Below are 56,177 nucleotides of genomic sequence, written 5' to 3'. Positions count from 1 at the left end.
GCACGGAAGTTCCGCACCGAGCGGACACCGCTGCGGGGATCGATCAACCAGCGCAGCCCGCGAACGACCAACGCGCGCATCGACACCGACCGCTGGGTCGGTCGGCGCAGCTGGAACGGCGTCTCGCCGAATGACGGACCGGACTTGTTGAGAGTGGAGAACACGATGACGCCGTCGTGCGCCACGACACGGCGGAACTCACCGAGGACCCGCACCCGGTCCTCATGGGGCAGCGCGTCGATACCGTTGTTGCTGAACAGGATCAGACCATGCCGTCCGGTGTCGACACCGACGAGATCGCGGGCGTCGGCCACCCGACAGTCCAGACCCGGGTGATGGCGATGGAAGGCCGCGACCATTCGCGATGAGTAGTCGATCGCCCGGTAGTCGTCGCTGATCAGGCGTAGCAACGGCGTGGTGCGACCCGCCCCCACGCCGACGTCGAGGACCGCCCGGCCGCGGCATCGCGACGCGACGGCCACCAACGCCTGCTGCTCCCCGGCGTCGAGGAACCGTGTGGCGCCGGCGTTGAGCCGCTCGTAGCCCGCACTGATGCGTTCGTCGTCGAACACGGCGTGATTGTGTCGATACGTGTCCACCCCGGTACCCCACCCCTGCTGCGCGTGCAGCTCGTCGATCTCCCGGCCCACTGTACAAACCCCGACCACGCTCGTGCACCGCCTCGACGACGATCACCAGCAGGTTCACAGGTCGGTCGCAGACGGTGCCTACCATCGACGGCAGTCATGACCGACACACTCTTCGCCGACGTCTCCTACTTCCAGGTGCCCGTCGACGACAGCTACCCGTATCCGATCCTCTCGATCCGGTCGAACGACGGCACCTTCCGCGATCCGAATTTCGCGCAGAACTACGCGTGGGTGCGCCGGTCCCTCGACAGCGGTCGCCTCCGGGTCGGCATCGTCTACTGCTACACGCGTACGAACTGGCTCGAGACCGCGAACACCATGCGGGACATGATCACCGCGTCCGGCGGGCTGCATCCCCGCGTGGTGCTGATGCTCGACGTGGAATCCGGCGGCAACCCGCCCGGCGACGGATCCGACTGGATCAACCGGACCTATTGGAATCTGGTCGAGTTCGCCGGCGGAAACGCCCGCCGCGTCATCGGTTACGCCAACGCCGCCGACTTCTACGGCCTGTGGCGGACACGGCCCCCGGGGCTTCGGGTCATCGGCGCCGGGTACGGCCGCGATCCGCGGCTCCCGGGCCAGATCGCCCACCAGTACACCGACGGCAGCGGCTACGGCGGCGGACTCCCCGAGGGCGCTCCCCCGTTCGGCAACTGCGACATGAACTCCGCCGACGGTCTGTCGGCCGACCAGTTCGCGGCGGCGTGTGGGATCGCGCCGGCAATTGTCAACGAGATCGACGCGGCGGCGCGGGTCGCGGCGAACTGGATCGGACGCCGCATCACCATCGGCGAGAGAACCACCCCTGACGGCCGGGGTCGGTTCGCCGAGTTCGAGCACGCACACATCTACTGGTCCCCGACGATGCCGAGATCGGCCGACGGACGGATCCGGGCCATCCCGATCCCGCACGGCGGGCTGTTCGAGTCGTGGGCCGGCGATTACGACTACGAACGCGGGCCCCTCGGCTATCCCGTGTGGCCGCACCTCGTACTCGCCGGCGGGGGTGTGCAGGCCTTCGCCGGTGGCGTCCTGTTCCGTCGGAACGGGTCACCGCACGGCTACTACGTCCACGGGCTCATCGGCGATCACTATGCGGCGATCGGCTGGCAGGACAGTGGGCTCGGCTACCCGACGTCGAATGAGTACCCGTGGGGCGGCGGCCGCCGCCAGGACTTCGACCACGGGTCGCTGCTGTGGACCGCCGCGACCGGCGTGACGAGTATCGACACCCCGACAACAAGATGACCCCCTCACCCGGATGAGGGTGAGGGGGTCATCTCTGTGTAGCCCCGATGGGATTCGAACCCACGCTACCGCCGTGAGAGGGCGGCGTCCTAGGCCGCTAAACGACGGGGCCAGGATCTTCTTTTGTCGCGCCGACATCTGCCGTTCCCGGCAGCGTCGCCGCTATTTTACCGAAGCGACCGTCGAGAACCAAAATCGATTCTCGCCGAACCGCTCGACGCTGGGGTACCAGGACTCGAACCTAGAATGGCGGTACCAGAAACCGCTGTGTTGCCAATTACACCATACCCCAAGGTAGGGCATCTCGAGACTGCCGCAGAGGCCTGCGGTGGCCGCGAAAAGCGCCGAGAAGGAGGGTATCAAAGGCGGGCACCCGAACCACAAACCGGCTGCTCAGGCGCCCTGACAGTGCGTTTCGCGAGCCGAGCGCAGGCGCGCGAGCGTGCTCGCTCGGCCCAACAACTCGATGGACTCGAACAGCGGCGGGCTGATGTGGGAACCGGAGATCGCGACCCGCACCGGACCGAACGCCTTGCGGGGCTTCAGTTCCAGACCCTCCACCAGTGCCGCCTTCAGGGCCTCCTCTATGGCCGAGGTCGACCATTCCGACACCCCCTCGATGGCGGCGACCGAGGCGTCGAGCACCGGCGCGGCGTCGGGGCCGAGGTTCTTCGCCGCCGAACCCTCGTCGATGGTGAGGTCGGCGTCGGCGGTGTAGAGGAACGACATGAGGGGCCACGCGTCGCCGAGCACCTGGATACGTGTCTGCACCAGTTCGGCGATGACCCCGAACGACGACGTGTCGGCGGTGGCCGCCAGCAACCCGCGGTCGACGAGGTAGCCGAGCAGTCGGGCGGCGAAGTCCTCGGGCGTCAGTCGACGGATGTGCTCGGCGTTGATCGCCTCGGCCTTCTTGAGGTCGAAGCGGGCCGGGTTCGAGTTCACCTGTCGCACATCGAAGGCGGCGATCATCTCGTCGAGGGAGAACAGGTCGTGGTCGTCGGCGATGCCCCAGCCCAGCAGCGCCAGGTAGTTCAGCAACCCCTCGGGGATGAAACCGCGGTCGCGATGGTGGAACAGACTCGACTGCGGGTCGCGCTTGGAGAGCTTCTTGTTGCCGTCGCCCATCACGAACGGCAGGTGCCCGAACTGCGGGACCGCCTGCGCGACGCCGATGCGGATGAGCGCCTCGTACAGCGCGATCTGCCGAGGCGTCGACGACAGCAGGTCCTCGCCGCGCAGGACGTGGGTGATCTTCATCGCGGCGTCGTCGACGGGATTGACCAACGTGTAGAGCGGATCACCCGAGGCGCGGGTGAGCGCGAAGTCCGGCACCGAGCCCGCTCGCGCGGTGATGGTGCCGCGGACGAGATCGTCGAACACGATGTCGTGGTCGGGCATCCGCAGCCGCACCACCGACGGTCGCCCGTCGGCCCGGTAGGCCTCCCGCTGTTCGTCGGTCAGATCGCGATCGACGTTGTCGTACCCGAGTTTCGGGTCGCGACCGGCCGCACGGTGACGCGCCTCGACCTCCTCGGCGGTGGAGAACGCCTCGTACGCCTCACCGGCCTCGAGCAGGCGCGCCACGACATCGCGGTGGAGGTCGGCGCGCAGCGACTGGCGGTACGGCTCGTACGGGCCTCCGACCTCGGGGCCCTCATCCCACTCCAGGCCGAGCCACCGCAGCGCGTCGAGCAGGGCCGCGTACGACTCCTCGGAATCGCGTGCGGCGTCGGTGTCCTCGATACGGAACACGAACGTGCCGTCGGTGTGTCGGGCGTGGGCGTAGTTGAACAGGGCGGTGCGGATCAGTCCGACGTGCGGGGTCCCGGTGGGCGACGGACAGAAGCGGACGCGGACGGCACTCGGAGTCGACATGCTCGCTAGGCTAGCGTCCGCCCCAGGAAGGCGATCAGGAGCCGGTTCACGTCGTCGGGCTGCTCGAGGTATCCGTAGTGCCCGGCCTTGGCCACCTCGTGGTACTCCGCCCCGTCGATCGCCTCGGCGACCTCGCGGGCGAGATGCGGCGGCAGGGTGCGATCGTCGGCGAACCCGATCACCATCACCGGACACCGCACGCCGCGGTAGGCCGCGAGACGATCGGCCTCGCCGTCGTGCAGCTGCAACTGCGCACGGACGCCGGGACTGCGCGCCTGCCCGGAGAACTCGATGATGTCGAGCCAGTCACGGGCCTGCGCGTCGTCGACGAGGGTGTGCGGCGACAGGTTCAGGTGCGCGGTGATCGCGGCGTGGTAGGCGTCGGGCAGCGTGATGTCCCGGTCGATCAACTCGCGCTCACCCGCCGAGATCGCGGTCTGCATCGTCCCGTTGCGGCCGTACGTCGCGATCATGGCCGCACAGCGGACGAGGTCGGGACGCGCGAGGGCGAGTTCCTGCACGATGCGCGCGCCCAGGGAGGTGCCGACGACGGCAACCGGTCCGACACCGAGATACTCGATGAGTGCCGCGGTGTCGGCGACCATGTCGTCGAGAGTGAACCCCTCGGGACACTCACTCGACGGAGCGATCCCACGGTTGTCGAAGGTGACGACCCGATGACCGGCCGCGATCAGTGCGGGCTGCTGATGGGCCTTCCACACACGTCCCGGGCTGCCGGTCCCCATCACCATGACGACCACGGGGCCGGTGCCGGCGTCCTCGTAGGAGATCGAGATGCCGTTCACCCGAGCAGTTCTCGGTGGTGTCGGTGGCATCCTCAGCCCCGATCGGCCACGGGGTTGGTGAGCGTCCCGATCCCCTCGACGGTGACCGAGACCTCCTGGCCCGCGACCATCGGCCCGATGCCCTCCGGGGTGCCGGTGAGGATCACGTCACCCGGCAGCAGGGTCATGATGGCCGAGATCCATTCCACGATCGCGCCGATGTCGTGCACCATCAGGCTCGTTCGGCTGCGCTGCACGACCTCTCCGTCGAGCTCCGTGCGGATCTCGAGGTCGGCGGGATCGAGTTCGGTCTCGATCCAGGGTCCGAGCGGACAGAAGGTGTCGTATCCCTTGCCGCGAGTCCACTGCCCGTCGGCCTGCTGCTGATCTCGTGCGGTGACGTCGTTGGCCACGGTGTAGCCGAGGATGGCGCTCGCGGCGTCGCGTGCCGCCACATCCCGACACGGGCGTCCGATGACGATCGCCAGCTCGCCCTCGTAGTCGACGCGCTGCGAACTCGCCGGACGCGCGATCGCCACCCGCGGACCGATGATGGACGTGTTCGGCTTGATGAAGATCACCGGGTCCTCGGGTGCCGTCCCGCCCATCTCGGCGGCATGCGCGGCGTAGTTCTTGCCGATACAGACCACCTTGCTCGCCAGGATCGGCGCGAGGAGACGCACATCCGACAGCGGCCACGATCGTCCCGTGAAGGTGGGCACACCGAACGGGTGTTCGGCGATCTCCCGGCACCGGGCGTCACCGCCCTCGACGTCACCCTCCACGGAGACGAATGCCACACCATCGGGACTCGCGATTCGACCTAGACGCATGACGCCCAGGCTATCCCACCGCCCACGATCGACGGGCTGTCGGTCGGTTCGACGTGTGTACTAGAATATGGGCATTGTGTCTCACATCATGAGACTCAACGCGATTGTCGCAGCACAGGAGGCCGATGACGATGGACGCCGAACCGTCGACCACCCGCCGGTGGGCCATGCTCGTCGCGTCGATCCTCGGAGCGATGGCCACGACCTGCACGGTCAGCGGCGTCGGCTTCCTCATCCCGGAGCTGCACACCGGCGAGGGGATGTCGATCGCCGCGGCGTCCACGTTGGCCACCGTGCCCACGATCGGACTCATGCTGACCATCATCCCGTGGGGTGCGGCACTCGATCGTTTCGGTGAACGCCAGATCCTGCTGATCTCGTTGGGGCTCACCGTCGTCGCGACCACCGGCGCCGCGGTGTCGTCGGCCACCGATCTCGGTCGCGGGGTGCTGGCCGCGTGGCTCCTGATCGGCGGTATGGCATCCGCCGCGACCAACGGCGCGAGCGGTCGGATCGTCGTCGGCTGGTTCCCCCCGCGCGGTCGGGGTACGGCCATGGGGGTGCGGCAGACCGCCCAACCGCTGGGGATCGGCCTGTGCGCGTTGACCATCCCGGTCCTCTCGGCCGGTCACGGCGTCACCGCCGGCCTGTGGGTCCCGGTGGGCATGTCGGTGGTGGGACTCGTCGCGGTGGCGGCGACGATCGCCGACCCTCCGCGGACGAACACCGCAACCGACGTCGGTGCGGGCGTGAACCCCTATCGCGCATCGTCGTTCCTGCCTCGCGTGCACGCGGTGAGCGTGCTGCTCGTGATCCCGCAGTCGACGCTGTGGACCTTTGTCCCCGCGTGGCTGATCGTGGCGCACCACTGGGCTCCGGGGACCGCAGGCGTGCTGGTGACCGTGAGCCAGGTGCTGGGCGCGGCCGGCCGGATCGCCGCCGGCCGGTGGTCGGACCTCTGGGGGTCCCGGATGAAACCCATCCGGGTCATCGCCCTCGGCGCGGCCACGTCCAGTGCCGTTCTGGCACTGACCGACTGGGTGTCGAGCCCGGTCGCTGCCGTGGTCATGGTCGTGGCGACGGTGATCACCGTCGCCGACAACGGTCTCGCCTTCACCGGCATCGCCGAGTACGCCGGACCGTCGTGGAGCGGTCGGGCCCTGGCGGTGCAGAACACCGGTCAGTTCCTCGCGACGTCGGCCACCACGCCGGTGTTCGGTGCACTCATCGGCGCCGCGGGGTTCCCCCTCGCCTTCGCGGTGATGTCGCTCGCCCCGCTCGTCGCCCTGCCGCTGGTGCCGCGTGATCCCGCACCGCGACCGGAAGAGGCGGACGTCACCGTCGTTTCGCGCTGACCTCACCGGTGCGGGCCGAGATGATGTGCCCACGACCGGATCCGCCGAGCGGTTCGAGCCCGAGGATGCGGCGACGGATCGCCGGCCGGTCGAGATCGTCGATCACCGTGAACCCTGCCGTGCGCAACACCCCGTGGAGCTCGGCCGGCGATACCGGCTCCGACAGCGGCTCACCCACGCGCGCGGTGCGAGCGTGCAGATCCGCCGCAGCGGCCCGCGTCGCGTCGTCGGGATCGGTGAGGGGCGCTCTGTAGTCGAAGACGATCTCGCAGTCGACCATGGTGCCGAAAACGCCGAGCGTCGTCGCGACCGCGGAGGCCGTCAGGTACGGCATCACACCCAGCCACATGACCACGGCGGCGTCGGCGAAGTCGAAGCCCTGCGCGGCCAGCGCCGCGGTCAGATCGTCGCACTCGAAGTCCACGCCGACCGCACGTACCGACGCCGGAATCGCGATCCCGGCCTCTCGCAGTCGTTCGTGCTTCCACTCCCCCGTTGCCGGGTGGTCGACCTCGAACACCGTGATCGCCGGGTCGGGTCTCCGGTAGGCGAACGTGTCGAGTCCGGCGCCCAGGACCACGACCTGTCGGACGCCACGGGTCGTCGCGGCGCACACCCGATCCTCGGCGAATCGATGTCGCGCGGCGATGAACCATCGCAGGCCATGTCGCGACCCACTCCGTGCGGACTGGACGATCCGCGCACGGTCGTCGACACCCAGGATCGGCCACGCGAGGGGGTCGCTGAACACGATGCCGCCGTCGAGATCCTGGTGCACCGCGCGGTGTCGCGCTGCGCCGAAGGCCGTCGCGCTCGGTTGCCCGTCCAGCATCGCGTGCCCCGGCGCCTGGAGATGTCGAGAGTGCTTGCGCTAGAGGCGGGCACGGATGCGGGCAGCGGTTTCCGACGTCGACGACACGGTGTCCCCGCGCGAGGCGAGGTCCGCGGCGACGGCCTGCTCGACGCGGTCGGCGGCCGCGGTGTCACCGAGGTGACGCAGGAGCAACGCGACCGAGAGGATCGCCGCCGTGGGATCGGCCTTGCCCTGCCCGGCGATGTCGGGTGCGCTGCCGTGTACCGGCTCGAACATCGACGGGTTGGTGCGGGTGGCGTCGATGTTGCCCGACGCCGCGAGCCCGATACCACCGCTGACTGCGGCGGCGATGTCGGTGATGATATCGCCGAAGAGGTTGTCGGTGACGATCACGTCGAAGCGCGCCGGGTTGGTGACCATGTAGATCGTCGCGGCGTCGACGTGACAGTAATCCGTTGTCACATCCGGGTATTCGGTCCCGACCTCGTCGACCGTGCGCTGCCACATCGATCCGGCGAACGACAGCACGTTGGTCTTGTGCACCAGTGTCAGACGGCTCCGACGCGTGCGTGCCAGCTCGAACGCGTGGCGCACCACCCGTTCGATACCGAAGCGGGTGTTCACGCTGACCTCGGTGGCCACCTCGTGCGGCGTGCCGACGCGGATGGCGCCGCCGTTGCCGGTGTACGGCCCCTCGGTGCCCTCGCGCACCACCACGAAGTCGATGTCGGGATCGCCCGCGAGCGGGGAGGTGACACCGTCGTAGCGGTGACTCGGACGGAGGTTCACGTGGTGATCGAGCGCGAAACGCATCGTCAGCAACAGACCCCGCTCGAGGATGCCCGGCGGCACCGACGGATCGCCGATGGCGCCCAACAGGATCGCGTCGTGGGCACGGATGGACGCGAGATCGGCGTCGGTGAGCAGCTCGCCGGTGCGGTGATAGCGGCGGGCACCCAGGTCGTACTCGGTCGTGGACACCCCGTCGACGACGGCGTCGAGGACGGTCAACGCCTCGCCGACGACCTCCGGGCCGATCCCGTCGCCGGCGATGACGGCGAGCTTCACGACAGGTCCACCTGCTCGATGAGCGTCGCCGACACCGATTCCCCGATGGCGGTGACGACGTCAGACGGGATCTCGTTGTCGACGCGGAGCATGACCGTCGCACCCTTGCCGTCGGCGTCCTGCGACAGCCCGGCGGCGGCGATGTCGATGCCGGCGTTGCCCAGCAGCGTGCCGATCTTGCCCAGTGAGCCGGGCTGATCGCCGTAGCTGACGACCAGGTTGCGCCCTTCGGCGCGCAGATCGAAGTTGCGGCCGTTGATGTTCACGATCTTCTCGACCTCGCTGGGCCCGCTGAGGGTGCCGGCGACGTTGACCATGGACCCGTCGCCGAACACGGCCTTGAGGTCGACGAGACTGCGATGGTTGGGGCTCTCGGTCGCGGTGGTGACCTCGCTCGTCACGCCACGGTCGGCGGCCACGCCGGGGGCGTTGACGAAGGTGATCGGATCCTCCAGCACCGCCGAGAACAGTCCGCGCAGCGCCGACAGGCCGAGGATGTCGACCGAGCTGGCGGCGAGCTCGCCCCGCACGTCGACGGTGATGGCCGTGGGCACCTGACCCGAGATGGCGCCGACGAGCACGCCGAGTTTGCGGGACAGCTCCAGCCACGGGGCGACGACCTCGTCGACGGCACCGCCGGTGATGTTCACCGCGTCCGGGACGAAGTGGCCGGCGAGCGCCAGACGCACACTCTTGGCGACGTCGGTGCCGGCACGGTCCTGGGCCTCGGAGGTGGAGGCACCGAGGTGCGGGGTGACGACGACCTCGGGCAGCTCGAACAGCGGGCTGTCGGTGCACGGCTCGGTGGCGAACACGTCGAGTCCGGCGCCACGGACGTGGCCGGATCTGATGGCCTCGGCGAGCGCGGCCTCGTCGATGAGGCCGCCGCGGGCGGCGTTGACGACGATGACACCCGGCTTGGTGCGGGCGAGTTCGGCGGTGCCGATCATGCCCAGCGTCTCGGGCGTCTTGGGCAGGTGGACGGTGAACAGGTCGGCTCGGGAGAGCAGTTCGTCCAACGACACCAATTCGATACCCAATTGTGCTGCGCGCGCGGGGGACACGTAGGGGTCGTAGGCGATGATCTCGGTCTCGAATGCCGCGAGTCGGGCGGCGACGAGCTGTCCGATGCGGCCGAGTCCGACCACGCCGATGGTCTTGCCGAAGATCTCGACGCCGTTGAAGCTCGACCGCTTCCACTCGTGGTTGCGCAGTGTCGCGTCGGCCGCGGGGATCTGGCGGGCGACGGCGAACATGAGGCTGATCGCGTGCTCGGCGGCGGTGTGGATGTTCGAGGTGGGCGCATTGACCACCATCACCCCGCGCTCCGTTGCCGCAGGTACATCGACGTTGTCGAGGCCGACACCGGCTCGGGCGATGATCTTGACCTTGGGGGCGGCGGCGAGCACCTCGGCGTCGATGGTGGTGGCCGAGCGCACCAGGATGGCGTCGGCGTCGGTCACCGCCTCGAGCAGCTTCGGACGGTCCGGGCCGTCGACCCACCGCACCTCCACGTCATCCCCGAGTGCCTCGACGGTGGACGGTGCGAGCTTGTCGGCGATCACGACGATCGGACGACCGGTTGTACTCACGCGAGATATCTCCTGTGTGGTCGGGAACGACTTCAGCGCTCAGCTTAGAGGGCTGTGCAACCGGCAATTCACCCCGTCCACGCCCTGTACAGGTGTCACGGAGTGGCGGTGTGACAGGCGTTACGGATACATTGCGCTTGGCTCGGGATTACTCGAGTGCATCGGTGGGGTCGGGTCGGCGACGGCCACGGATCGGCGTCGGTCTCGCGGACCGGGCGAACTGAGGAACTGGAGTACCAATGGTGAAGAAACTGGCGGCCCTGCTGGCGGTCGCGGCAGCAGCGACGATGTTGATGGTCGCCGGTGCCGGCACCGCCTCGGCCAAGCCCGACATCTTCCTCGGCGGCGGCTCGGGCATCGTCATCCTCAAGGGCGGCAACGACGGCGCCGCCTGCACGCTGACCACCATCGGACGCGACTCCGCCGGACGCCTCGTCGGTCTCACCGCGGGTCACTGCGGCACCGTCGGACAGCCCGTCTACTCCGAGGCCTTCCCCAACCGCGGGCAGGCCGGCCGGATCATCGTCTCGAACAACCCGCTCGACTTCGACGTCATCCAATTCGACGCCAACCGCGTCGTGCCGCTGCGCTCGGTCGGCGGGGTCACCATCCGGTCGATCTCGACCGCGGCCCCCCAGTTCCCGTCGGTGCTGTGCAAGACCGGTCGCACCACCGGCCGCACCTGCGGCGTGACGTTCTTCTCGGACAACTCGTCGCACTTCAGCGCGGTGTGTGTCGCCGAGGGCGACTCGGGCAGCCCCGTCGTCGTCGGTGACCGCCTCATCGGCATGGTCAACGCCTACTACTTCACCGCCTGCATCGGACCCGAGACCGGCTCCAACATCGGCCCCATCCTCAACGCCATGGCGCGGTCGGGTGTGAACAACTACCGCCCGATCTGATCCACACTCCTCGAGGGCCCCACCGGTGGTCCGGTGGGGCCCTCGTCGTCTCGCCTGCGATCTGGTGACCTCGCCACCGCAGGTCGGTCTCGCCGCCAGAACTCTCCTGGGCGGCCCCGGCACCGGGTGGCGAACCGACGAAACCCCAGACCCCACCGAGCGCTTCGCACGCCCGAAGTCTGTTCGCATGCCACCGACAGCATGCGAACAGCACGAGAACCCGCGAACGGTGGCCCGGCACGCGAATGCACCCGGAGACCCGACTCCCCGGCCGTCACTGGAGGCGCAGAAGCCGGCCAGAGCACATCGCGAGGTGACTACGCGAACGTCGGCCCACTCGGCGGTACTTCTCGGCCCACTCGGCAGCGAGTTCGGCCCACTCGACGAACGTGGATCCGGACACACGAAAACCCCCACTCCCGTTCGGGTGTGGGGGCCTTCGTCGTGGGGCGGGTGGGTCAGGCGGTCTCGGTGATGGGCCGGTCGACCCAGCTCATCAGGTCGCGCAGCTTCTTGCCGGTGACCTCGATGGGGTGCTCGGCGTTGCGCTGACGCAGGTTCTCGAGCTCGGAGTTGCCGTTCTCGACGTTCGCGACGAGGCGCTTGACGAAGGTGCCGTCCTGGATGTCCTTGAGGATGCCACGCATACGGTCCTTGGTGCCGTCGTCGATGACGCGCGGGCCCGACAGGTATCCACCGAACTCCGCGGTGTCCGACACCGAGTAGTTCATGCGGGCGATGCCGCCCTCGTACATGAGGTCGACGATGAGCTTCAGCTCGTGGAGCACCTCGAAGTACGCCATCTCGGGGGCGTACCCGGCCTCGACCATGACCTCGAAGCCGGTCTTGACGAGCTCCTCGGTGCCGCCGCAGAGCACGGCCTGCTCACCGAAGAGATCGGTCTCGGTCTCCTCCTTGAAGGTGGTCTTGATGACGCCGGCGCGCGCGCCACCGATGGCCGCGGCGTAGCTCAGCGCCAGGGCCTCACCCTCGCCCTTGGGGTCCTGGTCGACCGCGATGAGACAGGGCACGCCCTTGCCGTCGACGAACTGACGACGCACGAGGTGGCCGGGACCCTTGGGGGCCACCATCGCCACCGTGATCGAGGCGTCGGGCTCGATCAGGTCGAAGTGGATGTTGAGACCGTGACCGAAGAACAGCGCGTCGCCGTCGGACAGGTTCGGCGCGATGTCGTCGGTGAAGATCTTCGCCTGCGAGGTGTCGGGCGCCAGCAGCATGATGACGTCGGCCCACTTGGCCGCCTCGGCCGCGGTCATCACCTTGAGACCCTGCTCGGAGGCCTTGTCGCGGGACTTGCTGTCCTCGCGGAGACCGATCGCTACGTCGACGCCCGAGTCACGCAGGCTCAGCGAGTGCGCGTGTCCCTGGCTGCCGTATCCGATCACCGCGACCTTGCGGCCCTGGATGATCGACAGGTCGGCGTCACTGTCGTAGAACATCTCGACTGCCACTGAAAACTTCCCTTCGGTTTCGATCGGCATCGCCTACCGATGCTCGTTCGGTTGTGCCGTGCGGTGTCACCGCACGGTCGAGACTCAGCGCGTGGCCGAGATGCTCTTGGGTCCTCGGCCGAGCGCGACCGCGCCCGACTGTGCGATCTCGCGGATACCGTACGGGTCGAGCATCCGCAGCAGCGCCTCGAGCTTGTCCGACGTGCCGGTGGCCTCGATGGTCACCGATTCGGTCGACACGTCGATCACCTTGGCGCGGAACAGGTCCACGACACCGATCACGTCGGCGCGACTCGACGAATCGGCACGCACCTTGATCATCATCAGCTCACGCGACACCGACGTGTCGGGATCCTGCTCGACGATCTTGATGACGTTGATGAGCTTGTTGAGCTGCTTGGTCACCTGCTCGAGCGGGAAGTCCTCGACCGAGACCAGGATGGTCATCCGCGATATCCCCTTGAGCTCGGTCGGTCCGACCGCGAGCGACTCGATGTTGAACCCGCGGCGCGAGAACAGCGACGAGACGCGCGCGAGGACACCGGGACGGTCCTCGACGAGCACGCTCAGTGTGTGGGTGGTCCTCACAGCTCTCCTCCGGACGTCGTGCGGGCTCCCCCGGTGGTCGGGGTGGCCGGGTCGGCGACGGCATTGACGTCGATCGACTCCGCGGCGGACTCGTCGTCGTCGAACAGCGGACGAATCCCCTTGGCCGCCATGATCTCGTCGTTGCCGGTGCCCGCGGCGACCATCGGCCACACCTGGGCGTCGGCGCCGACGATGAAGTCGATGACCACCGGACGGTCGTTGATGGCCCGCGCCTGGGCGATGATGTCGTCGACGTCGGCCTCGTTCTCACACCGGAATGCCGCGCAGCCCAACGCCTCCGCCAACTTGACGAAGTCGGGGATGCGACGCGAATGGGTGGCGAGATCGGTGCTCGAGTAGCGCTGGTCGTAGAACAGCGTCTGCCACTGACGGACCATGCCGAGGTTGCCGTTGTTGATCAGCGCGACCTTGATCGGGATGCCCTCGATCGCGCAGGTCGCCAACTCCTGGTTGGTCATCTGGAAACAGCCGTCCCCGTCGACCGCCCACACCTCTTTCTCCGGTGCGGCCATCTTGGCGCCCATGGCGGCGGGCACCGCGTAGCCCATGGTGCCCAGGCCCCCGGAGTTGAGCCACGTGCGCGGCTTCTCGTAGGAGATGAACTGCGCGGCCCACATCTGGTGCTGGCCGACACCGGCGCAGTAGACGGCGTCGGGTCCGGCGGCCTTGCCGACCGAGGAGATGACGAACTCCGGCGACATCGATCCGTCCGCGGGGCGGTCATAGCTCAGCGGATAGGTCCGGCGGATGCCGTCGAGGTAGCTCCACCACTCGGTGAGGTCGGCGGCACCGTTGCTGGTGGCCTGCTCGTCGCGGATCGCTTCGATCAGTTCGCTGATGACCGCACGGCAGTCACCCACGATCGGCACATCGGCGAACCGGTTCTTGCCGATCTCCGCGGGATCGATGTCGGCGTGGATGACCTTCGCGTCGGGCGCGAACGAGTCGAGCTGACCCGTCACGCGGTCGTCGAACCGCGCACCGAGGGTGATCAGCAGGTCGCTGCGCTGCAGGCCGGCGACCGCGGCGACGGTGCCGTGCATGCCGGGCATGCCCAGGTGCAGGTTGTGGCTGTCGGGGAACGCGCCGCGCGCCATGAGCGTGGTGACGACCGGGATGCCGGTCATCTCCGCCAGCGTCAGCAGCTCCTCGGACGCGTCGGCCTTGATGACGCCGCCGCCGACATAGAGGACCGGGTGCTTGGCCGCCGCGATCATGCGGGCGGCCTCGCGGACCTGCTTGCCGTGCGGCTTGGTGACCGGCCGGTATCCGGGCAGGTCGATCTGCGGCGGCCACGAGAAGGTGGTCTGCGCCTGTAGGACGTCCTTCGGGATGTCGACGAGGACCGCGCCCGGACGACCGCTCTCGGCGAGATAGAAGGCCTCGGCCATCGTCTTGGCGATGTCGGCGCCGGAGGTGACGAGGAAGTTGTGCTTGGTCACCGGCATGGTGATGCCGGTGATGTCGGCCTCCTGGAACGCGTCGGTCCCGATCAGCGACCGGCCCACCTGACCGGTGATCGCGACGACGGGGACCGAGTCCATCTGGGCGTCGGCGAGCGGCGTGATGAGGTTGGTCGCGCCGGGACCCGACGTCGCGATGCAGACGCCCGCACGGCCGGTGACCTGGGCGTACCCGGTCGCGGCGTGGCCGGCGCCCTGCTCGTGGCGAACGAGGACGTGACGGACCTTCTCGGAGTCGAGCAGCGGGTCGTAGACGGGGAGGACAGCGCCACCGGGCAGGCCGAACACCACGTCGACGCCGAGTTCCTCGAGGGAACGCACCACGGCCTTGGCGCCGCTGACACGTTCGGGTGCGACGGTCGCGGCACCGACGGTGCGGGGCCGGGCCGACAAGGGGGTGGGAGCCACGCGAGTCCCGGGCGAAGCGTCCCCGGAGGAGGAGACGCCGTCCTGGGAACGTGCTGCTGGTGCGCTCACTGCACTTTCCTCTGCTTGGTCGAGATGGAGTCGGACAACAAAAAACCCCCGACAGCTCTGTAGCTGGTCGAGGGTGGCGCGTCGATGCTTGGTTCGAGGTCTCGGGAGATCCCGGTCAGGCGTTGACGCGCCGGCCGAGTACGAGAATGTCGTTGTGCATCACGCCTGCAAAGGTAGGTCGCGACCTGCGCGGCAGTCAACTTGCCCCCGAGCCGGTCCCAGATAATGGGATCGACATGTGCGGATGCCACAATGACGTGGTGCCCGAGAACGACCGGCCCGACCAGGGCGAGAGCGAGACCGTCACCGACGAGCCGGTGACCGTCGCCGACGACGCCACCCCCAGCCGTCCCGGCGAGCGGGCCACCGTGGCGCTGCCGATGCAGTTCCGCATCGCACCGATGGCCTACTTCGCACCCATGATGATGCTGATCAGCGCGGTCGTTCTCGCCGGCACCTCTCTGGTCTACCTGGGGTGGACGCTCGTGATCCCCGTCCTGGTCGCGGTGTGGATGTTCCGCCTGCGCACCGTGGTCACCGAGAACGGATTGCGTGCCGTCGGAGCCGTACGCACACGCGAGATCTCGTGGGACGAGCTCGAGGGCCTCTCGTTCCCCCGCTGGGGATCAGTCCGTGCCGTACTGACCGACTCGACGCGAATGCGCCTGCCCGCGATCTCGTTCCGTGATCTGCCGCGTCTGTCGGCGGCCAGCTCGGGCCGGATCCCGGACCCGTACGCAGCACGCGACGGCGCGTAGGCTGGCCGGCGCGCAGGGCTCGACCGCCCGCGTGTGTCTGCTCGCCCACGATCGAACCGAGGTCCCACCATGCCGCCGTTGAGATCACGCACCACCACTCACGGACGCAACGCCTCCGGCGCACGCTCCCTGTGGCGCGCGACCGGGATGACCGACGACGACTTCGGGAAACCGATCATCGCGATCGCCAACTCCTACACCCAGTTCGTGCCCGGACACGTGCATCTCAAGGACGTCGGGGAGATCGTGGCCGACGCGGTGCGCGCCGCGGGCGGTGTGCCCCGGGAGTTCCACACCATCGCCGTCGACGACGGCATCGCGATGGGTCACGACGGGATGCTGTACTCGCTGCCCAGCCGCGAGATCATCTCCGACTCCGTCGAATACATGGTGAACGCGCACACCGCCGACGCTCTGGTCTGTATCTCCAACTGCGACAAGATCACCCCCGGCATGCTCAATGCCGCCATGCGCCTGAACGTTCCGACGGTGTTCGTCTCCGGCGGGCCGATGGAGGCAGGCAAGGCGGTGTCGGTGGGTGGCGTGGTGCACCCCTCGTCGGACCTGATCACCTCGATCTCCGCCTCCGCCAACGACGCCGTCGACGACGAGGCGCTCAAGGCGGTCGAAGAGGCCGCGTGCCCCACATGCGGTTCGTGTTCGGGCATGTTCACCGCCAACTCGATGAACTGCCTGACCGAGGCGCTCGGTCTCGCACTGCCGGGGAACGGTTCCACGCTGGCCACGCACGAGGCACGCCGCGCGCTGTTCAGTCGTGCGGGCACCGTCATCGTCGAGGCCGCGACGAAGTTCTACCGCGACGAGGATTCCTCGGTGCTCCCCCGCAGCATCGCCACCACGGCGGCGTTCGGCAACGCCATGGCGCTCGACGTCGCCATGGGTGGGTCGACCAACACCGTCCTGCACATCCTCGCCGCGGCGCAGGAAGGTGAGGTCGCCGACTTCGACCTCGACGTCATCGACCGGATCAGCCGTAAGGTGGCGTTCCTGTCCAAGGTCGCGCCGAACTCGGACTACCACATGGAAGACGTCCACCGGGCCGGCGGAATCCCCGCCATCCTCGGCGAACTGCGTCGCGCCGGTCTGCTCGACGACACCACCACCACGGTGCATTCGCCGACGATGGCGTCGTTCCTCGACGACTGGGACATCCGCGGGGGCACCGCCACCGACGAGGCGTTCGAGCTGTTCCACGCCGCGCCCGGCGGCGTCCGCACCACCACACCGTTCTCCACGTCGAACCGGTGGAGCACGCTCGACACCGACGCCGCGGAGGGATGCATCCGCGACCTCGAACACGCGTACACCGCCGAGGGCGGATTGTGCGTCCTCAAGGGCAACGTCGCCGTCGACGGCGCGGTCCTGAAGACCGCGGGTATCGACGAGGAGCTCTGGCATTTCGAGGGCCCGGCGCGGGTGGTCGAGAGCCAGGACGAGGCCGTCCAGGTCATCCTGAGCAAGACCATCCAGGCCGGCGAGGTCCTCGTGGTGCGCTACGAGGGGCCCGCGGGCGGACCGGGGATGCAGGAGATGCTGCATCCCACCGCGTTCATGAAGGGCACCGGAATGGGGCGCAAGTGCGCTCTGGTCACCGACGGACGGTTCTCGGGCGGTTCCTCGGGACTCTCGGTCGGGCACGTCTCCCCCGAGGCCGCGGCCGGAGGGGTGATCGGTCTGATCGAGGACGGCGACCCCATCCTCATCGACGTGCGGACCCGGGCACTGGAGGTGCTGGTCGACGACGAGGTCCTCGCCGAACGTCGCGCGAAGATGGAGGCATCGGAGCGTCCGTGGCAGCCCAGGGCCGACCGCGAGCGCAAGGTCACGACCGCGCTGCGCGCCTATGCCGCCATGGCGACCTCGGCCGACAAAGGCGCTGTGCGACAGGTCCCCTGAGCGTCCTCAGCGCACCACGGCCGGGTGCGTGCAGCTCTCGGGCACGTCGACGAAGGAGCACGACACGGGCGCGCGGGTCGGTCGGTATCCCGCCGGAACCCCGCGGTCGGCGATGATCTCCGCGTAGGCGGCGACCGCCGGGGTCGGTCTGCGGGTGAGTGACGGATCGCCGACGGCGTCGACGGTGTAGAGCCCGAAATGGCTGGAGTAGTCGCCCCATTCGTAGTTGTCGGTGAGACTCCAGTAGTTGTAGCCGACGACGTCGATGCCGTCGGCGACCGCTCGTTGTATCCAATAGACGGTGTCGCGCAGGTGGTCGGCGCGGCGATAGCCGTCGGGACGACGACCGGCGCCGTCGGTCGCGAGTCCGTTCTCCACCACGTACACCGGCACCCCGGGGAACTCGCGCGCGACGTGGCGCAGGACGTAGTAGATCGACTCGGGCGCCTGACTGCTGCGCGCGAAATCGCCGACCGCGCTCGACGCGGTGCTGTAGTCCAGCAACGAGACCGAGTAGTACTGGTCGACACCGATCACGTCGAGCGTGCCCGCCAGCCTCCTCGGGAACAGGTCCTCCAGGAACGCCTGGACACCCGGGATCGGGAAGTACGCGAGATTCGAGGTGACGGTTGCATCGGGCTGCACGGCATGGATGTGTGCGTACAGCGAGCGATGCGCTCGCACGATGCCGTCGATCATCCGGTTCGCGTTCTCCGGGCGGAGGCCGCCGAAGGTGATTTCGCGCCGGACGTACTCCGTCGGTTCGTTGAACGTGACCCACGACGGGTGGGCCCACGCGTACCGATCGACCACCCTGCTCGCGAACCCGATCAGGTCGTCGGCCATCCCCAGCCGGTTCCATCCGCCCCGATCGACCTCCCAACCGGGGTGAACCCAATGGTTCAGGGTGATCATCGGTGTCATCCCCGCGGCCACGATCGCGCCGATCACCCTGTCGTAGAACGCCCAGCCGGCGGGATCGAAGCGGCCCGGGGCGGGCTCCACCCTCGACCATTCGATCGACACGCGGTAGACGGCCACCCCCAGCGCCCGGGCGTGGGCGATGTCCTCCGGGTAGCGGTGGAGGAAGTCGACAGCGTTCCCGACCGGCTCGGCGACCTGTCCCCGCGCGCTGTACCGCGTCCAGTTCGAGTCCCGGTTGTACCCCTCGGTCTGGAACCCCGACGACGCCACACCGAAACGGAAGCCCGAATTCAGCGGCGCCACAGAGGATCCGGGGGACGGCGCGGACATCGCGACCGGCGCGACGCCGAGGAACGCCCCCACCGACACCCCGACGACCGTCACCAGGGAGACGACGCGACGCCACCTGCTCATGAGCGCTCCCGTCCGCTGAACGACAGTCGACGAGCGGCGAGCGTTCCCCGACAAGGACACACCGGTCATACCGGGACACTATCGCTCCCACCGTCCGCGGATCGGTGATCGAGACGGTAGGGTGTCAAATGCTGTACGCCGAGTTGGCGGCAGTGGAGCGGTGAGATCCAGGTCGCATCGGCTCCGAACGGTTTCGCCCGGGGGGACTGAGGCGAACAGACATTCCTGTGGGGGGAATCGGTATGGATCGCCGCTCGTTCATGAAGCTGTCCGCTGCGTCGATGGCGGCAGCGGGTGTCCCGTCGCTCGCGACGTCACTCGCGGGTCCCGCCTCGGCGGCACCCAAGCGCTACGGACGCTACGAGAAGCTGGTCCCCGAGATCTTCCGCCCGGTGCCCGCGCCGCGTCAGCACTCCGAGGCCATCGTCATCGGATCGGGTTTCGGCGGCGCGGTGAGCGCGTTGCGCCTGGCACAGGCGGGCATCCAGACGACCGTCCTCGAACGCGGCAACCGCTGGCCGCACGACCCGCGGCGCGAGATCTTCGGCGCCGACGGTCGTCAGTACTGGCATGCACCACAGTCCCTCGCCGACGATTCGTTGGGACCGAACGGTCCGTCGACCCTCACCATCCCCGCCTACGGGCAGGCGATCGGCGCCATGCAGGGGATCGACGATTTCGGCGGTCTCGCCGAGATCAGTTGGCACCACAATGCGGGCCTCATCTGCGCGGCCGCCGTCGGCGGTGGATCGAACATCTACATCGGCATCACCGTCGCCTCGCGCCGCGAGGGTTTCGACGCGGTCTTCCGTGGTCTCGTCGACCACGACGAGATGAGCCGCGTCTGGTACCCGAAGGCGATGGCCGGTCTCGGTGCGACGGTCGTCCCCGACGACGTCTACGCCGACCGCCACTTCGACAACGGGCGCGACTTCGAGCGAGTGGCGAAGGCCGCCGGCTACTCGACCTACAAGGCCGAGGGCAACTGGAACTGGAACGTGGTGCGCGACGAGATCGCCGGTCGCGCCGCCCCGCAGACGATCACCGGTGCCGCCTACAACTCCAACCGATCACTGAACTCGCTGGCGTTCAGTTACCTCCCGCGGGCCGAGGCGACCGGGAAGGCGACGATCCACCCGCGCCACGTGGTGAAGGGGATACACGTGGAGCGGTCGGGTCGCTATGTGCTCGAGGTCGACTACGTCAGCCCGTACGGCGACGTCCTGGCACGCCGAACGCTGACCACCGACCGGCTCGTTCTCGCCGCCGGTTCGCTGGGCACCAACCGTCTCCTGGTCAAGGCCCGCGACACCGGCACTCTGCCGAACCTCAACGAGTACATCGGTACCGGCTGGGGCAACAACGGCAACGGCAACATCGACGTCGGGGTCGGCCGCAGCAAGAAGGGACCCCAGTCCGCGGTGGGCACCGTGGCCTTCTACGACACCTCGGGCCCGCTGGCCCGCGTCGTCGTCAACGGCTCGAACGGCCTGGGGCCGATCGATTCCGTTCTCGCACAGGCGAACGCATCGGTGTTCAAGGCCGGGATCACCTCCATCGACCCCACCCGCGGCACCTTCGAGTACCACGCGAAAAACGATCGCGTCATCCTCGACTGGCCGGGAAACGGCAACAGCCGGGTCGACGACAACGCCCTGCGCATCGGCCACAAGCTCGCCGCGCACGCCGACTTCCCGGTCGAGGCCGTCGTCTACGAACCCGACGTGCTGTGGGGTCACATGTGTGGCGGGGCGACCCTGGGCCGCGCATCGGACTCGTTCGGCCGGGTCCGTGGGTACAAGAATCTCTACGCTCTCGACGGGTCGATGCTCCCCGGTTCGGCGGGTGCATCGAACCCGTCGCTGACCATCACCGCCCTCGCCGAGCGCAACATGGCCGAGATCATCTCAGCCGGAGGCTGATCCGTCGGGCGCAACAGCTCTCGAGCTGGTACGTCGGCGACGGCGCTACGGTGGAGCGATGAGCATCCCCACCACCACTCCTGCCATCGCCGCGCAGGCGCCCGGCCCGGTCGACGCGTCCGAGTCGTTCGTCGAGATCGAGGTACCGCTCGGCCCGATCGGTGAGCGCGACCTGCTCGTGGAGGTCGCGGCGGTGTCGGTCAACCCGGTCGACCACAAGGTGCGGGCATCCTTCGACGCCGGCGACGCGCCTCGCGTGCTGGGGTTCGACGCGGCCGGAACCGTTGTGGCGGTGGGCGAATCGGTCTCGCGGTTCGCCGCCGGCGACGAGGTGTTCTACGCCGGGGTCATCAACCGACCCGGCAGCAACGCGCAGTACCAGCTGGTCGACGAACACGTCGTCGGCCGCAAACCCGCATCGCTGTCGTTCGGCGATGCCGCGGCGCTGCCGCTGACGTCGATCACCGCCCACGAATCGCTGTTCGCCCGGCTGGGCCTCACCGCCGACAGCACCGGGACCCTCCTCGTGGTCGCCGGCGCGGGCGGTGTCGGTTCGATGATGATCCAGCTCGCCCGCGCTCTCACCGACGTCACCGTCATCGCGACCGCGAGCCGCGACGAATCTGCCGAGTGGGCGCGCGACATGGGTGCCCACCATGTGGTGCATCCGCGCGAGTTGGCGACCGCGGTGCCGGAGCTCGCACCCGACGGCGTCGACCACATCTTCTCGCCCTACTCGGCGGGCAACGTGGAGACCTACGCCGAGATCATGGCCGTGGGCGGCGCGGTCGTCGCGATAGACGAACCCGAGGGACTCGACACCCTGCCGCTGAAGTCGCGATCGCAGAGCTGGCACTGGGAGCTGATGTTCTCGGTGCCCCTCTACCGTCCGACCGACGACAGCCAGCACCGGATCCTCACCGAGATCGCCGACCTCGTCGACGCCGGCCGCATCCGGACCACGGCGACCACCACGCTCTCCCCCATCGATCCGAGCACCCTGCGCGACGCGCACACCCGCTCGGAGTCGGGTTCGGTCATCGGCAAGGTCGTGCTCACCCGGGGATGATCGGGGCGGCCGCGGTCTCGCTAGGGTGCTCACCATGACCGAATGGACAGCGTTCTCCGTCGACATCTCCGACCACGTCGCGCAGGTGACCCTGCTCGGTCCGGGCAAGGGCAACGCGATGGGCCGCGCTTTCTGGACCGAGCTCCCGCAGGTGTTCGCCGAACTCGACGCCGACCCCGAGGTGCGTGCGGTGGTCCTCGCCGCGTCGGGCAAGCATTTCTCCTTCGGCCTCGACCTGGCCGAGATGGGTGGCGAATTCGCCCCGCTGCTCGCCGACCGTGCGCTCGCCGGCCCCCGCAGCCGCTTCCACACCCTCGTGAAGTCGATGCAGGCATCGGTGACCGCGGTCGCCGACAGCCGCACCCCGGTCATCGCCGCGATCCAGGGATGGTGCATCGGTGGCGGCGTCGACCTCATCGCGGCAGCCGACATCCGCTACGCCGCCGCCGACGCGAAGTTCAGCGTGCGTGAGGCGAAGATCGGCATCGTCGCCGACATCGGTTCGTTGCAGCGACTGCCCGCGATCATCGGCGAGGGCCACCTGCGCGAGCTGGCCTACACCGGCAAGGACATCGACGCCTCCCGTGCGGCGTCGATCGGTCTGGTGAACGACGTCCTCCCCGATGCCGATGCCGCCCTGGCCGCCGCCCGGGCGACGGCCGCCGAGATCGCGGCGAACCCGCCGCTGGTGGTGCAGGGCGTCAAGGACGTCCTCGATCGCGAGCGCGCGGCGACGGTGACCGAGGGGCTCCGCTACGTCGCGGCCTGGAACGCGGCCTTCCTGCCGTCGGAGGATCTCACCGAGGGCATCGCCGCGGTGTTCGAGAGGCGCCCGGCCCAGTTCCGCGGCGAGTGAGTTCCACCGCGGACGTGACCGACGACGGTCAGGCCTCGAGTTCGCCGGAGACGCTGCGTTCGAGCTGGGCGTAGGTGACCGTCGGCAACGACACCAACCCGTCGAGTTCCTCGCGCGCCCGGCGGTAGGCCGCCTGCCGTTCGGCCGGGGTCGAGCCGATGTCCATGGCCATCCGCAGCAGACCCTGCGCACGGACGAGCCGACGCTGCTCGGGTTCGGAGAAGTCGCCACGACGACGCCGCCGGGCCTCGGATTCGGCGGTGTCGAACGCCACGGCGTAATCGTGGACGGCCACCCGGTAGGTCTCCTGCGCGTCGGCGAGTCCGACGAGATCGTCGGCGGTGTCGGGACGCAGTGAGTCGGCGGTGCGCTTGGCGCGGTGGAACGCGGCGGTGAGCGGTTCGCGCATGTCGGTGATCATGGGGAACTCGAGCAGATTGATCACATCGGTCTCGTAGGCGAACCACCGGGTGTCGATGTCGTCGTGCTCGGCCAGCAGCTTCGTGATCGCCCTCAGATCACGCTCACGGTCGACACGCACGACGCCCTGGGCCTGCGCCGTGGCGATCTTGGCCTGCTGCTTGATGCGATAGCGCTCCAGTCGACGCTGGGCGCGCCGTTCGTTGGCCGCGGCCACGGCCTTCACGCCACCGGCGACCGGCCCGCCGACCACGAACACCAGCCACCAGTAGTTGCCGATGATGTCCCCGACGGCGCCCATCGCTCCAAACTAGCCAGTCGACGGATTGCCCGGGGACTGGAACGGATTGGTCCCGTTGAACAGGATCCAGATGGCGACCGGTGCCGCGATGCCGACCACCAACCACGCGAACGATCCCACGAAGGGCCGCGTCGCCCACCCGCGTCCGAAATCGAGGGAGATGCGACCCGGTCCGGCGAGGATGATCGACGCCGCGGCGATCCCGAGGAAGATCTCGTACTCGATACCGGGGCCTGCGGAGCCGGAGGCGAAGAACCAGACCCCACCGGCCAGTGTCGCCTTGTAGGTCGCGGCGATGATCATCACGCCGAGTACCGCGGAACCCGCGATCGGGGTCAGCAGTCCGAGCACGAGCATCAGCCCGCCGAGCGACTCCGACAGCGCACCGACGATGGCGAGCGGTTTGGCGGCATCGGCCGAGAACCCGATGTTGGTGTTGGGCGCGTTGAGGAGGAAGTCCTCGAACCCGCTCAGACGCGGTCCGTTCCACCAGCCGAACAGCTTCTGCGCACCGTGGGCCATGGCGATGAGGCCGACGGCCACGCGCAGCGCGAGCAATCCGAGGTCGGTCGTCCCACGCCGCTGCGCGGCCTGCGCGGCGGCCAGTTCGTCGTCGAGGGCGTCGCGACCGATGCGGTCGGGGTCCGACCTGCGTCCCGACCGGGAGAAACGTCGGGCGCGGCGATCCGACACCGGATCGTCGAGTTCGTCGCGGCCGGTGGTGTCGAGCGCACGGGTCTGGGCGTCGTCACCCTCGACCTCGTAGGCGTCGTCGCCGTCGAGGTCGCGGTCGCGGTCGGTGACCCGGTCCGCGCGGTAGGTGGGGACCGCGTCGTCGTCGGCGTAGGCGGCGCGACGGTTGTGTTCGCGGTGGAACGCGTCGCGATCCACCGGGATCGCGGTGGTCTTGGGCGCGGTCTCGCTCGCCGAGTCGGCCGACTCGGCGGCGGCCGGAATGGCGGTCGTGGCGTCGTCGCGGCCCTCGGCGTCGCCGTCGCGGCGGTACGGCTGGTACCCGTGCACGCCGGTCGAACTCTCCTCGGACCCCGGTGGGGTCTGCGGCATGCGGAAGGTCTCGGTCGGCTCGTCGTACGGGCTCGAACCCTGCGGACGCTGCTCACGATCTCGTTCACTCACCTGACTCACCCTAGGTGGTCGAGCCGCCGTCGCCGGTGACGTGACACCGCCGCGTCGCGTCGATCACCTACCCTGGGGCGCATGTCCGACCGAGCGCGCCGCACACGCATCGCCGTCGTGGCGACGGTGCTGCTGATCGTCGCCACCCTGCTCGGCGGCTGCGCGGATTTCGGCGATCAGGACCGCGCACGGGCGGCGGGCGACTTCTCGTCGGAGACGGTGACGCCGGTCGTCCCGACGCCGACGCCACCGAGCGAGTCGCCCCAGGAGGGACCTCCGCCCACGGGTCCGTGCGTCGACCCCGATCCCGCCGTCATCGCGACCTGCCTGGCCGCGACGAGCGCGGTGATGCCCGGCGGCGACGCCCAGGGCGAATCGACGATCGTCGCCGAGCGCACGACCGGCCAGATAATCGCCACCCGCCGCAACGGCCCCAAGCGGGTCCTCGCGACGATCCCGGTGGACGCCGACGGTGACGGCGGTCTGATGGACTTCGCCCCGTCGCCCACCTACGACCAGGACCGCCTGATCTACGCCTACGTCTCGACCGCCTCGGACAACCGTGTGGTCCGGATCGCGCCCGGCGACACCCCCAAACCCATCCTCACCGGCATCCCCAAGGGAGTCACGGGCAACGTCGGCTCTCTGCACTTCCGGTCGCCGACCGAACTGCTCGTCGCGACCGGCGATGCGGGCAACCCCGCGTCCGCCGGCGACCCGGGTTCGTTGGCGGGCAAACTGCTCTCGGTCACGGCGTTGAACTCGGGCAGCACCGCGGCCCCGCGCGTCCTCGCCTCCGGACTCGGCGCCAACGCCACCATCTGCGCGAACGCGAGCAGCGGTCAGCTGTACCTCACCGACCGCGCGCCGACCGAGGACCGCCTGCAGATCATCGACACCACCGGCACCCTGCGCCCGCTGTGGACGTGGCCCGACCGGCCGCAGATATCCGGTTGCGCCGCAGCAGGATCGAGCGTCCTGGTGTCGACGGCGCGCACCCAGCGGGTGGAACTGCTCGGGGAACCGACCCGCGAGAAGCCGACCGTGTCACCGCCGGTCGTCGTGTTCGAGAAGCGCTACGGCGCGTTGGGGCGGATGACGGCCCTGCCCTCGGGGCTGTTCCAGGTCGGCACCATCAACAAGCAGGGCGGGCGCCCGGTCGCCACCGACGACCGCGTCGTGCGCTTCCTGCCGCCGACGAGCTCGCAGAGCAACGTCTGATCCGAACGCGGTCGGGACCGGCTGGGGTCAGGAGCAGGCGGCGAGAACCAGTTCCTTCACGCGGGCCGGATCGGCCTGCCCGCGAGTCGCCTTCATGACGTCGCCCACGATCTTGCCGGCCGCCTGGACCTTCCCCGACCGGATCTTCTCGGCGATGTCGGGGTTGGCGGCGAGCGCGGAGTCGACGGCGGACTGCAGGGCGGTGTCGTCACGGACGACCTCGAGGCCGCGGTCGGCGACGATCTGCTCGGGTTCCCCCTCGCCGTCGAGCACGGCGACGGCGACCTGCTGACCCAGCTTGGTGGTGAGCTTGCCTGCCTCGACGAGGCCGATGATGGTCGCCACCTGTGCCGGGGTGATCGCCAGATCGGCCAGCTCCGCACCGCGCGAGTTCGCCTGCTGGGCGAGGAAACTGACCCACCAGCTGCGCGCGGTCTCGGCCGGGGCACCCGCGTCGACGGTGGCGATGATGAGGTCGATGGCACCGACGTTGACGAGATCGCGCATCACCTCATCCGACACCCCCCACTCGGACTGGATGCGCGCACGTCGCAGCCAGGGCAGTTCGGGCAGCGTGGTCGCGAGGTGGTCGACCCAGGCACGGTCGGGTGCCACCGGCGCGAGATCGGGCTCGGGGAAGTAGCGGTAGTCGTCGGCGGTCTCCTTGCGTCGACCGCCCGAGGTGGTGCCGTCGACCTCCTGGAAATGCCGTGTCTCCTGGATGATCTCGCCGCCGTCGTTGAGGATCGCGGCCTGACGGCGCATCTCGTACCGGACGGCGACCTCGACGCTCTTGAGGGAGTTCACGTTCTTCGTCTCGGTACGCGTCCCGAATTCGGTGGCGTCCTTGGCCATCAACGACACGTTCGCGTCGCAGCGCAGGGATCCCTGGTCCATCCGCACATCCGACACCCCGAGGGCCTTGAGCAGGTCGCGCAGCGCGCCGACGTAGGCGCGCGCGACCTCGGGGGCGCGGTCACCCGCACCGGTGATGGGTCGGGTCACGATCTCGACCAGCGGTACGCCCGCCCGGTTGTAGTCGAGCAGGGAATGGCTCGCACCGTGGATGCGTCCGGCGCCGCCGATGTGCAGCGACTTGCCGGTGTCCTCCTCCATGTGGGCACGCTCGATGTCGACCCGCCAGGTGGTGCCGTCGCCGAGGACCACATCGAGGTAGCCGTCGTAGGCGATGGGCTCGTCGAACTGGGAGATCTGGTAGTTCTTCGGCTGGTCGGGATAGAAGTAGTTCTTGCGCGCGAACTGGCTCGAATCGCGGATGGAACAGTTCAGCGCGAGACCGATGCGGATCGCGGACTCGATCGCGGCGGCGTTGGCGACCGGTAGGGCCCCGGGCAGACCGATGCAGACCGGGCAGACCTGGGTGTTCGGTTCGGCCCCGAACGCGGTGGGGCATCCGCAGAACATCTTCGTCTCGGTGCCGAGTTCGACGTGGACCTCGAGGCCCAGGACGGGATCGAAGTCACGGATCACGTCGTCGTAGTCGACGAGGTCGACGGTCGCAGCAGTCATGGGCCCCAGTTTAGGCTGCCGCGATCTGGGCGGACGATCTGGACAATACGGTCTTTAGTTACCCGAGGCACCCACTTACGTGGTGGTATTCACCTCGGGGTCGCCCGTCAGGGCCGGCCGAGGTCCAGCAGGTGGGGGATTCATCATGTCGCTGTCCATTCGTGGTCTCGCTGTCGCCACGATCACGTGGTGCGTCGCTGCGCTCGCGGTGACCGGTGTGGCCGCCGGTGGCGCGAGCGCGAGCACCCGGCTCGCCGACAGTCGTCCGTCGTGGGCGACGCCCGCGGCCCTACGGGCACCGGTCGCCGACTCCGAGATCGTCCACGCCCGTGTCTACCTCCCATGGCGCGACGCCGCGGGCCTGGCTGCGGTCACCCGAGCGGTGAGCACACCGGGCAGCGCGTCCTTCGGCAGATATCTGACCCCCGAGCAGTTCCGGTCACGGTTCTCCCCCACGACGGGCGATGTCGCCGACGTCAGCGATTGGTTGCGTGGCGCGGGCCTGCGCATCGTCGATGTGCCCACCGACCGCCAATACGTGGCCGTCGAGGGCACCGTGCGCGATGCGTCGAGGGCGTTCGACACCACCCTGGCCACCTATGACGCACTGGGCCGGGTGATGCGGGCTCCCACGTCGGCGCCTGCCGTGCCCGCCTCACTGGTCGGAAAGGTCAGCGCGATCGTGGGTCTCGACGACGGCGCCGACGCGATCCCCGCCGCATCTCCCCCCGACGAGGCCCCCAACGGCACCACCCCGGGCAAGGTCGCCGACCCGGGTGTCGGATTCCGTTCGGGCACGCCGTGTTCGACCTCCTGGGGCGAGAAGACCGTCACCCTGCCGACCGCCGTCGACGGCAGCACCACGAAACCCCTTGCGCCCTGCGGCTACACCCCGGCGCAGGTGCGCGGTCTGTACGGGCTCGGCTCCGGCGACACCGGCGCCGGACAGACCGTCGCGTTCGTCGGGGCCAACGCCAGCCCGACGATCGTCTCCGACGTCACCCAGTACTCCCGGCTGCACAACCTGCCCGATCCGCAGATCAGCCAGATCGTGCCGCCGGGCATCTACCAGCACCCGACGACCCCGAAGAACGACCCGGGCGCCTTCTTCGGCGAGCAGACCCTCGACGCCGAGGCCATCCACACGACCGCTCCGGCCGCGAAGATCCTCTACGTCGCGTCCTCGAACGCCAACCAGGACTTCGATCGCAGCGTCAAGGCGATCGTCGACAAACATCTCGCGCCGATCATCTCGATCTCCTACGGCTTCGGCGGCGAATCGGTCCCGCAGGGCTTCGTCAACAGCCTCAACGGGATCTTCGCTCAGGCGGTGGCAACCGGTATCGGCATCTTCGTCTCCAGCGGCGACAACGGCGACGAGCTGACCACCCTCGGCAAGACGTCGGTCGACTTCTACGCCAACACCCCCAACGTCACCGCGGTCGGCGGCACCTCGGCGGCCATCGTCGCCGGCGCCGGCGGCTCGGTGTTCGGTACCGGCGGGAGGCCCGCGGCGGCGTCGGCATCGTCGTCGACGGCCGGCGGCGGGATCTACGGCATCGACGACCCGGCGAACCCGGTGAACCAGCCCGGCTGGACTCGGGCGTTCGAGGTTGGCTGGCAGACCGGGTTCACATCGGCGACAGGCACTCTCGCACCGTTACCCACCGGGGCCACACCGCCGACGTCGGCGCGGTACACGTTCACCGGTTCGCTGGACCCCGCGGGACCGACGTTCTCCGGTGGCGGCGGTGGTGGCATCAGCACGGTGTTCCCGCAACCGAGCTACCAGAAGGGCATCACCGACGGCGCTCGCGACGGCAGCTCCGGGGCCACCGGGACCACCGGTCGCGCCCTGCCCGACATCTCCGCACTCGCCGACCCGAACACCGGGTTCCTCGTCGGTCAGACCCAGAAGTTCACCGACGGAAGCTATTACGACGAGTACCGGATCGGCGGGACCTCGCTGGCCGCACCGTTGATGGCGGGTATGGCCGCGGTGGCAAACCAGAAGGCCGGGCGTGACCTGGGGTTCCTCAACCCCCGGATCTACGCGGCGTACCAGCAGAAGACAGCGAGCCTGTACGACGTCGACGAGGCCGATCTGACCAGCGCCGCGGAGTACGGGAGCACGCCCTCGGTGTTCCGGGTCAACTTCACCGACGGCGAGAGCGCCGTCGGCGGCCGTCAGTACAGCCTCCGGACGCTGGAACTGCCCACCCAGAGCCTGCAGTCCACCCGCGGCTATGACACCGCGACCGGCGTCGGCTCGCCGAGGGACTCCTCGTTCCTCTCGGTCCTCGGCACGGTGACGCCGCTGCCGTACACCCCGGACCGGAAGTCCCCCAAGGTGCCCTGAGGATCTCGGGTCGGCGATACCCGGGTCGAAGCCGGGGTGAACCCCGATGCCGCACAGGCCGTCGGTCCCTACCGTCGGGGAAGGAGATCGGCGAACCGCGCCGACACCGACATCGATGTCGGCAGACCCGAGGAGAGCCATGAGCTACCACGCACCCCTACCGTCCGCCCCGCGCCGCCTGCGTCGGTCGACGACCGACTCGTGGATGGGCGGGGTGTGCGGCGGCATCGCCGAACGTGTCGGCGTGAGCGCGGGACTCGTCCGACTGCTGTTCGTGCTCTCGATCGTGCTGCCCGGTCCGCAGGTCCTGGTCTACCTCGCGTTGTGGATCGTCATCCCGAGGGGCTGACGCGCGCGAGACCGTCACCGGTGAGGTCGGCGAGCGCCACGCGACGTCCCGCGCGCGCCAGCAGCACCGCCTCGGCCGGTCCCCGGATCTCGGGCGCGCCGGCACGACCCGAACGCCAGTCCAGATCGGTGGCGACCCACGTCACGTCGGCCCGGCTCGCCCCGAACGCGAAAGCCCCTCGGGTGGAGAGGAAATCGAGTGCCACCCGAAGACGCGCGGGGTCGAACCCACGGGTGAGACCCAGGGGCCGTCGGATGTCCTGACCGTGGACCAGCAGATCGGTCAGCGGTGCCTCGGGTCCGCCGAACGGTGGCGTGAAATGACTCTCGGCGTGGGCACGCAACAGCGACGGCAACTCGTCGCGATGGTCCACCGCGACCTTCCGCGACGAGACCACGTTCGCGCGGGCGAGGTTCCCACGCACACGGAACACCGTGCGCGCGATGGTCATGGGCCCGGTGATGAGAGGCATCACCAGGTGCCCGGCGACGTCGCGCACGGTCCATTCCGAACACAGCGACTGTGTCGCCCACTGTGCGTCGTCGAGACCGTCGAGCACGTCGGCCAGTTCTCCACGTTCGGCGGCGATCGCGTCGAACATGTCGTCGCGGTTCATCGATCCTCCTGATGGGGTGCGCCACCCCGACACGATCGGGTCAGCCGAAGATGACGCGGATCTCCTGGTATTGGTCCTGCGGCACGGTCTTGTGGTTGGCGAGGGCCTCGCCAAAGTCGACGCGCACGATCCGCGTCCCCCGCAGCGCCACCATGTGACCCCAGTTCTTGTCGGCGATGAGGTCGGTCACCGCCATGCCCAGGCGGGTCGCCAGCACCCGGTCGAACCCGGTCGGCGATCCGCCGCGCTGGATGTGGCCGAGCACGGTCGCACGCGTCTCGATGCCTGTGCGGTCCTCGATCAACGGCGCCAGCACCTCGGCGATGCCACCCAGGCGGGGACGGTTGAAACCGTCGAGACCCTTCGTGGAGTGGGCGACGTCCATGTCCGGGAGTCGGAAGCCCTCGGCGACGACGACCATCGGTGACCGTCCGCGGTTCTTGACGCTGGTGACCCAGGCGCAGATCTGGTCGAGGCTCTCTGGTTGCTCGGGGATGAGGATCGCGTGGGCACCGCCGGCGATACCGGAATACAGCGCGATCCATCCGGCGTGGCGGCCCATCACCTCGAGCACCATGCAGCGCTTGTGGGAGTTGCCGGTGGTGCGGAGGCGGTCGATCGATTCCGTGGCGATCTCGACGGCGGTGTCGAAGCCGAAGGTGTAGTCGGTGGCGTCGAGGTCGTTGTCGATCGTCTTGGGCACCCCGACGATGTTGACCCCGTCCTCGTAGAGGCGCTTGGAGGCCGACGCGGTGCCCTCGCCGCCGATCGCGATCACCCCGTCGATCCCGAGATCGGCCAGGACGCCCTTGACGACGTCGGCGCCGCCGTGCTCGGCGTAGGGACCCACGCGGCTCGTCCCCAGGATGGTCCCGCCCTCGCGCGACAGGCCACGGACGGAACTTCGATCGAGCGGCATGGTGTCGCCCTCGATCAGCCCTCGCCACCCGTCACGGAAACCGACGAACTCCTGTCCGTAGACGGTCTCGCCCTTGAGGACGGCCCCGCGGATGACCGCGTTGAGGCCGGGGCAGTCACCGCCGGAGGTGAGGATGCCGAACTTGCTCACGTGTGGGTTTCCCTTCAGCGCGCGCCGGGGTGGTGGGCCGTGCGGCCCGCCCCGACACCTGCGTGCACTGACAATCTAGGGAATCGACGACGACCGCGCGCGACGGCCGACGCGAGGCCGTCGGCCGGACCCTGCGGGTTTCGATACCGGTGGGTTTCGATACCAGCGGTAGAGTCGGTCCGATGACCACCGGCCGACTCGACACCCTGCGGGCGTGGTTCGGTCGTCTGCTGGTGTCGGCGGTGATCATCGCGGCCGGGGTGGTCATCGCGTCGTTGTCGACCACGTCGTCGGCGCCGATGATGACCACGGCGCTCACCGCACCGACCACGGCCTCGGCACCCGACGTCGACTCCGCGCACCTCGGCGCCGACACCCCCACCGGAGCCGCGGTGGCCGCCCTCACCGGTCCCCGCCCGGCCGATGCGCTGGCCCTCATCCCGTTCGGGTTCGCCGACGAGATGGGGTACCGACCGGTGCTGATCGACGGCGTCCCGGCCAACCCCGACGGCGGTTGCTCGTCACCCATCGCGATGCCGATGTCGTTCGACGCACCCTGTAAGACCCATGACCTCGGGTACGACCTGCTCCGCTACGGCGCCTTCACCGGCAGCCCGCTGGGGCCGTGGGCCCGGCAGTCCCTCGACGGACAGTTGTCAGCCCGGATGCACGCGAGCTGCGCCGACGACGGATGCCAGACCGCAGCCGACCTCGCCGACGCCGGTGTCGGGGCGAACTCCCGCCGACAGGGCGAGGGCGTACCGATCACCGAGACCGACTCGCAGATCGTCACCTCGACGCTGCGGATGCTCTGGGAGCCCGTGTCGTACGCCGCCGGCGTGCTGGGAACCGCGCCGGGCCGCGCCGCGGTGGCGGCACTCATAGCCCTGGTCGCGATCCACCTGCGCCGCCGGTCACGACCGCTGTCGCCGGGCGTGTGGTGGTCGCTGCGCTCGGCGGTCTCACGTCTCCCCGCGACACCCCCGACCGGTCAGCGGACGCCGTTCTCGAAGGCGAACACCACCGCCTGAGCCCGGTCGCGCAATCCCAGCTTCGCCAGCACGTTGCTCACATGGGTCTTCACGGTCTGCTCGGCCACGAACAGGACAGCCGCGATCTCGGCGTTCGACATCCCCTCGGCGAGGCGTTCGAGCACCTCGCGTTCCCTCCCGGTGAGTGATCGCAGCGCGGCCGAGGGAGCCGTACCCGTCGACGTCGCCCGCCGCCGGCCGGTCACCTCGGCGATGAGGCGGCGCGTGATCGACGGCGCGAGCAACGCGTCCCCGGCGGCCACCACACGCACCGCACGGATCAACTCCTCGGCAGGCGCGTCCTTGAGCATGAAACCCGACGCACCGATGCGCAGCGCCTCGTAGACGTAGTCATCGATGTCGAACGTGGTCAGCATCAACACCTTCGGGCCATCGCCACCAGAATCGGCGAGCACCGTGCGCGCCGCGGCGAGACCGTCCATCTCCGGCATCCGCACATCCATCAGCACCACATCGGGTCGGCTGCGACGGATGCCGGCCACCGCGGCGACGCCGTCGGCGGCGTCACCGAGCACGGAGATGTCGGGCTGCGCGGACAGCAGCGCGCCGAAACCCTGCCGGACCATGGCCTGGTCGTCGGCGATGAACACGGTGATCGGCACGGTCAGCGACCCGCCGTGATCGCGGCCAACGGGGGTCGCGACGGCAGGACCGCGGCCACCCGGAACCCACCCCGGCCGTCGGGGGCCGCCTCCACCGAGCCACCCACCGCATGGGCCCTCTCCTCCATCCCGGGGATGCCATGGCCGCCGGCGGGGTGGGGATCGGCCGTGACGACATCACCGGGACCGTTGCGCACGGTCACACTCACGGCGGTCGGCGAGACGTCGACGGCCACCGACACCGGCGCCGACGGTGCGTGTCGCGCGGCGTTGGCCAGTCCCTCCTGCACGATCCGGTACGCGACGACGCCGACCGTCTCGGGCACCGGTGTATCGCGACCCGTCACCGCGTAGTCGATCGGCACGCCCGCGCTGCGGGTGGCCTCGATCAACCGGTCGATGTCGGCGACCCCCGGCGTGGGTGCCTGCGGTGCCGCGTCGTCGTCGACACGCAGCACACCCAGCATCTGGCGCACCTCGTCGAGTGCCTCGCGAGCCATTCCGGCGATGGACTGGAACTCGGCGTCGACGGTGTCGGTGACGCCGTCGACGCGGTACCGGGCGGTCTGCGCGGCGACCACGACCACCGACATCCGGTGGGCGACGACATCGTGCAGATCCCGGGCGATGCGGGCACGTTCGGCGAGGACCGCACCACGGGATGCGGCGACGTCCTTCAGTTCGGTCTCCTCGGCGAGCTGTCGTCGCGAGCGGATCAGCACCCGCAGCAGGACGCAGATGACGAACAACACGGTGACGCCCGCGATCCACCCGGCGGCCGCGGTCCGCGGCGCGCCGATCAACGTGACGAGACACGTCACGGCCCAGGCGACCGGTGTCAGACGGATCGGTCCGCGCAGGAACGTCGCGGTGGTGAGCACCAGCAGCGCGATGACGTGGACGACCTGCACGTGCCACGCCCACCCGTCCACCGGCGCGAACGCGATGCCGATGACGACCGCTGCCGCCACCGAGATCGCCCATCCCAGAGCGGGTCTGGCCCACGCGAGCATGATCGGCAGCGACGCGAAGGCGGCGACGACCGGCAACAGCACGGTCAGCACGCGGTGGGTGATCGGCAAGGTCGGCCACGCAACCGAGAACATGATCAGCGCCACGACCGTGAGCGCAACGTTGACCGGACGGGCGAGGAACGCGACCACCGCGGGGTCCGACGCCAGGGGCATCCGCCGCAGGGCGGCCACCACGGACTGTCGTCTGCTCATGTCGTGTCTCCTTCGTCGGTGACCAGGCTAGGTGCCGACCGGCGTCGTCGTCCTCATACGGGCGAGGGAGATTCTTGCTACCTCGCGGGTATCGACCGGTGGCGTCGACACCACCCGCGGGGCGCTCGGCGAGTGGCACCTGCGCGCGATGTGGGCGGGTGCCCGGCATTCCTACCGTCGCTGCATGACCACACCGTCGCGCCGAATCATCCTGCCCCTGACCACGTTCGGGCTCGTTTTGTGTCTACTGCTCCTGGCCGCGCAGGCCGGGCTCTGGGGATCGCGTGACGCGGCGACACGCTGGTCCCCGACACCCGCCGACGTCGCCACCCCGGCCGGTGCCGCGGTGCTCGCACTCACCGGCCCCGATCCCCTCCACGCCCTCGACGTGCTCCGACCCGACCCGCGCACCGCGTTGGGTTACGACCCGGTCGTCGTGGACGGTTCACCCGCCGCGGCCCGCGGCGGGTGTTCGTCCCCCGTCCCACTCCCCCACCGCTTCGAACCGCTCTGCAAGATCCACGATCTCGGCTACGACCTCCTGCGCCTGGGTGCGAGGACCGGACACCCGTTGGGCGCGTGGGCGCGACACCGACTCGACCACGATCTCGTCGAGGGGATGCACCGCTCCTGTGACGACCCGATCTGTTCTGCTGCCGCCGATCTCGTCGACGTAGGTGTCTCGGGGAACACCTGGCGTCAGAACGGCGGGGTCCCCGTCGGTGGTGAGGACCTCGGCGACATCGGTGTGTCCATCGCGGTCGCCGCGGCACGCCGATGAGGACACCCGTTCGACACCCGTCGCGCGCGGAGCTGGTCGGCGTGGCGGCGGGCGCGCTGGCGGCCGCGGTACCCGGGTCGCTGCCGCGCGAGGCGCTGGTCCATGCCGCCACGTCGGCGGTCCTGACCGCGGCCGGCGCGGCGATCGGATGCGTCGCCGTGCGTCTGCGGATCGGTGCGGGCGCTGCCGGGCGTGTCACGGTGGTCGCGACGACGGTCGTCGTGGTGTCCTCGCTCGTGGTGACGGTGTGGTGGCAGAACGTGCTCCGCACGTCGTCGGGTGCACCGGTGGTCGGAACAGTCTGGGCGGCGCCGTCAGTGACGGCGGTCGCGACTGTCGCGGCGGTACTCGTCGCGCCCCGGGCCGCGCTCACGCTGGCCGTGGCGATCACGTTCGCCGGGTCGGACGTGGCGCAGGCGACGGCCCGGCCACCGGTCACCGCCGGCGTGCCGGTCACGATCGTGGCAACGGGGCCATCGGACCGGACCGCGATCACCGAGCCGTTCGACCGTCGGCCGATCGTCGAACGGGCCCGGCGTCTCGTCGAACGCTGGCGGTCCGCGGGCGGGGCGGACCGCGCGGCGGTGGTCGTCGCGGTGCCGACCGGATCGGGGTGGGTCGACGCCGACGCGCTGACGGGGTTCGATCGTCGCCTCGGCGGGGACGTCGCGACGATCGCGTTGCCCTACGCCGACGCACCGAGTTGGCAGGCTTTCGCCGCAGGGGCGGCCGCCGCGGCGCGGGAATCGGCCGTAGCCCTGGTGGCCGCACTCGACGACGACCTGCGGTCACACCCGGCCCCCCACCACCCGCAGGTCTACCTCTACGGACAGAGCCTCGGGGCGATCGGGGCGGACGCCGCGCGGGTGTGGGCTCGAGGCCACGGCGTCACGATCTGCTCGACGGTGCTGGCCGGACCACCCGCGGACACCGTCGCACCCCGGGCCGACGACCGGCGCGTCGTGGTCAACGCGAGCGACCCCGTCGCCCGGTGGTCGGTGTCGCTGCTGTGGCGCCCCGCACATCTGTGGCCGGGTCACGCCGACCTCCCCCGCCCGCCCTGGGTTCCGGCGGTGTCGTTCCTGCAAACCAGTGTCGACCTGCTCGGCGCGCTGTCCCTCCCGACCGGTCACGGCCATCGGTACGGGCCGGAACAGTCCGCGAACGTACCGATCTGCGGACCTGGCGGGCCCTCGCACCCCGGCAAGGCTTGACCAATCAGCTGTCTGGACTAGTGTCTGATCTGTTGTTCACCACTCTGCGTTCGAACAGGAGAAGCCGATGACCATCCGCGTCGCCCTCGTCGGGACGGGCAATGTCGGTCGGCTCGCGCTGCGGCAACTCATCACCGACGACCGGTTCGACCTCGTCGCGGTGGGGGTGGTCACGCCCGACAAGATAGGGCGCGACGCCGGTGACCTCGCCGGACTCGGCACCACGACCGGCATCACGGCGACAGAGGGCCTCGACGGCGTGATCGCCGCCAAGCCCGACTGCGTGGTCCACTGCGCGATGGGCGACACCCGGATGGGCGAGGCGACGAAGGACTGTCTGCGCCTGCTGTCGGCGGGGGTCGACGTGGTGGGATCATCGCCGGTGTCGTTCCAGTACCCGTGGAAGACGATGCCGGACAAGCTGATCGACCGGATCGAGGAGACCGCCGTCGCGCACGGTGTCAGCATGTTCGTCACCGGTGTCGACCCCGGCTTCGCGACCGATCTCCTGCCCATCGCGCTGGCCGGCACGTGCCAGGAGATCCGCCAGATCCGCTGCATGGAGATCGCCGACTACGCCACCTACGACGGCGCCGAGGTCATCTACGACGTGATGGGGTTCGGCTCCCCCGTCGACGACCCGCCGCTGTTCCTGCAACCCGGCGTGCTGAGCCTCGCGTGGGGATCGGCGATCCGGCAATTGGCCGACGCGCTCGGCATCACACTCGACGAGATCGTCGACCACAACGAGCGCGAACCGGCTCCGGAGGACTTCACCATCGCCGCCGGACCGATCGCGCAGGGCACCACCGCGGCCATCCGGTTCGAGATCCGTGGGATGGTCGACGGCCACCCGGCGATCGTGGTCGAACACGTCACGCGGCTGCGGCCCGATCTCCGACCCGACTGGGCGCAGTCGGCGCAACCGGGTGGTTCCTACCGGGTGGAGATCACCGGCGAACCGTCCTACGTCGTCGACATCTGTCCGACCAGCGTGCACGGCGATCACAACCACGCCGCCATCGTCGCCGCGGCCGGACGCATCGTGAACGCGATCCCGGCCGTCCTCGACGCTCCCGCCGGACTCCGCGCCACGCTCGACCTCCCGCTGGTCAACAGCCGCGGCGTCTGGCGCCCCGAGCCCCGGGATCTCTCGACCACCACGACCGAGCACCACATCAGCCACACCGAACAGTGAGGAACACACACCATGGGACGTGTTGACGGCAAGGTCGTCGTGATCAGCGGTGGCGCACGGGGAATGGGCGCCGCCGATGCCGCCGCGTTGGTCGCCGAGGGCGCGTCGGTCGTGATCGGCGACATCCTCGACGACGAGGGCCACGCGGTCGCCGCCGAACTCGGTGACGCGGCCACCTATGTCCATCTCGACGTCACCAATCCCGCCGACTGGGCCATGGCGGTCGAGACCGCGGTCGGTACCTACGGCTCGTTGACCGGACTGGTGAACAACGCCGGCATCGCCAACGGCTCGACCCTGCAGGGGTTCCGCCTCGACAAGTGGCAGCAGATCGTCGACGTCAACCTCACCGGCACCTTCCTGGGGATGCAGGCCGCGGCCGACGCGCTGATCGCCTCGCGCAACGGGTCGATCGTCAACATCTCGTCGATCGAGGGGATGCGCGGTACCCCGTGGGCGCACGGCTACGTCGCCACCAAGTGGGCCGTGCGCGGACTGACGAAATCGGTTGCCGCCGAACTCGCCCCGCATGTACGGGTCAACTCGATCCATCCCGGCCTGGTCCGCACACCGATGACCGAGGGCATTCCCGACGACATGCTCACGATCCCGCTCGGCCGGCCCGCCCGACCCGAGGAGATCGCGTCGTTCGTTCTGTTCCTGATCTCCGACGAGTCGTCCTACGCCACCGGTTCGGAGTTCGTCGTCGACGGCGGTGTGATCACCACCATCCCGCACAAGTTCTGACCGACCGCCGAACCACCGAGGCTGTCAGGCGATGTCGCCGCGCGCCGCCTCATAGGCCGCACCCACGCGGTACAGGCGGTCGTCGGCCTGCGACGGTGCCATGATCTGCAGTCCGACAGGGAGTCCGTCATCGGCCGACAGCCCCGACGGCACACTCATCGCGCAGTTGCCCGCGAGGTTCACCGGCAGCGTGCACAGGTCGAACAGGTACATCGCGAGCGGGTCGTCGACCTTCTCGCCGATCCCGAACGCGGTCTGCGGCGTGGTCGGCGAGATCAACACGTCGACCGATGCGAAGGCATTCGCGAAATCGCGGGCGATGAGGGTGCGCACCTTCAGCGCCTGCCCGTAGTACTGGTCGTAGTACCCCGCCGAGAGTGCGTAGGTGCCGATCATGATGCGGCGCTTGACCTCCGGGCCGAAACCCTGCGCACGCGTCAGCGCCATCACCTCGTCGGCGGAATGGGTGCCGTCGTCGCCGACCCGCAGTCCGTACCGCATGGCGTCGAAACGGGCGAGGTTGGAACTGACCTCCGACGGCAGGATCAGGTAGTACGCGCCGAGCGCGTAGCCGAAGTGCGGGCACGACACCTCGACGATCTCGGCGCCGCGCTCACGCAGTGCGTCGACTGCCGCGGTGAACGAGGCCAGCACGCCGGGCTGATACCCGTCGCCCTGGAGTTCGGTGACGATGCCGACCTTGACCCCGGCGAGATCGCCCTGGGCGCCGGCCCGCGCCGCGCCGACGACGTCGGGGATCGGGGCGTCGATCGACGTCGAGTCCCGCGGGTCGTGCCCGGCGATCACCTCGTGGAGCAGTGCGGTGTCGAGAACCGTTCGCGCACAGGGGCCACCCTGATCGAGTGACGATGCGCAGGCGATGAGTCCGTAGCGCGAGACCGTGCCGTAGGTCGGCTTCACACCGACCGTCGCGGTGACCGCGGCGGGCTGGCGGACCGAGCCGCCGGTGTCGGTGCCGATGGCCAGCGGCGCCTGGAACGACGCGAGCGCCGCGGCGCTGCCGCCGCCCGATCCGCCGGGGATCTTCGTGGTGTCCCACGGGTTACGCGTGAGTTGGTAGGCGGAGTTCTCGGTGGAACTGCCCATCGCGAACTCGTCCATGTTGGTCTTGCCGAGGATGGGGATGCCCGCCTCGCGGAGTCGCCGCGTGACGGTGGCGTCGTAGGGCGGGATCCACCCCTCGAGGATCTTGGACCCGGCCGTGGTCGGCGCGTCGGTGGTGGTGAAGACGTCCTTGAGCGCGAGCGGCACGCCGGCCAGCGACGATGCCGGGGTCTCGCCGGCGGCGATCGAGGCGTCGACGGCCTCGGCCGCGGCCAGGGCGGCGTCGGACGTCACGTGCAGGAACGCGCCGAGGTCACCGTCGATCTCGGCGATCTGATCGAGGTGGGCGCGGGTGACCTCCAACGACGACAGCTCGCGCGAGTGGATCTTGTCGGCGAGGTCGGCCGCGGACAGCCCGGTGATGGGCCCGGCGGGACGGATCGCGGTCACTGGTCCTCACCCAGGATCTGCGGGACGGCGAACCGGTCCTGCTCGACCGACGGGGCGCCGGACAGCGCCTGCTCGGGCGACAGGCCGGGCACCACGACATCGGGCCGCAGCACGTTGGCCAGGCCCGCGGGGTGCGCGGTGGTCTCGACGCCGGAGACGTCCACCTCGGAGATCTGCGCGACGTGGCTCAGGATCGAATCGATCTGGCCTGCATACTGATCGAGCTCGGAGTCGGGCAGGGTCAGGCGCGACAGCCGCGCCAGGTGGGCGACCTCGTCCCGGGAGATGGCAGACACCGATGGATCCCTTCCACGTGCGACGAAACGCCACGACCCTCGGTCGCAGCCCGCTCAAGACTAGTGGCCGCTACAACCAGCGCCGGAGACGGGCGGTGATCCACGGCAACACCAGGTACACCATGAGCGGGGTGTTGATGAGTGTCGCGATGAGCGTCTTGGCGGCGAGCGGGACTCCGTCGAGGTGTGCGATGACCCCGGCGTTGATCGCGAGGCTCAGCGGGAAGAACCCGAGCCAGATGGTGATGGCCTGCTTCCAGCGCGGCGGCGGGGCGCCGACCACCCGCACCGCATGGGTCAGGGTCGACTGCGGTTCGAACCAGCCCTCGACGCCGGAGAGTCGATGGACCACCTGCTCGACCGCGACGCCCTCACCGCGCGAGAGCCATGCCCGGCGGATGGGCGACGCCATCCAGTCCTCGAGGTCGCTCTCGCTCGCGAACCGGTAGACGACGTAGTACTCGCACGGATCCGACGGCGATCGCAGCCACCCTCCCCCGAGGAACCCGGGGAAGGTGCGCACCAGGGCGATCCCCGCGTCGGTCCAGGCGAGGAAGTCGTGTTCGCGGCCCGGTTCGATCCGCCGGGCCACCGACGTCGTGACGTGTGTTGTCCCGTCACCCGCCGTTCCCGGGTCGGGGGCGGACTCCTCGTGCACCGATGACATGGCCCCATCGTCGCACCGAATCGGCCTACCATCTCTCCATGATCATCGTCACCAGCAACGAGATCCCGGGCTACCGCATCGGCTTCACCTTCGGTGAGGTGTTCGGACTCACCGTCCGGTCACGCAACATCGGCTCGAACATCGGCGCCGGTTTCAAGGCGATGGCCGGTGGTGAACTCAAGGGCGTCACCCAGCTGCTGCACGACTGCCGACAGGAGGCGTTGTCGCGCCTGGCCGCCGAGGCCCAGCAGAAGGGCGCCAACGCCGTCGTCGCGTTCCGCTTCGAGACCACCGAGTTCGGCGGGACCGGCATCGAGGTGTGCGCCTACGGCACCGCCGTCGGCATCGAACCCCTCGATCCGGCGCAGCCCGGCCGCGTACCGCCCGCCTGAGCGGCCCCTCGCGATCAGCGGGGCCGCGACCGCGGTGTGACAATGACCGACGTGTCGTATCTGTTGCGGGTCTACCTGGCCGACCGCCCGGGAAGCCTCGGCCTGCTCGCGGTGTCGCTGGGGTCGGTGGGCGCCGACATCCTCTCCCTCGACGTCGTCGAACGCGGTGAGGGCTATGCCGTCGACGACATCGTCGTCGAGGTCGCCCGCGGATCGCTGCCCGACACCCTCATCACCGCCGCGGAGAACGTCGACGGTGTCCGGGTGGACTCCATCCGTCCCTACACCGGTGTTCTCGAGACCCACCGTGAGCTCGAACTCGTCGACGAGATCGGCTCGGCCGCCGGACCGCGGCGTCTGCAGGTCCTCGTCGACAACGCCCCGCGCGTGCTGCGGGTGTCGTGGAGCACCGTCATCACCACCGGCGGCGACGGGGTGATCCAGCTGTTCGCGAGCTCGGGGGCGCCCGAGACCCAGCTGACCCGGGTCGATTTCCTCCCGATCGGCGTCGCCACCCAGCTCGACCCCGACGCCGCGTGGGTGCCGCAGTCGTGGCGCGATTCCGACACTCGCATGGCGGCCGCGCCGGTCGGGGTGGCCGCCGACGGGGTGAGCACAAAAGCGCTGCTCCTCGGACGATCGGGGGGACCGGACTTTCGCCCCTCGGAGATCGCGCGGATCGGCTACCTCTGTCGCATCGTCACCACGGTGCTCGCCCTGCCCTAGGCCTCGTCGGGCCCCGTGTCCTTCTCGGGCTCGGCGTCGGGCTGCGTCTCGGGTTCGGGCGCCGGCGGCGGTCCGTCGCGCAGCAACGCGGTGAAGCCGTCCTCGTCGAGGATCGGAACGCCGAGCTGTTCGGCCTTCTCGGCCTTGGTGCCCGGCGACTCACCGACGACCACGTAGCTCGTCTTCTTCGACACCGACCCCGAGGCCTTGCCGCCGCGCACGAGGATGGCCTCCTTCGCGCCGTCGCGGGAGTAGTTCTCGAGGGAACCGGTGACCACGATGCTCAGCCCGGTCAGCGTGCGTGGGGTCGAGGAGTCGCGTTCGTCGGCCATCCGCACGCCCGCCTCGCGCCAGCGGTCGACGATCTCGCGGTGCCAGTCGACGGCGAACCAGTCGACGACACTGGCCGCGAGTGTCGCCCCCATCCCCTCGGTCTGGGCGAGCGCCTCGACATCGGCCTCGGCGATCGCCTCGAGGGTGCCGAACTCGGTGGCCAGGGCGCGTGCCGCAGACGGGCCGACGTGACGGATCGACAGACCGACCAGCACACGCCACAGCGGCGCGTCCTTGGCCTTCTCCAGATTGGCCAGCAGACGGGATCCGTTGGCCGACAACGCTCCCGCCTTTGTGGTGAACAACCCGACGGTGGTGAGGTCGGAGGCGGTGAGGGAGAACAGGTCGGCCTCGTTCTCCAACACACCCGAGCCGAGCAGAGCGGTGGCCGCCTCGTATCCGAGCGCCTCGATGTCGAACGATCCCCGACCGGCGAGGTGGAACAACCGCTCCCGCAGCTGCGCCGGACACGACCGACTGTTGGGGCACCGGATGTCGGCGTCACCCTCCTTCTCGTGCCGCAGTTCGGTGCCGCACTCGGGGCAGTGGGTGGGCATCTCGAATTCGCGTTCGCTGCCGTCCCGCAGGTCGACGACGGGTCCGAGCACCTCGGGGATCACGTCGCCGGCCTTGCGGATGGTGACGGTGTCACCGATCAACACGCCCTTGCGCTTGACCTCCGAGGCGTTGTGGAGTGTGGCCATCGACACCGTCGACCCGGCGACGAGGACCGGGGCCATCTTCGCGAACGGGGTGACCCGACCGGTGCGACCGACGTTGACCTCGATGTCGAGCAGGGTCGTGGTCGCCTCCTCGGGCGGGTACTTGTAGGCGATGGCCCATCGGGGTGCCCGTGAGGTCGAGCCCAGCCGACGCTGCAGGGAGGTGGTGTCGACCTTGACGACGATGCCGTCGATCTCGTGCTCGACGTCGTGGCGGTGTTCACCCCAGTAGGCGATCTTGTCCAGGATCTCCTGCGCACCCGAGAGCTTCGTGGTGTGGTCCGACACCGGCAGACCCCACGCCCCGAGTGCGAGGTAGGCCTCGTGCAGCGACTCCGGCGCGTACCCCTGCAGCTTGCCGATGCCGTGGCAGATCATCCCGAGGCGACGGCGCGCGGTGATCTGCGGGTTCTTCTGCCGGAGCGATCCCGCGGCGGAGTTGCGGGGGTTGGCGAACGGGGCCTTCCCTTCGGCCACGAGCGAGGCGTTGAGCGCCTCGAAGTCCTCGACCCGGAAGAAGACCTCCCCCCGCACCTCGAGGATCTCCGGCGTCGGGTGGTCGTCACTGGGGGTGAGCCGGTGCGGGATGTCGTCGATCGTCTTGGCGTTGAGGGTGACGTCCTCGCCGGTGCGCCCGTCGCCGCGGGTCGTCCCGCGCACGAGGACGCCGTTCTCGTAGACCAACGCCAGCGCGACACCGTCGATCTTCAGCTCGCACAGGTAGTCCAGACCCGTGCCGGCGTCGGCCTCCACGCGGTCGATCCAGGTACGCATCTCGTCGGCGTCGAAGACGTTGTCCAGCGACAGCATCCGCTCGAGATGGTCGACGGCGGCGAACTCGGTGGCGAAGCCTCCCCCGACGAGAGCGGTCGGCGAGTCGGGGGTGGCGAGTTCGGGATGGTCGGCCTCGAGCTGCTGCAGCCGGCCCAGCAACGCGTCGAACTCGCCGTCGGTGACGACCGGGGAATCCTTGACGTAGTAGCGGAACTGGTGCTCGCGGACCTCCTCGGCCAACTCCGCCCACTGTGCACGCACGTCCGCATCGGTCGAACTCGGGTCGGTCGAGGCCCCGTCTGTCGAAGTCCTGTCTGTCGAAGTCCCGGTGCCCTGGGTGCTGTCGTCCACCTGCGTGAGATTAGTCGAGGGCACCGACAGCCGAGGCGGCCAGACCGGGCCTGCCTGGCCCTGCGATGTGGGATTCTCGACGGCGTGCCGCACCCGATCATGTTCGACGACGACGATCCCGTGCTCGGGCGCGTCCGCGACATCGCGCGGGCGTTCCCCGAGGCCACCGAGGTCGTCGCACACGGGCGCCCGACGTTCCGCTGTGGTCGTGTGTTCTGTCACTACGGCGGGTCCATCCGCGGTGGTGAGCGCAGGGAGCAGTCGATCCTGGTCCTCCCCGACCCGGCCGAGGCCGACGCGCTGCGGTCGGATCCGCGGGTTTTCGTGCCCGCCTATCTCGGCCCGTCCGGGTGGTTGGGCCTGGATCTGTCCGGGAGAGGGGACGTGTCGGGCGACGCACCGGACTGGGACGAGGTCGGGGAGCTGATCGACGCGAGCTATCGCCGGATCGCCCCCGCGCGACTCGTGCGCCTGCTCGACCAGCGCTGACATCGACGACCGTCCTCCTGTGCCATCCTGGTGGCCATGCCCCTTCGCCTGCGAAACGACCTCACGGGGTGGTCGCGCGACTACTGGTGGGCGTTGATCGTGGTGCCGCTGGCCCTGATCGTGTCGGGTGTCCTGGTGGCGGGGTCGTTCACCTCGACGTCGTCCTCACCGCGGGCCGTGACCGCGGCCGTCACCTCCGCGGCCCCCTCACGGTCGGGCGTCGCGCCGACCACGTCCTCGATCGCCGCGGCCGACACCGCCGCCTGCCGCGGCGTCGACGGCGGCAAATCGGTCGTGGTCAGCATCTCCGAGCAGCGGATGCGGATGTGCGATGCGTCGTCGCTGGTCGAGGCCTCCTACGTCACCACCGGGATCGACAACCGCACCGACCGCACACCGACGGGGACGTGGAAGATCGTCGCCGAGGAGACCGACCGCTATCTCGTCGGCTCCGACTACCGGGTGTTCGTCCACTACTGGATGCCGTTCTTCGGCGACTTCGGGTTCCACGACTCCCCGTGGCAGAACTTCGACTACGGCAGCCCGAAATACCGCACGAACGGCTCGCGCGGGTGTGTGCACGTGCCCGGGGCCACGATGGCGTCGCTGTACCGATGGGCCGGTGTGGGGACCACCGTCACCATCCGGGCCTGACGCGCGCCGCGACCTACTGCTGGGGCAGGGCCTCGGCGACGTCGGTGGCCAGGGTGAGCGCCGCGCGTGCCCAGTCGGTGCCGGCACCGGCCAGCCCGCAGGTCGGGGTGATGATCATCTGGTCGGTGAACACGTCGTGGGAGATGCCGATGGTGTCGACGAGTGCGGTCACGGCGTCGACCACGTGCTCGACGTGACGTTCGGGCGTCGGTCGCGTGCTGGGTACGGCGCCGAGCGCGACCACGGTGCCCCGGTCGATCAGCTCGCCGAAGCCGTCGAGGTCGGCGGTGGAGCCGCGGCGCACCCCTATCGAGTCGATGTCGAGCGAGACGCCCCACAAGCGGGTCTGGGCGGCGACCTGCCAGGGGAACCGGCGGCCGCAGTGGTGCAGGATCACCGGTCCACCGACGACGTCGACGAGGGTGTCGAGATGCTCGGCGACCGTCGCCGCCGGCACCGGGTCGATGACGTCGAGGCGCGACAGCGGCGTGATGCTTCCCTCGATGACCCGGTCGACGAGTGGTTCGTCGATCTGGACGACGACCTCCGCCCCGAGCCTGCGGCGCAGTTCCGCGGCGTGATTCGCCGCGCCCTCGGCGATGGAGCCGACGAGGTCGTGCCATGCCCCGCGGTCGTGGAGTGCCTTGTGGCCGTTGGCCATCTCGACCGACGCGGCGAGGGTGAACGGGCCGCAGATCTGCACCTTCACCCAGGGGTGGTCGCCGCCGAGTCCCCGCGTCTCCCAGATCTCCTCGATCGCGTCGAGGTCGGCGCTGAGCATGTCGCGGGCGCGGCGGGCCATCATCGACGTCCCGGTGGCGAGGCGGTACCCCGACGCGCTGACGTCCATCGGGATCCCGACGAGAAGGGCGGCGCACCGTCCGATCATGTCGGAGCCGATGCCACGGTCGGGCAGCTCGGGAAGCGCGACGAGTTCCACCTCGCCGGCGACGATCTCGGCCGCCGCGCGCGAGTCGCGGCCGGGCATCGAGCCGACCCCGGTGGCCACCCCGGTCGGCGGACCCGGGAGATCGGCGGTGCTCACGCGCGCACGATGCGGCCGCAGCCGATGACCTCGTCGCCGCGCGCGGCGTCGGGACGGTAGAGCACCGCGGCCTGGCCGCGTGCGACACCGGTCAGCGGTGCACCGAGCTCCACGGTGAACGCCGTTCCGTCGGCGGCCGCACGCACCCGGGCCGGGGCCAGTCCGCCGTGCGCGCGGACCTGGACGACACAGTCGAACTCGTCGTCGGGTGCGGTGCCGCGAGTCCACACCGCGCGGTGGGCGTCTATGGACCACACGTCGAGGCGGTCGCGGGGACCGACGGTGACCGTGGCGGTCGCGGAGTCGATGGCGGTGACGTAGCGCGGCGAGCCGTCGGCGGCGGGTGACTCGATCCCGAGTCCCTTGCGCTGGCCGATGGTGAAACCGTGCACGCCGTCGTGGTCGGCGAGCGACTCGCCGGTGACGGCGTCGACGACTTTGCCGGTCCGGACCCCGATCCGCGCCCCGAGGAACGCACGGGTGTCGCCGGAGGGGATGAAGCAGATGTCGTGGGAGTCGGGCTTGTCGGCCACCGCGAGCCCGCGGCGCGCCGCCTCGGCCCGGATCTCGCTCTTGGGGGTGTCGCCGATGGGGAACATCGCGTGCGCGAGCTGCCGTTCGGTCAGCACCGCGAGCACGTACGACTGGTCCTTGTCCTCGTCGACGGCGCGACGCAGTTCTCCGTCGACGAGGCGGGCGTAGTGGCCGGTCGCGACGGCGTCGAAACCGAGTGCCTCGGCGCGTTCGGACAGCGCCGAGAACTTGATCTTCTCGTTGCACGTCAGGCACGGGTTCGGGGTCTCGCCCGCGGCATAGGCGCCGACGAACTCGTCGATCACGTCTTCTTTGAAGCGGTCGGCGAAATCCCAGACGTAGAAGGGGATCCCCAGGATGTCGGCGACACGGCGGGCGTCGCCGGCGTCCTCCTTCGAACAGCAGCCGCGGCTACCGGTGCGCAGGGTGCCCGGTGCGGTCGACAGCGCGAGATGCACCCCGACGACGTCGTGGCCCGCTTCGACCGCGCGTGCGGCGGCCACCGCCGAGTCGACGCCGCCGCTCATGGCGGCGAGGACGCGCATCAGTACTCCCCCGCCGAGACGCTGGCCATGCCCGCGGTGCGGGCGCGGTCGACGACCTCGTCGATGACGGCAGCGACACGGTCGACGTCGGCTGTGGTCGTCGACGGCGACAGCGAGAACCGGAGGCTGCTGCGGGCGTCGGGGGTCGACATCCCCATCGCCAGCAGGACGTGGCTCGCGCGCGCGACACCCGCGGTGCAGGCCGACCCGGTGGAGCACTCGATGCCGTGGGCGTCGAGCAGCATCAGCAGCGAGTCGCCCTCGCATCCGCGGAACGCGACGTGGGCGTTCCCGGGCAGTCGGCGCTCACCGAGCGGTCCGTTGACGATGCAGCCCTCGGTGCGGGAGAGGGCGTCGAGCAACCGGTCGCGCAGAGCCGCGACGCGCGCCATCGACTCGTCGAGTCCGGCGACCGAGACGCGCAGCGCGGTGGCCATCCCGACCGCCGCGGCAGCGTCGGGCGTCCCCGATCGGATGTCGCGCTCGTGACCACCGCCGTGCAGCAACGGCACGCACTCGACGTCGCGCCGGAGCACGAGGGCGCCCGCGCCGTGCGGACCGCCGAACTTGTGGCCGGCGATGCTCATGGCCGCCAGACCCGCGGCGGTGAAGTCGACGGGGATGTGGCCGACGGCCTGGATCGCGTCGCAGTGCATGGGGACGCCGAACTCGGCGGCGACCGCGGCGAGGTCGGCGACGGGTTCGATGGTGCCGACCTCGTTGTTCGCCCACATCACCGACACCAGTGCGGTGTCGTGCGGGTGGGCGGCCAGTTCGGCGCGCAGCGCCGCGGGTGACACGGCCCCGTCGGCGTCGACGGGCAGGAGCACCAGATCGGCGTCGCCGCGATCGGCCAGCCACTGCGCGGGATCGATCACCGCGTGGTGTTCGACCGCGGAGATGACGATGCGCCGACGCCGCGCGTCGGCGCGACGACGTGCCCAGAAGATGCCCTTGATACCGAGGTTGTCGCTCTCGGTGCCGCCGGCGGTGAAGATGATCTCCGAGGGTCGCGCACCGAGGGAGGCGGCGACGGACTCGCGCGCCTCCTCGAGGTGCCTGCGGGCGCGCCGACCCGATCCGTGCAACGACGAGGCGTTGCCGGGGTCGGCCATGATCCGCGTCATCGCCTCGACGGCCTCGGGCAGCATGGCTGTCGAGGCGGCGTTGTCGAGGTAGACGGGGTCGTCACCGGATATGGGCATGGTCGTCCAAGGATAACGGTGCGCAGGCCTCGAACATTTCGGCCGTCGGTGTGCCGCGGGCCACGAGCGGCCCGCGGGGGTCACGGGGTCACTCGTCAGGGGTCACCCGGGCCGGGCTCATCCGGGCAGGGTCAGCCGGCGAGGGTGAGCGCGTGGACCCGCTCGAGGTCGGCGGCGGCGGGCGGCAGGGGCACCGGCCCGAACACCAGACGTTCGCAACGCTGAGCCAGCTCGCGGCGGTCGGTGCCGGGGAACTGCAGTTCGTGCAGGCGCACGCAGACCGTCAGATCGCGGGTCGCGAGGATGCGACGCACGGTGTCGAGAAGGTCGTCGTCCCCGATGAACGCCGGGATCGTCGAGATGTCTGAGATGTCGCGGTCGCCGGCACGGAACCCGACGTGCACCGGCAGGACCGACGCCCCGGTGTCCACGGCCGACTGGAACAGCGCGGGGCGGAAACGTCCACCCGACCGTCCACACCAGGTGGTGCCCTCGGGGAAGACGCCCACGGCGTCGTCGGCGTGAAGCCCCTCGACCATCTGCTCCAGCACGCTCGGCAACTGCCGCAACGACTCGCGGTGGATGCCGATCACGCCGAGTCGTCGCGCCAATCCGCCGATCACCGGCCACCCCTGCAGTTCGGATTTCGCGACGAAGCGGGCCGGGACGACCGTCGCGATGGCGACGATGTCGAGGAACGACGTGTGGTTGGCGACGACGAGGCCCGCGCCCCGACCGGCGAACGGTCGCCGGTCGTCGATCTCGACCGCGATGCCCAGAGCGCCGAGCAGCGACCGTGCCGCCACGCGGATGAAGCGTCGTCGCAACGGCCGCGGGAGAACCTGCACCATCGCCCCGACGGGGACCAGCCAGCCAACGGTGGCCGCCACTGCGGCGACGCGTAGCGCGATGGCGCCGCGGCCCCGCGTGGTCGGCGGGTCGGTGATGCAGCCCGCCCCGCAGGGGCTCGAGGGGAACCAGGCGTGTCGGGCGGTGTCGGTGTGTCGGGGGTCGATCGGGGTCACGGTGGTGTCGGTCATGACTGCCTCTCTGCTCACGCCTGCGCGGCGTCGGCGGCCGACCGCAGTCGGTCGAGATATCGGATGTTGGCCCGTGTGGTGTCGAGCACGGTGACGAAATCGGCGACCCCGAAGTCGGGGTCGTGGGCCGGTTCGCCGCAGATCTGCGCCCCGATGCGCAGATACCCCGACAGCAGTGGCGGTGTGGGTGTGCCGACCGCCGGGGCGATGTCGTCGAGGGTGCGGCCGTCGATCACGACCGGTCGCAAAGGGTGGACCTCCCAGGGCGCGCGGTGGCGCGCGAGCACGAGGTCGCGGACCGCGCGGACGACGGCGGCCGGCGGGGTGCCGTCAGCGGGGTCGACGGGTACCGAGGTGCAGCCGACGACGAAGCGGTAGCCGGCGAGGTCGAGGTACCGGAGGATGCCCGACCACATGAGTGACATCACCGCGCCCGAGCGGTGGGCCGGGGCCACGCACGCCCGCCCCATCTCGACGGTCTCGGCGGCGATGGGCTCGAGTGCGCTGAGGTCGAACTCGGTGGCGGTGTAGAGACCGCCGGCGGCGATGGCGCCGGGCGGGGGCAGCATCCGGTAGCACCCGACGACCTCGTCGGTGGGGATGTGTCGGACGACGACGTGGTCACAGTGGTCGTCGAAGCGGTCGGTGTCGCGGCCGTCGACCGCGCGGTCCATGGAGCCGTCGAACCCGGGCTCGGTCGAGAACACCGTGTATCGGAGGCGCTGCGCGGCCTCGACGTCCTCGGGTGCCGAGGAGACCGACAGCGCGTAGCGTGCCCCGGCGAGCAGGGGCTGCGCGGTCCCGCGGACCGGTCGCCGCAGTGTGGAGATCGGTGAATTACCCATGGCCACAGGTCTAGTTGGCGAACCGGACACGGCAGCACCGCTCGCGTGTCGTGTCGGTGGAGACCCGATGAACTCCCCCGGCCAGGGTGAATGCGGCCTGACAAGCATGTGACCCCCGGCGCAGCGCCGGGGGTCACATGGTGGAGAGGGTGATGATCAGCTGATCACTTGCGCTTGTTGACCGCCTCGGTCAGCTGCGGCGCGACGTCGAACAGGTCGCCCACGATGCCGTAGTCGGCGATCTCGAAGATGGGTGCCTCTTCGTCCTTGTTGACCGCGACGATGGTCTTCGACGTCTGCATGCCGGCGCGGTGCTGGATGGCACCGGAGATGCCGAGTGCCACGTACAGCTGCGGCGACACGGTCTTGCCGGTCTGACCGACCTGGAACTGGCCCGGGTAGTACCCGGAGTCGACGGCGGCGCGCGAGGCGCCGACGGCGGCACCGAGCGAGTCGGCGAGCTCCTCGACGACCGAGAACTTCTCGGCGCTGCCGACGCCACGGCCGCCGGAGACGACGATCGACGCCTCGGTCAGCTCGGGGCGGTCGCCACCCACGATCGGCTCCACCTTGGTGATCTTGACGGCGTTGGCGGCCGGGGCGGGAACCTCGACATCGACGCGCTCGCCCGCGCCGGCCTGCGGTGCGGCCTCGACGCCACCGGGACGGATCGAGTAGATCGGGATGTCACCCTTGGGCTGCGCCTCGACGGTGAACGCGCCACCGAAGATGGAGTGCACGCCGGTCTTGTCGTCCTTGATCTCGACGACGTCGTAGAGGATGCCCGAGCCGAGGCGCACCGCGAGACGTCCGGAGATCTCCTTGCCGTCGGCGTTGGCGGCGACGATGATGCCCGCCGGCGACGCCTGCTCGGCGACCGCGGCCAGGATGTCGACCTTGGGGCTGATCAGGTAGCCCTCGACGTCGTCGGACTCGGCGGCGTAGACCTTCTCGGCGCCGGCCTCCTTGAGACCGTCGATGATGCTGTCGGTGGTGCCGGGCTTGCCCGCGACGACGACCGACGGGCTGCCGAGCGACCGCGCCGCGGTGATGAGCTCGGAGGTGACCTTCTTCAGTGCACCCTCGGCGTCCAGCTCGGCGAGTACCAGTACTTCTGCCATGTTCTTACGCTCCTGTGTGTGTCGGGTGTCGGGGGTCAGATGATCTTCTGGCCGACGAGGTACTCGGCGACCTTGGTGCCACCGTCGCCCTCGTCGGTGACCCGCTCACCCGCGGTCTTCGGCGGCTTGGGGACCGACGACGTGACCGTCGAACCCGCGTTGTCGAGGCCCACATCGGTGGACTCGACGCCGATCTCGGCCAGGCTCACGACCTGGACTTCCTTCTTCTTCGCGGCCATGATCCCCTTGAACGAGGGGAAGCGCGGCTCGTTGATCTTCTCGTTCACGCTGACGATCGCGGGCAGCTGCGACTGGACGTGGGTGATGCCCTCGTCGGTCTCGCGCTCACCGGTCAGCGTGTCGCCCTCGACGGTCAGCTTGCGCAGGTGCGTCAGGTGCGGGAGCTCGAGGTACTCGGCGATCATGGACGGCACCGCGCCGCCGCGGCCGTCGGTCGCCTCGTTGCCGGCGATGACCAGCTCGACACCCTCGACGGTGCCCAGGGCACGCGCCAGGACGTAGGCCGTCTGAACGGCGTCGGAGCCGTGCATCTGGTCGTCCTTGATGTGGATGGCCTTGTCGGCACCCATCGACAGCGCCTTGCGGATCGCGTCCGTGGTGCGCTCGGGTCCGGCGGACAGGATGGTGACCTCACCACCGCTGGACTCCTTGATCTGGAGCGCCTCCTCGACGGCGCGCTCGTTGATCTCGTCGAGCACCGCGTCGGCGGCCTCGCGGTCCAGCGTGTAGTCGCCATCGGACAACTTGCGCTCGGACCAGGTGTCCGGAACCTGCTTGATCAAAACGACGATGTTCGTCATGGTCCTCATCGACCTCCAGCTCGGAAATTCGTGAACTCACCGTAAACTTACTGCCCGGTAAGGTAAAGCGCTCCCCTCCACTGTATCCCCATATCCGGCCCTGTAGGACACTGCGTAGTAGCAGGTCGGGCGGCGGTCGGAGACATCGCTCACACCACCGCCGACCGGGACCCGAACGCCACCGCGGTGATTGCCACTAGGCTCCCCCGAATGACGAACGCCCCGATGACGCACACCACCGGAGACGTCGGACCCGCCGCCGGGAACCTCGCCGTGCAGACCATGGTGCTGACCGGGGAGCGGACCGCCCCCGGCATCGCCGAGGAGAACTACTGGTTCCGCCGTCACGAGATCGCCTACGCCCACGTCCTCGACGACTGTGCCGGCGCGACGGTCCTCGAGGCGGGCTCGGGTGAGGGGTACGGCGCGGACATGCTCGCCGACGTCGCCACCGAGGTGATCTGCGTCGACTACGACGCCACCGCCGTCGAGCACGCCCGCGGCCGCTATCCGCGTCTCGTCGTCCACCGCGGCAACCTCGTGGACCTCCCGCTGCCCGACGACTCCGTCGACACGGTCGTCAACTTCCAGGTCATCGAACACCTCTGGGATCAGCCGCTGTTCGTCCGCGAGTGCGCCCGCGTGCTGCGGCCGGGCGGCACGTTGTTCATGAGCACGCCCAACCGCATCACCTTCTCCCCCGGCCGCGACACGCCGCTCAACCCGTTCCACACGCGCGAACTCGACCCCACCGAGTTGCGAGAACTCCTCACCGACAACGGCTTCGAGATCACCTCGATGCTGGGCGTCCACCACGGACCGGCACTGCGAGCACTCGACAAGCGATGGAACGGGTCGTTCATCGGCGCCCAGATCGATCGCGCGCTCGCCGGTGAGCCCTGGCCGGTCGCCCTGACCGCCGACGTCGGCAGCATCCTCACCAGCGACTTCGAGATCCACGCCGACGACATCGAGGCCAGTCTGGATCTCCTCGCGGTCGCCGTCCTGCGGTGACGCCGCGTTCCGGCGCCGAAGAGGTGCCCGGGCAGTTCACACTCGTCGCCCACTCGCATCTGCCGTGGTTGGCCCATCACGGCCGGTGGCCGGTCGGCGAGGAATGGCTCTACCAGTCGTGGGCCGGGTCGTATCAACCGCTGTTCGCGGTGTTGCGACGGTTGGCCGCCGACGGCCTCACCGGTCAGATCAGTCTGGGGGTCACCCCGGTCCTCGCCGCCGCTCTCGACGACCCCCACTGCCTGTCGGCCATGCACGAGTGGCTGGCGTCGTGGCAGCTGCGCGCGACCGACGCCGCCACCGCCGGCCCGGCGTCGGCGCCACTGGGGCGCCGCGAGTTCCGTGCGGCCGGTGCCGCCCTCGCCGACTTCGAGACCCACTGGCGCCACGGCGGATCGGCCGGTCTGCGCGCCCTGGTCGACGCCGGCACCGTCGAGGTGCTCGGCGGGCCGCTGGCACATTCCTTCTCGCCGCTGCTCGATCCCCGCATGCGTCGGTTCACCCTCGCCGAGGGTCTCGCCGACACCCGTGCGCGGATCGGTACGACGCCGCAGGGGATCTGGGCTCCCGAGTGCGCCTTCGCTCCCGGCATGGAGGAGGAGTACGACGCGGCGGGCGTCACCCACTTCATGGTCGACGGCCCTGCCCTGCACGGTGACACCGCGCTCGGACGCCCGGTGCGCGGCTCCGACGTCGTCGCGTTCGGGCGCGACCTCGACATCAGCTACCGCGTGTGGTCGCCGCGGTCGGGGTATCCCGGTCACGCCGCCTACCGCGACTTCCACACCTATGACCACGATTTCGGTCTCAAACCCGCCCGGGTCACCGGGCGCGGTGTCGCCGGGCCGGACAAGGCGCCCTACGACCCCGAGCGCGCGCAGGCCGCGATCGACACACACGTCGAGGATTTCGCGGCGCGGGTCCGTGAACGGCTGATCGACGAGTCCGCACGGATCGGTCGGCCGGCGCTCGTCGTCGCCGCCTTCGACACCGAACTGTTCGGACACTGGTGGCACGAGGGACCGCAGTGGCTCGAGGCGGTGCTGCGGCGGCTACCCGAGATCGGTGTCCGCGTCGGCACCCTCGCCGACGCCCGGGACCGCGGATTCGTCGGCGACCCGGTCGATCTCGGCCCGTCGTCGTGGGGGTCGGGCAAGGACTGGCGCGTCTGGGACGGACCCGCCGTCACCGACCTCGTCGAGCTCAACCGAGACGTGGTCCGCACCGCACTCGACACCGTCGACAAGCGACTCGACACCTTCCGCGGCACCCGCGACCGCGTGTCGGACCAGATCGTGCGCGAGGCACTGATGACGGTGGCGTCGGACTGGGCGTTCATGGTGTCGAAGGACTCCGCGGCCGGATACGCCCGCGACCGCGCCCACAAACACGCCCACGCCACCCGTGAGATCGCCCGAGCGGTGGCCACCGGACGCGACCGGCTCGCTGCGCGCCTCGCCGACGACTGGCACCGCGCGGACACCCTGTTCGCCGGACTCGACGCACGGCGGCTGCCGCGATGAGGATCCTGGTCGTCTCGTGGGAGTACCCACCGGTGGTGGTCGGCGGGCTGGGACGCCACGTCCACCAGCTCAGCGTCGCGCTGGCCGCCGCCGGACACGACGTCGTCGTGCTGACGCGTCGACCGACCGGGTCCGACGCGGTCAGCCACCCGCCCACCGACATCCGGTCCGAGGGTGTGCGCGTCATCGCCACCGCCGAGGACCCGCCCGCCTTCGACTTCGCCCAGGACATGATGGCGTGGACACTGGCCATGGGGCACAGCATGATCCGCTCCGGCCTGCGGATCCGATCCCTCGACGGCGAGCTGTGGCGGCCCGATGTCGTGCACGCCCACGACTGGCTCGTCGCCCACCCCGCGATCGCCCTCGCCGAGTTCTTCGACGTGCCGCTCGTGGCAACCGTCCACGCCACCGAGGCCGGCCGCCACAGCGGGTGGGTCAGCGGCACCATCAACCGTCAGGTGCACTCCGTCGAGTGGTGGCTCGCGCAGGAATCCGACGCACTCATCACCTGCTCGGCGTCGATGCACGACGAGGTCACCCGACTGTTCGGGCCCGACCTCGCCGAGATCCACACCATCCACAACGGCATCGACATCACCACGTGGCCGTTCGCCCCACGCCGCGCCGGAGGCGGCCCGCCCACGCTGCTCTACGCCGGGCGCCTCGAATACGAGAAGGGCATCCAGGACCTCATCGCCGCCCTGCCGCGGATCCGTCGTACCCACCCGGGG

52 protein-coding genes and 2 tRNA genes (2 of these 54 running past the window's edge) are annotated in these 56,177 nt (G+C 69.7%); 23 read left to right on the top strand and 31 right to left on the bottom strand.

From position 1 onward, the window contains the following. A protein-coding gene (locus tag ACQ7HM_RS15660) for a class I SAM-dependent methyltransferase (protein ID WP_434217170.1) crosses the window boundary here: on the bottom strand, positions 1–650 show its 5' portion. The gene continues 226 nt to the left of window position 1, outside the view; 650 of the gene's 876 nt are visible here — the first part of the coding sequence; the start codon lies at positions 648–650; the stop codon falls past the left edge of the window. 96 nt (positions 651–746) lie between these two features. Here ACQ7HM_RS15660 and ACQ7HM_RS15655 point away from each other — a divergent pair, with 96 nt between their 5' ends. Beyond that, on the top strand, positions 747–1,901 hold the full coding sequence (locus tag ACQ7HM_RS15655; RefSeq protein ID WP_434217169.1) for a hypothetical protein: 1,155 nt from the start codon (positions 747–749) through the stop codon (positions 1,899–1,901). Between the two features lie 39 nt (positions 1,902–1,940). On the opposite strand, the gene ACQ7HM_RS15650 is transcribed toward ACQ7HM_RS15655, so the two are convergent. The 5 genes from ACQ7HM_RS15650 to ACQ7HM_RS15630 form a co-directional block, all read right to left on the bottom strand. Continuing rightward, positions 1,941–2,013 (bottom strand) — tRNA-Glu (locus ACQ7HM_RS15650). A gap of 108 nt (positions 2,014–2,121) precedes the next feature. Next, positions 2,122–2,193 (bottom strand) — tRNA-Gln (locus ACQ7HM_RS15645). Positions 2,194–2,294: 101 nt separating this feature from the next. Beyond that, entirely contained in the window at positions 2,295–3,779 is a 1,485-nt protein-coding gene (gltX, locus tag ACQ7HM_RS15640) for a glutamate--tRNA ligase (protein ID WP_434217168.1), read from the bottom strand. Between the two features lie 5 nt (positions 3,780–3,784). Beyond that, complete coding sequence (locus ACQ7HM_RS15635) at positions 3,785–4,615, bottom strand: alpha/beta fold hydrolase (RefSeq protein ID WP_434217167.1); 831 nt, start codon at positions 4,613–4,615, stop codon at positions 3,785–3,787. 2 nt (positions 4,616–4,617) lie between these two features. After that, the gene (locus ACQ7HM_RS15630; RefSeq protein ID WP_434217166.1) at positions 4,618–5,397 is read right to left on the bottom strand and encodes a fumarylacetoacetate hydrolase family protein; all 780 of its coding nucleotides are present in this window, start codon (positions 5,395–5,397) and stop codon (positions 4,618–4,620) included. A 125-nt stretch (positions 5,398–5,522) separates the two neighbouring features. On the opposite strand from ACQ7HM_RS15630, the gene ACQ7HM_RS15625 reads away from it, so the two are divergent. Continuing rightward, entirely contained in the window at positions 5,523–6,752 is a 1,230-nt protein-coding gene (locus ACQ7HM_RS15625; protein WP_434217165.1) for an MFS transporter, read from the top strand. Here ACQ7HM_RS15625 and ACQ7HM_RS15620 read toward each other — a convergent pair. From ACQ7HM_RS15620 to serA, 3 genes are read right to left on the bottom strand one after another with little or no spacing between them, the layout of a single operon-like run. Beyond that, positions 6,733–7,584, bottom strand: coding sequence for a class I SAM-dependent methyltransferase (locus tag ACQ7HM_RS15620; protein ID WP_434217164.1), 852 nt, complete (start codon positions 7,582–7,584; stop codon positions 6,733–6,735). The genes ACQ7HM_RS15625 and ACQ7HM_RS15620 overlap by 20 nt on opposite strands. A 39-nt stretch (positions 7,585–7,623) precedes the next feature. Continuing rightward, positions 7,624–8,634 carry a 3-isopropylmalate dehydrogenase gene (locus tag ACQ7HM_RS15615; protein WP_434217163.1) on the bottom strand — a complete coding sequence of 337 codons (1,011 nt, stop codon included), beginning with the start codon at positions 8,632–8,634 and terminating at the stop codon, positions 7,624–7,626. Next, the gene (gene serA, locus ACQ7HM_RS15610) at positions 8,631–10,226 is read right to left on the bottom strand and encodes a phosphoglycerate dehydrogenase (RefSeq protein ID WP_434217162.1); all 1,596 of its coding nucleotides are present in this window, start codon (positions 10,224–10,226) and stop codon (positions 8,631–8,633) included. Before serA ends, ACQ7HM_RS15615 begins: the two co-directional genes overlap by 4 nt. Positions 10,227–10,465: 239 nt before the next feature. Here serA and ACQ7HM_RS15605 point away from each other — a divergent pair, with 239 nt between their 5' ends. After that, positions 10,466–11,128, top strand: coding sequence for a serine protease (locus ACQ7HM_RS15605; RefSeq protein WP_434217161.1), 663 nt, complete (start codon positions 10,466–10,468; stop codon positions 11,126–11,128). 458 nt (positions 11,129–11,586) lie between these two features. Here ACQ7HM_RS15605 and ilvC read toward each other — a convergent pair whose 3' ends face one another. The 3 genes from ilvC to ACQ7HM_RS15590 form a co-directional block, all read right to left on the bottom strand. Next, entirely contained in the window at positions 11,587–12,588 is a 1,002-nt protein-coding gene (gene ilvC, locus ACQ7HM_RS15600; protein ID WP_434217488.1) for a ketol-acid reductoisomerase, read from the bottom strand. A 96-nt stretch (positions 12,589–12,684) separates the two neighbouring features. Further along, positions 12,685–13,188 carry an acetolactate synthase small subunit gene (gene ilvN, locus ACQ7HM_RS15595; RefSeq protein WP_045823234.1) on the bottom strand — a complete coding sequence of 168 codons (504 nt, stop codon included), beginning with the start codon at positions 13,186–13,188 and terminating at the stop codon, positions 12,685–12,687. Then, complete coding sequence (locus tag ACQ7HM_RS15590; RefSeq protein ID WP_434217160.1) at positions 13,185–15,080, bottom strand: acetolactate synthase large subunit; 1,896 nt, start codon at positions 15,078–15,080, stop codon at positions 13,185–13,187. The genes ilvN and ACQ7HM_RS15590 overlap by 4 nt, the downstream gene beginning before the upstream one ends. A 329-nt stretch (positions 15,081–15,409) precedes the next feature. On the opposite strand from ACQ7HM_RS15590, the gene ACQ7HM_RS15585 reads away from it, so the two are divergent. Continuing rightward, positions 15,410–15,907: a PH domain-containing protein gene (locus tag ACQ7HM_RS15585; RefSeq protein ID WP_434217159.1), complete on the top strand. Its 498-nt coding sequence runs from the start codon at positions 15,410–15,412 to the stop codon at positions 15,905–15,907. 69 nt (positions 15,908–15,976) lie between these two features. Beyond that, complete coding sequence (ilvD, locus tag ACQ7HM_RS15580; RefSeq protein WP_434217158.1) at positions 15,977–17,824, top strand: dihydroxy-acid dehydratase; 1,848 nt, start codon at positions 15,977–15,979, stop codon at positions 17,822–17,824. Between the two features lie 6 nt (positions 17,825–17,830). Here the strand turns inward: ilvD and ACQ7HM_RS15575 are convergent, their stop codons facing one another. After that, positions 17,831–19,162 carry a family 1 glycosylhydrolase gene (locus ACQ7HM_RS15575; protein WP_434217157.1) on the bottom strand — a complete coding sequence of 444 codons (1,332 nt, stop codon included), beginning with the start codon at positions 19,160–19,162 and terminating at the stop codon, positions 17,831–17,833. 242 nt (positions 19,163–19,404) lie between these two features. Between ACQ7HM_RS15575 and ACQ7HM_RS15570 the strand changes: the two genes are divergently transcribed. Genes ACQ7HM_RS15570 through ACQ7HM_RS15560 form a run of 3 tightly spaced genes read left to right on the top strand, consistent with a single transcriptional unit; the run spans position 19,405 to position 23,009 of the window. Further along, the gene (locus ACQ7HM_RS15570; RefSeq protein ID WP_434217156.1) at positions 19,405–21,084 is read left to right on the top strand and encodes a GMC oxidoreductase; all 1,680 of its coding nucleotides are present in this window, start codon (positions 19,405–19,407) and stop codon (positions 21,082–21,084) included. A gap of 58 nt (positions 21,085–21,142) precedes the next feature. Then, positions 21,143–22,153 carry a zinc-binding alcohol dehydrogenase family protein gene (locus ACQ7HM_RS15565; RefSeq protein ID WP_434217155.1) on the top strand — a complete coding sequence of 337 codons (1,011 nt, stop codon included), beginning with the start codon at positions 21,143–21,145 and terminating at the stop codon, positions 22,151–22,153. A 34-nt stretch (positions 22,154–22,187) separates the two neighbouring features. Next, on the top strand, positions 22,188–23,009 hold the full coding sequence (locus ACQ7HM_RS15560) for a crotonase/enoyl-CoA hydratase family protein (protein WP_434217154.1): 822 nt from the start codon (positions 22,188–22,190) through the stop codon (positions 23,007–23,009). A 28-nt stretch (positions 23,010–23,037) separates the two neighbouring features. Here ACQ7HM_RS15560 and ACQ7HM_RS15555 read toward each other — a convergent pair whose 3' ends face one another. Both ACQ7HM_RS15555 and ACQ7HM_RS15550 read right to left on the bottom strand, forming a co-directional pair. Further along, positions 23,038–23,730: a hypothetical protein gene (locus tag ACQ7HM_RS15555; protein WP_434217153.1), complete on the bottom strand. Its 693-nt coding sequence runs from the start codon at positions 23,728–23,730 to the stop codon at positions 23,038–23,040. 9 nt (positions 23,731–23,739) lie between these two features. Then, complete coding sequence (locus ACQ7HM_RS15550) at positions 23,740–24,867, bottom strand: DoxX family protein (protein ID WP_434217152.1); 1,128 nt, start codon at positions 24,865–24,867, stop codon at positions 23,740–23,742. Between the two features lie 81 nt (positions 24,868–24,948). Between ACQ7HM_RS15550 and ACQ7HM_RS15545 the strand changes: the two genes are divergently transcribed. Further along, positions 24,949–26,088: a PQQ-dependent sugar dehydrogenase gene (locus ACQ7HM_RS15545; RefSeq protein WP_434217151.1), complete on the top strand. Its 1,140-nt coding sequence runs from the start codon at positions 24,949–24,951 to the stop codon at positions 26,086–26,088. Between the two features lie 27 nt (positions 26,089–26,115). Here ACQ7HM_RS15545 and gatB read toward each other — a convergent pair whose 3' ends face one another. Beyond that, on the bottom strand, positions 26,116–27,618 hold the full coding sequence (gene gatB / locus ACQ7HM_RS15540; RefSeq protein WP_434217150.1) for an Asp-tRNA(Asn)/Glu-tRNA(Gln) amidotransferase subunit GatB: 1,503 nt from the start codon (positions 27,616–27,618) through the stop codon (positions 26,116–26,118). A gap of 145 nt (positions 27,619–27,763) precedes the next feature. On the opposite strand from gatB, the gene ACQ7HM_RS15535 reads away from it, so the two are divergent. Both ACQ7HM_RS15535 and ACQ7HM_RS15530 read left to right on the top strand, forming a co-directional pair. Beyond that, complete coding sequence (locus ACQ7HM_RS15535) at positions 27,764–29,977, top strand: S53 family peptidase (protein WP_434217149.1); 2,214 nt, start codon at positions 27,764–27,766, stop codon at positions 29,975–29,977. Between the two features lie 139 nt (positions 29,978–30,116). Further along, a complete protein-coding gene (locus tag ACQ7HM_RS15530) occupies positions 30,117–30,326 on the top strand; it encodes a PspC domain-containing protein (RefSeq protein ID WP_434217148.1) in 210 nt (69 codons plus the stop codon). On the opposite strand, the gene ACQ7HM_RS15525 is transcribed toward ACQ7HM_RS15530, so the two are convergent. Further along, a complete protein-coding gene (locus ACQ7HM_RS15525) occupies positions 30,310–30,942 on the bottom strand; it encodes a maleylpyruvate isomerase family mycothiol-dependent enzyme (protein ID WP_434217147.1) in 633 nt (210 codons plus the stop codon). The genes ACQ7HM_RS15530 and ACQ7HM_RS15525 overlap by 17 nt on opposite strands. A gap of 40 nt (positions 30,943–30,982) precedes the next feature. Continuing rightward, positions 30,983–32,011 carry a 6-phosphofructokinase gene (locus ACQ7HM_RS15520; protein ID WP_434217146.1) on the bottom strand — a complete coding sequence of 343 codons (1,029 nt, stop codon included), beginning with the start codon at positions 32,009–32,011 and terminating at the stop codon, positions 30,983–30,985. A 182-nt stretch (positions 32,012–32,193) separates the two neighbouring features. Here ACQ7HM_RS15520 and ACQ7HM_RS15515 point away from each other — a divergent pair, with 182 nt between their 5' ends. Beyond that, entirely contained in the window at positions 32,194–33,042 is an 849-nt protein-coding gene (locus tag ACQ7HM_RS15515; protein ID WP_434217145.1) for a hypothetical protein, read from the top strand. Here the strand turns inward: ACQ7HM_RS15515 and ACQ7HM_RS15510 are convergent. Together ACQ7HM_RS15510 and ACQ7HM_RS15505 are read right to left on the bottom strand one after the other, a co-directional pair. Next, entirely contained in the window at positions 33,003–33,665 is a 663-nt protein-coding gene (locus tag ACQ7HM_RS15510) for a response regulator (RefSeq protein WP_434217144.1), read from the bottom strand. The two genes, ACQ7HM_RS15515 and ACQ7HM_RS15510, sit on opposite strands and share 40 nt — an antisense overlap. Positions 33,666–33,667: 2 nt before the next feature. Next, complete coding sequence (locus tag ACQ7HM_RS15505) at positions 33,668–34,891, bottom strand: sensor histidine kinase (protein WP_434217143.1); 1,224 nt, start codon at positions 34,889–34,891, stop codon at positions 33,668–33,670. A 184-nt stretch (positions 34,892–35,075) separates the two neighbouring features. Between ACQ7HM_RS15505 and ACQ7HM_RS15500 the strand changes: the two genes are divergently transcribed. The 4 genes from ACQ7HM_RS15500 (at position 35,076) to ACQ7HM_RS15485 (ending at position 38,831) form a co-directional block, all read left to right on the top strand. Next, complete coding sequence (locus ACQ7HM_RS15500) at positions 35,076–35,672, top strand: hypothetical protein (protein WP_434217142.1); 597 nt, start codon at positions 35,076–35,078, stop codon at positions 35,670–35,672. Next, on the top strand, positions 35,669–36,886 hold the full coding sequence (locus ACQ7HM_RS15495; protein ID WP_434217141.1) for an alpha/beta-hydrolase family protein: 1,218 nt from the start codon (positions 35,669–35,671) through the stop codon (positions 36,884–36,886). The genes ACQ7HM_RS15500 and ACQ7HM_RS15495 overlap by 4 nt, the downstream gene beginning before the upstream one ends. 67 nt (positions 36,887–36,953) lie before the next feature. After that, on the top strand, positions 36,954–38,084 hold the full coding sequence (locus ACQ7HM_RS15490) for an NAD(P)H-dependent amine dehydrogenase family protein (RefSeq protein ID WP_434217140.1): 1,131 nt from the start codon (positions 36,954–36,956) through the stop codon (positions 38,082–38,084). Between the two features lie 12 nt (positions 38,085–38,096). Continuing rightward, the gene (locus ACQ7HM_RS15485; RefSeq protein ID WP_434217139.1) at positions 38,097–38,831 is read left to right on the top strand and encodes a glucose 1-dehydrogenase; all 735 of its coding nucleotides are present in this window, start codon (positions 38,097–38,099) and stop codon (positions 38,829–38,831) included. A gap of 24 nt (positions 38,832–38,855) precedes the next feature. On the opposite strand, the gene gatA is transcribed toward ACQ7HM_RS15485, so the two are convergent. The 3 genes from gatA to ACQ7HM_RS15470 form a co-directional block, all read right to left on the bottom strand. Next, complete coding sequence (gene gatA, locus ACQ7HM_RS15480) at positions 38,856–40,346, bottom strand: Asp-tRNA(Asn)/Glu-tRNA(Gln) amidotransferase subunit GatA (protein WP_434217138.1); 1,491 nt, start codon at positions 40,344–40,346, stop codon at positions 38,856–38,858. Next, complete coding sequence (gene gatC, locus ACQ7HM_RS15475) at positions 40,343–40,642, bottom strand: Asp-tRNA(Asn)/Glu-tRNA(Gln) amidotransferase subunit GatC (protein WP_434217137.1); 300 nt, start codon at positions 40,640–40,642, stop codon at positions 40,343–40,345. Before gatC ends, gatA begins: the two co-directional genes overlap by 4 nt. Before the next feature lie 70 nt (positions 40,643–40,712). Next, complete coding sequence (locus ACQ7HM_RS15470; RefSeq protein WP_434217136.1) at positions 40,713–41,309, bottom strand: antibiotic biosynthesis monooxygenase; 597 nt, start codon at positions 41,307–41,309, stop codon at positions 40,713–40,715. A gap of 38 nt (positions 41,310–41,347) precedes the next feature. Between ACQ7HM_RS15470 and ACQ7HM_RS15465 the strand changes: the two genes are divergently transcribed. Together ACQ7HM_RS15465 and ACQ7HM_RS15460 are read left to right on the top strand one after the other, a co-directional pair. After that, positions 41,348–41,701 carry a YbjQ family protein gene (locus ACQ7HM_RS15465; protein ID WP_434217135.1) on the top strand — a complete coding sequence of 118 codons (354 nt, stop codon included), beginning with the start codon at positions 41,348–41,350 and terminating at the stop codon, positions 41,699–41,701. Between the two features lie 42 nt (positions 41,702–41,743). Then, positions 41,744–42,427, top strand: a complete 684-nt coding sequence (locus ACQ7HM_RS15460) for an amino acid-binding protein (RefSeq protein WP_434217134.1) — start codon at positions 41,744–41,746, stop codon at positions 42,425–42,427. Here ACQ7HM_RS15460 and ligA read toward each other — a convergent pair. Next, complete coding sequence (gene ligA, locus ACQ7HM_RS15455; protein ID WP_434217133.1) at positions 42,424–44,517, bottom strand: NAD-dependent DNA ligase LigA; 2,094 nt, start codon at positions 44,515–44,517, stop codon at positions 42,424–42,426. The two genes, ACQ7HM_RS15460 and ligA, sit on opposite strands and share 4 nt — an antisense overlap. A 174-nt stretch (positions 44,518–44,691) precedes the next feature. Here ligA and ACQ7HM_RS15450 point away from each other — a divergent pair, with 174 nt between their 5' ends. Then, positions 44,692–45,096, top strand: coding sequence for an MmcQ/YjbR family DNA-binding protein (locus ACQ7HM_RS15450; protein WP_434217132.1), 405 nt, complete (start codon positions 44,692–44,694; stop codon positions 45,094–45,096). Between the two features lie 36 nt (positions 45,097–45,132). After that, on the top strand, positions 45,133–45,750 hold the full coding sequence (locus ACQ7HM_RS15445; protein WP_434217131.1) for a L,D-transpeptidase: 618 nt from the start codon (positions 45,133–45,135) through the stop codon (positions 45,748–45,750). Between the two features lie 13 nt (positions 45,751–45,763). On the opposite strand, the gene ACQ7HM_RS15440 is transcribed toward ACQ7HM_RS15445, so the two are convergent. The 7 genes from ACQ7HM_RS15440 to ACQ7HM_RS15410 all read right to left on the bottom strand — a co-directional run bounded on the left by ACQ7HM_RS15440 (position 45,764) and on the right by ACQ7HM_RS15410 (position 52,906). After that, complete coding sequence (locus tag ACQ7HM_RS15440) at positions 45,764–46,795, bottom strand: vitamin-B12 independent methionine synthase (RefSeq protein WP_434217130.1); 1,032 nt, start codon at positions 46,793–46,795, stop codon at positions 45,764–45,766. Then, the gene (gene mnmA, locus ACQ7HM_RS15435; protein ID WP_434217129.1) at positions 46,792–47,874 is read right to left on the bottom strand and encodes a tRNA 2-thiouridine(34) synthase MnmA; all 1,083 of its coding nucleotides are present in this window, start codon (positions 47,872–47,874) and stop codon (positions 46,792–46,794) included. The genes ACQ7HM_RS15440 and mnmA overlap by 4 nt, the downstream gene beginning before the upstream one ends. Continuing rightward, complete coding sequence (locus ACQ7HM_RS15430; protein WP_434217128.1) at positions 47,874–49,079, bottom strand: cysteine desulfurase family protein; 1,206 nt, start codon at positions 49,077–49,079, stop codon at positions 47,874–47,876. The genes mnmA and ACQ7HM_RS15430 overlap by 1 nt, the downstream gene beginning before the upstream one ends. Positions 49,080–49,210: 131 nt before the next feature. Continuing rightward, on the bottom strand, positions 49,211–50,119 hold the full coding sequence (locus ACQ7HM_RS15425) for a lysophospholipid acyltransferase family protein (RefSeq protein WP_434217127.1): 909 nt from the start codon (positions 50,117–50,119) through the stop codon (positions 49,211–49,213). Positions 50,120–50,133: 14 nt separating this feature from the next. Beyond that, positions 50,134–50,964 carry a GNAT family N-acetyltransferase gene (locus tag ACQ7HM_RS15420; protein ID WP_434217126.1) on the bottom strand — a complete coding sequence of 277 codons (831 nt, stop codon included), beginning with the start codon at positions 50,962–50,964 and terminating at the stop codon, positions 50,134–50,136. A gap of 164 nt (positions 50,965–51,128) precedes the next feature. Next, positions 51,129–52,085, bottom strand: a complete 957-nt coding sequence (locus ACQ7HM_RS15415; RefSeq protein WP_434217125.1) for an electron transfer flavoprotein subunit alpha/FixB family protein — start codon at positions 52,083–52,085, stop codon at positions 51,129–51,131. Positions 52,086–52,120: 35 nt separating this feature from the next. Further along, the gene (locus ACQ7HM_RS15410; protein ID WP_434217487.1) at positions 52,121–52,906 is read right to left on the bottom strand and encodes an electron transfer flavoprotein subunit beta/FixA family protein; all 786 of its coding nucleotides are present in this window, start codon (positions 52,904–52,906) and stop codon (positions 52,121–52,123) included. A 225-nt stretch (positions 52,907–53,131) separates the two neighbouring features. Here ACQ7HM_RS15410 and ACQ7HM_RS15405 point away from each other — a divergent pair, with 225 nt between their 5' ends. The 3 genes in view from ACQ7HM_RS15405 to ACQ7HM_RS15395 are tightly spaced (each overlapping or abutting the next) and all read left to right on the top strand, a layout consistent with a single transcriptional unit that may run on beyond the window. Continuing rightward, the gene (locus tag ACQ7HM_RS15405) at positions 53,132–53,920 is read left to right on the top strand and encodes a class I SAM-dependent methyltransferase (RefSeq protein WP_434217486.1); all 789 of its coding nucleotides are present in this window, start codon (positions 53,132–53,134) and stop codon (positions 53,918–53,920) included. Next, positions 53,917–55,443, top strand: coding sequence for a 1,4-alpha-glucan branching protein domain-containing protein (locus ACQ7HM_RS15400; RefSeq protein WP_434217124.1), 1,527 nt, complete (start codon positions 53,917–53,919; stop codon positions 55,441–55,443). Before ACQ7HM_RS15405 ends, ACQ7HM_RS15400 begins: the two co-directional genes overlap by 4 nt. Continuing rightward, a protein-coding gene (locus ACQ7HM_RS15395; protein WP_434217123.1) for a glycosyltransferase family 4 protein crosses the window boundary here: on the top strand, positions 55,440–56,177 show its 5' portion. 510 nt of this gene lie beyond the right edge of the window; the window shows 738 of its 1,248 coding nt (coding positions 1–738); it begins with the start codon at positions 55,440–55,442; its stop codon lies beyond the right edge, outside the window. The genes ACQ7HM_RS15400 and ACQ7HM_RS15395 overlap by 4 nt, the downstream gene beginning before the upstream one ends.

The organism is Williamsia sp. MIQD14, from assembly GCF_051025635.1.
Lineage (GTDB): Bacteria > Actinomycetota > Actinomycetes > Mycobacteriales > Mycobacteriaceae > Williamsia_A.
The sequence above is the reverse complement of the archived record's forward strand: the minus strand, read 5'-3'. Positions and strand labels throughout refer to the sequence as shown.

Excerpts from the sequence above, each read along its gene's own strand:
- ACQ7HM_RS15605 (WP_434217161.1), top strand. The coding sequence starts at position 10,466 with ATGGTGAAGAAACTGGCGGCCCTGCTGGCGGTCGCGGCAGCAGCGACG.
- ACQ7HM_RS15500 (WP_434217142.1), top strand. The coding sequence starts at position 35,076 with ATGACCACACCGTCGCGCCGAATCATCCTGCCCCTGACCACGTTCGGG.
- ACQ7HM_RS15405 (WP_434217486.1), top strand. The coding sequence starts at position 53,132 with ATGACGCACACCACCGGAGACGTCGGACCCGCCGCCGGGAACCTCGCC.
- ACQ7HM_RS15495 (WP_434217141.1), top strand. The coding sequence starts at position 35,669 with ATGAGGACACCCGTTCGACACCCGTCGCGCGCGGAGCTGGTCGGCGTG.
- ACQ7HM_RS15655 (WP_434217169.1), top strand. The coding sequence starts at position 747 with ATGACCGACACACTCTTCGCCGACGTCTCCTACTTCCAGGTGCCCGTC.
- gatB (WP_434217150.1), bottom strand. The coding sequence starts at position 27,618 with ATGACTGCTGCGACCGTCGACCTCGTCGACTACGACGACGTGATCCGT.
- ACQ7HM_RS15415 (WP_434217125.1), bottom strand. The coding sequence starts at position 52,085 with ATGGCAGAAGTACTGGTACTCGCCGAGCTGGACGCCGAGGGTGCACTG.
- ACQ7HM_RS15430 (WP_434217128.1), bottom strand. The coding sequence starts at position 49,079 with ATGCCCATATCCGGTGACGACCCCGTCTACCTCGACAACGCCGCCTCG.
- ACQ7HM_RS15560 (WP_434217154.1), top strand. The coding sequence starts at position 22,188 with ATGACCGAATGGACAGCGTTCTCCGTCGACATCTCCGACCACGTCGCG.
- ACQ7HM_RS15490 (WP_434217140.1), top strand. The coding sequence starts at position 36,954 with ATGACCATCCGCGTCGCCCTCGTCGGGACGGGCAATGTCGGTCGGCTC.
- ACQ7HM_RS15515 (WP_434217145.1), top strand. The coding sequence starts at position 32,194 with ATGACCACCGGCCGACTCGACACCCTGCGGGCGTGGTTCGGTCGTCTG.
- ACQ7HM_RS15565 (WP_434217155.1), top strand. The coding sequence starts at position 21,143 with ATGAGCATCCCCACCACCACTCCTGCCATCGCCGCGCAGGCGCCCGGC.
- ACQ7HM_RS15630 (WP_434217166.1), bottom strand. The coding sequence starts at position 5,397 with ATGCGTCTAGGTCGAATCGCGAGTCCCGATGGTGTGGCATTCGTCTCC.
- mnmA (WP_434217129.1), bottom strand. The coding sequence starts at position 47,874 with ATGCGCGTCCTCGCCGCCATGAGCGGCGGCGTCGACTCGGCGGTGGCC.
- ACQ7HM_RS15470 (WP_434217136.1), bottom strand. The coding sequence starts at position 41,309 with ATGTCATCGGTGCACGAGGAGTCCGCCCCCGACCCGGGAACGGCGGGT.
- ACQ7HM_RS15620 (WP_434217164.1), bottom strand. The coding sequence starts at position 7,584 with ATGCTGGACGGGCAACCGAGCGCGACGGCCTTCGGCGCAGCGCGACAC.
- ACQ7HM_RS15575 (WP_434217157.1), bottom strand. The coding sequence starts at position 19,162 with ATGAGCAGGTGGCGTCGCGTCGTCTCCCTGGTGACGGTCGTCGGGGTG.
- ACQ7HM_RS15535 (WP_434217149.1), top strand. The coding sequence starts at position 27,764 with ATGTCGCTGTCCATTCGTGGTCTCGCTGTCGCCACGATCACGTGGTGC.
- ACQ7HM_RS15485 (WP_434217139.1), top strand. The coding sequence starts at position 38,097 with ATGGGACGTGTTGACGGCAAGGTCGTCGTGATCAGCGGTGGCGCACGG.
- gltX (WP_434217168.1), bottom strand. The coding sequence starts at position 3,779 with ATGTCGACTCCGAGTGCCGTCCGCGTCCGCTTCTGTCCGTCGCCCACC.
- ACQ7HM_RS15530 (WP_434217148.1), top strand. The coding sequence starts at position 30,117 with ATGAGCTACCACGCACCCCTACCGTCCGCCCCGCGCCGCCTGCGTCGG.
- ACQ7HM_RS15445 (WP_434217131.1), top strand. The coding sequence starts at position 45,133 with ATGCCCCTTCGCCTGCGAAACGACCTCACGGGGTGGTCGCGCGACTAC.
- ACQ7HM_RS15410 (WP_434217487.1), bottom strand. The coding sequence starts at position 52,906 with ATGACGAACATCGTCGTTTTGATCAAGCAGGTTCCGGACACCTGGTCC.
- ACQ7HM_RS15460 (WP_434217134.1), top strand. The coding sequence starts at position 41,744 with ATGACCGACGTGTCGTATCTGTTGCGGGTCTACCTGGCCGACCGCCCG.
- ACQ7HM_RS15465 (WP_434217135.1), top strand. The coding sequence starts at position 41,348 with ATGATCATCGTCACCAGCAACGAGATCCCGGGCTACCGCATCGGCTTC.
- ACQ7HM_RS15635 (WP_434217167.1), bottom strand. The coding sequence starts at position 4,615 with ATGCCACCGACACCACCGAGAACTGCTCGGGTGAACGGCATCTCGATC.
- ACQ7HM_RS15555 (WP_434217153.1), bottom strand. The coding sequence starts at position 23,730 with ATGGGCGCCGTCGGGGACATCATCGGCAACTACTGGTGGCTGGTGTTC.
- ACQ7HM_RS15505 (WP_434217143.1), bottom strand. The coding sequence starts at position 34,891 with ATGAGCAGACGACAGTCCGTGGTGGCCGCCCTGCGGCGGATGCCCCTG.
- ACQ7HM_RS15525 (WP_434217147.1), bottom strand. The coding sequence starts at position 30,942 with ATGAACCGCGACGACATGTTCGACGCGATCGCCGCCGAACGTGGAGAA.
- ACQ7HM_RS15545 (WP_434217151.1), top strand. The coding sequence starts at position 24,949 with ATGTCCGACCGAGCGCGCCGCACACGCATCGCCGTCGTGGCGACGGTG.
- ilvC (WP_434217488.1), bottom strand. The coding sequence starts at position 12,588 with ATGTTCTACGACAGTGACGCCGACCTGTCGATCATCCAGGGCCGCAAG.
- ACQ7HM_RS15425 (WP_434217127.1), bottom strand. The coding sequence starts at position 50,119 with ATGACCGACACCACCGTGACCCCGATCGACCCCCGACACACCGACACC.
- ACQ7HM_RS15625 (WP_434217165.1), top strand. The coding sequence starts at position 5,523 with ATGACGATGGACGCCGAACCGTCGACCACCCGCCGGTGGGCCATGCTC.
- ACQ7HM_RS15420 (WP_434217126.1), bottom strand. The coding sequence starts at position 50,964 with ATGGGTAATTCACCGATCTCCACACTGCGGCGACCGGTCCGCGGGACC.
- ACQ7HM_RS15570 (WP_434217156.1), top strand. The coding sequence starts at position 19,405 with ATGGATCGCCGCTCGTTCATGAAGCTGTCCGCTGCGTCGATGGCGGCA.
- ilvD (WP_434217158.1), top strand. The coding sequence starts at position 15,977 with ATGCCGCCGTTGAGATCACGCACCACCACTCACGGACGCAACGCCTCC.